This is a genomic window from Rubrivivax gelatinosus (genome assembly GCF_016583785.1).
Classification (GTDB): Bacteria; Pseudomonadota; Gammaproteobacteria; order Burkholderiales; family Burkholderiaceae_C; genus Rubrivivax; species Rubrivivax gelatinosus_B.
The window spans coordinates 1-56393 of record NZ_NRRU01000022.1; the positions used below are offsets into that span (position 1 = coordinate 1).

At 71.4% G+C, this 56393-nt stretch carries 50 protein-coding genes and 1 pseudogene (1 of these 51 running past the window's edge); 27 read left to right on the forward strand and 24 right to left on the reverse strand.

The annotated features are described in order from the left end of the window. The 3 genes from CKO43_RS07705 to CKO43_RS07715 all read left to right on the forward strand — a co-directional run. Positions 1 to 1445 (forward strand): phosphatidylglycerol lysyltransferase domain-containing protein (locus CKO43_RS07705; protein WP_200378304.1); only part of this gene is annotated, 1445 nt, incomplete at its 5' end. A gap of 7 nt (positions 1446 to 1452) precedes the next feature. Then, complete coding sequence (locus CKO43_RS07710; protein WP_200378305.1) at positions 1453 to 2877, forward strand: virulence factor family protein; 1425 nt, start codon at positions 1453 to 1455, stop codon at positions 2875 to 2877. A gap of 102 nt (positions 2878 to 2979) precedes the next feature. After that, positions 2980 to 3831: a hypothetical protein gene (locus CKO43_RS07715; protein ID WP_200378306.1), complete on the forward strand. Its 852-nt coding sequence runs from the start codon at positions 2980 to 2982 to the stop codon at positions 3829 to 3831. Here CKO43_RS07715 and CKO43_RS07720 read toward each other — a convergent pair. Then, positions 3828 to 5786 (reverse strand): hypothetical protein, encoded by a 1959-nt coding sequence (locus tag CKO43_RS07720; protein ID WP_200378307.1) that lies wholly within the window; start codon positions 5784 to 5786, stop codon positions 3828 to 3830. The genes CKO43_RS07715 and CKO43_RS07720 overlap by 4 nt on opposite strands. A gap of 50 nt (positions 5787 to 5836) precedes the next feature. Next, positions 5837 to 8602 (reverse strand): TonB-dependent receptor, encoded by a 2766-nt coding sequence (locus tag CKO43_RS07725; protein WP_346728222.1) that lies wholly within the window; start codon positions 8600 to 8602, stop codon positions 5837 to 5839. A gap of 274 nt (positions 8603 to 8876) precedes the next feature. Here CKO43_RS07725 and CKO43_RS07730 point away from each other — a divergent pair, with 274 nt between their 5' ends. The 3 genes and pseudogenes from CKO43_RS07730 to CKO43_RS07740 all read left to right on the forward strand — a co-directional run bounded on the left by CKO43_RS07730 (position 8877) and on the right by CKO43_RS07740 (position 14381). Continuing rightward, on the forward strand, positions 8877 to 11174 hold the full coding sequence (locus CKO43_RS07730) for a hybrid sensor histidine kinase/response regulator (RefSeq protein WP_200378308.1): 2298 nt from the start codon (positions 8877 to 8879) through the stop codon (positions 11172 to 11174). Positions 11175 to 11282: 108 nt separating this feature from the next. Next, positions 11283 to 12026, forward strand: a complete 744-nt coding sequence (locus CKO43_RS07735; protein ID WP_200378309.1) for an SOUL family heme-binding protein — start codon at positions 11283 to 11285, stop codon at positions 12024 to 12026. Between the two features lie 215 nt (positions 12027 to 12241). Then, positions 12242 to 14381, forward strand: a pseudogene (locus tag CKO43_RS07740) (catalase). A 247-nt stretch (positions 14382 to 14628) separates the two neighbouring features. Here the strand turns inward: CKO43_RS07740 and CKO43_RS07745 are convergent. Together CKO43_RS07745 and CKO43_RS07750 are read right to left on the reverse strand one after the other, a co-directional pair. Further along, positions 14629 to 15102 (reverse strand): hypothetical protein, encoded by a 474-nt coding sequence (locus CKO43_RS07745; protein ID WP_200228168.1) that lies wholly within the window; start codon positions 15100 to 15102, stop codon positions 14629 to 14631. 346 nt (positions 15103 to 15448) lie between these two features. Next, positions 15449 to 17710 (reverse strand): hypothetical protein, encoded by a 2262-nt coding sequence (locus CKO43_RS07750; protein ID WP_200378310.1) that lies wholly within the window; start codon positions 17708 to 17710, stop codon positions 15449 to 15451. 170 nt (positions 17711 to 17880) lie between these two features. On the opposite strand from CKO43_RS07750, the gene CKO43_RS07755 reads away from it, so the two are divergent. Both CKO43_RS07755 and CKO43_RS07760 read left to right on the forward strand, forming a co-directional pair. Beyond that, positions 17881 to 19410: a clostripain-related cysteine peptidase gene (locus tag CKO43_RS07755; protein ID WP_200378311.1), complete on the forward strand. Its 1530-nt coding sequence runs from the start codon at positions 17881 to 17883 to the stop codon at positions 19408 to 19410. 175 nt (positions 19411 to 19585) lie between these two features. After that, entirely contained in the window at positions 19586 to 20863 is a 1278-nt protein-coding gene (locus CKO43_RS07760; RefSeq protein ID WP_200228171.1) for a hypothetical protein, read from the forward strand. 37 nt (positions 20864 to 20900) lie between these two features. On the opposite strand, the gene CKO43_RS07765 is transcribed toward CKO43_RS07760, so the two are convergent. Next, complete coding sequence (locus tag CKO43_RS07765) at positions 20901 to 21587, reverse strand: PRC-barrel domain-containing protein (protein WP_200378312.1); 687 nt, start codon at positions 21585 to 21587, stop codon at positions 20901 to 20903. A 131-nt stretch (positions 21588 to 21718) separates the two neighbouring features. Then, positions 21719 to 24481, reverse strand: coding sequence for a magnesium-translocating P-type ATPase (gene mgtA / locus CKO43_RS07770; RefSeq protein ID WP_200378313.1), 2763 nt, complete (start codon positions 24479 to 24481; stop codon positions 21719 to 21721). Positions 24482 to 24687: 206 nt separating this feature from the next. Here mgtA and CKO43_RS07775 point away from each other — a divergent pair, with 206 nt between their 5' ends. The 3 genes from CKO43_RS07775 to CKO43_RS07785 all read left to right on the forward strand — a co-directional run bounded on the left by CKO43_RS07775 (position 24688) and on the right by CKO43_RS07785 (position 27122). Beyond that, a complete protein-coding gene (locus CKO43_RS07775) occupies positions 24688 to 25341 on the forward strand; it encodes a BON domain-containing protein (RefSeq protein ID WP_200228174.1) in 654 nt (217 codons plus the stop codon). 78 nt (positions 25342 to 25419) lie between these two features. After that, positions 25420 to 26073: a BON domain-containing protein gene (locus CKO43_RS07780; RefSeq protein WP_200228175.1), complete on the forward strand. Its 654-nt coding sequence runs from the start codon at positions 25420 to 25422 to the stop codon at positions 26071 to 26073. Between the two features lie 149 nt (positions 26074 to 26222). Beyond that, positions 26223 to 27122, forward strand: a complete 900-nt coding sequence (locus tag CKO43_RS07785; protein ID WP_200228198.1) for a ketopantoate reductase family protein — start codon at positions 26223 to 26225, stop codon at positions 27120 to 27122. A 6-nt stretch (positions 27123 to 27128) separates the two neighbouring features. On the opposite strand, the gene CKO43_RS07790 is transcribed toward CKO43_RS07785, so the two are convergent. Then, positions 27129 to 28004, reverse strand: coding sequence for an arsenite methyltransferase (locus tag CKO43_RS07790; RefSeq protein WP_200378314.1), 876 nt, complete (start codon positions 28002 to 28004; stop codon positions 27129 to 27131). A gap of 23 nt (positions 28005 to 28027) precedes the next feature. Continuing rightward, positions 28028 to 28366 carry an ArsR/SmtB family transcription factor gene (locus tag CKO43_RS07795; RefSeq protein WP_200228177.1) on the reverse strand — a complete coding sequence of 113 codons (339 nt, stop codon included), beginning with the start codon at positions 28364 to 28366 and terminating at the stop codon, positions 28028 to 28030. Between the two features lie 160 nt (positions 28367 to 28526). Between CKO43_RS07795 and arsD the strand changes: the two genes are divergently transcribed. From arsD to arsB, 6 genes are read left to right on the forward strand one after another with little or no spacing between them, the layout of a single operon-like run. Then, entirely contained in the window at positions 28527 to 28883 is a 357-nt protein-coding gene (gene arsD / locus CKO43_RS07800; RefSeq protein WP_200378315.1) for an arsenite efflux transporter metallochaperone ArsD, read from the forward strand. Positions 28884 to 28896: 13 nt separating this feature from the next. Beyond that, positions 28897 to 30678, forward strand: coding sequence for an arsenical pump-driving ATPase (arsA, locus tag CKO43_RS07805; protein ID WP_200378316.1), 1782 nt, complete (start codon positions 28897 to 28899; stop codon positions 30676 to 30678). Next, positions 30675 to 31001 (forward strand): ArsR/SmtB family transcription factor, encoded by a 327-nt coding sequence (locus CKO43_RS07810; protein WP_200228180.1) that lies wholly within the window; start codon positions 30675 to 30677, stop codon positions 30999 to 31001. Before arsA ends, CKO43_RS07810 begins: the two co-directional genes overlap by 4 nt. 38 nt (positions 31002 to 31039) lie before the next feature. Next, complete coding sequence (locus tag CKO43_RS07815; protein WP_200378317.1) at positions 31040 to 31528, forward strand: arsenate reductase ArsC; 489 nt, start codon at positions 31040 to 31042, stop codon at positions 31526 to 31528. Position 31529: 1 nt separating this feature from the next. Next, positions 31530 to 32036, forward strand: coding sequence for an arsenate reductase ArsC (locus tag CKO43_RS07820; protein ID WP_200378318.1), 507 nt, complete (start codon positions 31530 to 31532; stop codon positions 32034 to 32036). Positions 32037 to 32040: 4 nt separating this feature from the next. Next, on the forward strand, positions 32041 to 33114 hold the full coding sequence (gene arsB, locus CKO43_RS07825) for an ACR3 family arsenite efflux transporter (RefSeq protein ID WP_200378319.1): 1074 nt from the start codon (positions 32041 to 32043) through the stop codon (positions 33112 to 33114). An 18-nt stretch (positions 33115 to 33132) separates the two neighbouring features. Here the strand turns inward: arsB and CKO43_RS25750 are convergent, their stop codons facing one another. The 5 genes from CKO43_RS25750 to CKO43_RS07845 form a co-directional block, all read right to left on the reverse strand. After that, the gene (locus CKO43_RS25750) at positions 33133 to 33624 is read right to left on the reverse strand and encodes a copper chaperone PCu(A)C (protein WP_346728224.1); all 492 of its coding nucleotides are present in this window, start codon (positions 33622 to 33624) and stop codon (positions 33133 to 33135) included. Further along, positions 33621 to 34856 carry a hypothetical protein gene (locus CKO43_RS25755; protein WP_242481091.1) on the reverse strand — a complete coding sequence of 412 codons (1236 nt, stop codon included), beginning with the start codon at positions 34854 to 34856 and terminating at the stop codon, positions 33621 to 33623. Before CKO43_RS25755 ends, CKO43_RS25750 begins: the two co-directional genes overlap by 4 nt. Next, positions 34831 to 36015, reverse strand: a complete 1185-nt coding sequence (locus CKO43_RS07835; RefSeq protein WP_200378320.1) for a methanobactin export MATE transporter MbnM — start codon at positions 36013 to 36015, stop codon at positions 34831 to 34833. The genes CKO43_RS25755 and CKO43_RS07835 overlap by 26 nt, the downstream gene beginning before the upstream one ends. Beyond that, positions 36012 to 36932 (reverse strand): MbnP family copper-binding protein, encoded by a 921-nt coding sequence (locus CKO43_RS07840; protein WP_200378321.1) that lies wholly within the window; start codon positions 36930 to 36932, stop codon positions 36012 to 36014. The genes CKO43_RS07835 and CKO43_RS07840 overlap by 4 nt, the downstream gene beginning before the upstream one ends. Positions 36933 to 37124: 192 nt before the next feature. Continuing rightward, on the reverse strand, positions 37125 to 37550 hold the full coding sequence (locus tag CKO43_RS07845; protein ID WP_346728225.1) for a DUF2946 domain-containing protein: 426 nt from the start codon (positions 37548 to 37550) through the stop codon (positions 37125 to 37127). A gap of 141 nt (positions 37551 to 37691) precedes the next feature. Between CKO43_RS07845 and CKO43_RS07850 the strand changes: the two genes are divergently transcribed. The 8 genes from CKO43_RS07850 to CKO43_RS07885 all read left to right on the forward strand — a co-directional run bounded on the left by CKO43_RS07850 (position 37692) and on the right by CKO43_RS07885 (position 46577). After that, a complete protein-coding gene (locus tag CKO43_RS07850; protein ID WP_200378323.1) occupies positions 37692 to 38318 on the forward strand; it encodes a phosphohydrolase in 627 nt (208 codons plus the stop codon). A gap of 334 nt (positions 38319 to 38652) precedes the next feature. Continuing rightward, positions 38653 to 40224, forward strand: a complete 1572-nt coding sequence (locus tag CKO43_RS07855) for a methyl-accepting chemotaxis protein (protein ID WP_200378324.1) — start codon at positions 38653 to 38655, stop codon at positions 40222 to 40224. 164 nt (positions 40225 to 40388) lie between these two features. Continuing rightward, the gene (locus CKO43_RS07860; RefSeq protein ID WP_200228188.1) at positions 40389 to 40904 is read left to right on the forward strand and encodes a lipocalin-like domain-containing protein; all 516 of its coding nucleotides are present in this window, start codon (positions 40389 to 40391) and stop codon (positions 40902 to 40904) included. Positions 40905 to 41425: 521 nt separating this feature from the next. After that, entirely contained in the window at positions 41426 to 43822 is a 2397-nt protein-coding gene (locus tag CKO43_RS07865) for a DMSO/selenate family reductase complex A subunit (protein WP_242481092.1), read from the forward strand. Positions 43823 to 43832: 10 nt separating this feature from the next. Next, entirely contained in the window at positions 43833 to 44456 is a 624-nt protein-coding gene (locus tag CKO43_RS07870; RefSeq protein WP_200228190.1) for a DMSO/selenate family reductase complex B subunit, read from the forward strand. 2 nt (positions 44457 to 44458) lie between these two features. After that, positions 44459 to 45307 carry a dimethyl sulfoxide reductase anchor subunit family protein gene (locus tag CKO43_RS07875; protein WP_200378326.1) on the forward strand — a complete coding sequence of 283 codons (849 nt, stop codon included), beginning with the start codon at positions 44459 to 44461 and terminating at the stop codon, positions 45305 to 45307. Positions 45308 to 45327: 20 nt separating this feature from the next. After that, positions 45328 to 45960, forward strand: coding sequence for a Tat proofreading chaperone DmsD (gene dmsD, locus CKO43_RS07880; RefSeq protein WP_200378327.1), 633 nt, complete (start codon positions 45328 to 45330; stop codon positions 45958 to 45960). A gap of 14 nt (positions 45961 to 45974) precedes the next feature. Beyond that, positions 45975 to 46577 carry a nitroreductase family protein gene (locus tag CKO43_RS07885; RefSeq protein ID WP_200378328.1) on the forward strand — a complete coding sequence of 201 codons (603 nt, stop codon included), beginning with the start codon at positions 45975 to 45977 and terminating at the stop codon, positions 46575 to 46577. A 15-nt stretch (positions 46578 to 46592) separates the two neighbouring features. Here CKO43_RS07885 and CKO43_RS07890 read toward each other — a convergent pair whose 3' ends face one another. From CKO43_RS07890 to tcuA, 5 genes are read right to left on the reverse strand one after another with little or no spacing between them, the layout of a single operon-like run. Beyond that, the gene (locus tag CKO43_RS07890; RefSeq protein ID WP_200232109.1) at positions 46593 to 47177 is read right to left on the reverse strand and encodes a chromate transporter; all 585 of its coding nucleotides are present in this window, start codon (positions 47175 to 47177) and stop codon (positions 46593 to 46595) included. Further along, the gene (locus CKO43_RS07895; RefSeq protein WP_200378329.1) at positions 47174 to 47764 is read right to left on the reverse strand and encodes a chromate transporter; all 591 of its coding nucleotides are present in this window, start codon (positions 47762 to 47764) and stop codon (positions 47174 to 47176) included. Before CKO43_RS07895 ends, CKO43_RS07890 begins: the two co-directional genes overlap by 4 nt. Further along, the gene (locus CKO43_RS07900) at positions 47765 to 48742 is read right to left on the reverse strand and encodes a Bug family tripartite tricarboxylate transporter substrate binding protein (RefSeq protein WP_200378330.1); all 978 of its coding nucleotides are present in this window, start codon (positions 48740 to 48742) and stop codon (positions 47765 to 47767) included. It lies immediately after the preceding gene. Positions 48743 to 48765: 23 nt separating this feature from the next. Further along, positions 48766 to 49938, reverse strand: a complete 1173-nt coding sequence (gene tcuB, locus CKO43_RS07905; protein WP_200378331.1) for a tricarballylate utilization 4Fe-4S protein TcuB — start codon at positions 49936 to 49938, stop codon at positions 48766 to 48768. Further along, complete coding sequence (gene tcuA / locus CKO43_RS07910) at positions 49925 to 51340, reverse strand: FAD-dependent tricarballylate dehydrogenase TcuA (RefSeq protein ID WP_200378332.1); 1416 nt, start codon at positions 51338 to 51340, stop codon at positions 49925 to 49927. Before tcuA ends, tcuB begins: the two co-directional genes overlap by 14 nt. 319 nt (positions 51341 to 51659) lie before the next feature. Between tcuA and CKO43_RS07915 the strand changes: the two genes are divergently transcribed. Both CKO43_RS07915 and CKO43_RS07920 read left to right on the forward strand, forming a co-directional pair. After that, positions 51660 to 51932, forward strand: coding sequence for a YlcI/YnfO family protein (locus CKO43_RS07915; protein ID WP_200232104.1), 273 nt, complete (start codon positions 51660 to 51662; stop codon positions 51930 to 51932). Beyond that, positions 51929 to 52243, forward strand: coding sequence for a type II toxin-antitoxin system RelE/ParE family toxin (locus CKO43_RS07920; protein ID WP_200232103.1), 315 nt, complete (start codon positions 51929 to 51931; stop codon positions 52241 to 52243). Before CKO43_RS07915 ends, CKO43_RS07920 begins: the two co-directional genes overlap by 4 nt. Before the next feature lie 24 nt (positions 52244 to 52267). Here CKO43_RS07920 and CKO43_RS07925 read toward each other — a convergent pair whose 3' ends face one another. The 6 genes from CKO43_RS07925 to cysK all read right to left on the reverse strand — a co-directional run. Then, positions 52268 to 52822, reverse strand: coding sequence for a hypothetical protein (locus CKO43_RS07925; RefSeq protein ID WP_200378333.1), 555 nt, complete (start codon positions 52820 to 52822; stop codon positions 52268 to 52270). 41 nt (positions 52823 to 52863) lie between these two features. After that, complete coding sequence (locus CKO43_RS07930; protein ID WP_200378334.1) at positions 52864 to 53019, reverse strand: hypothetical protein; 156 nt, start codon at positions 53017 to 53019, stop codon at positions 52864 to 52866. 309 nt (positions 53020 to 53328) lie between these two features. Then, complete coding sequence (locus CKO43_RS07935; protein ID WP_200378335.1) at positions 53329 to 54219, reverse strand: LysR family transcriptional regulator; 891 nt, start codon at positions 54217 to 54219, stop codon at positions 53329 to 53331. Positions 54220 to 54308: 89 nt separating this feature from the next. Next, positions 54309 to 54581 (reverse strand): helix-turn-helix domain-containing protein, encoded by a 273-nt coding sequence (locus tag CKO43_RS07940; protein ID WP_200232100.1) that lies wholly within the window; start codon positions 54579 to 54581, stop codon positions 54309 to 54311. After that, positions 54553 to 55566 (reverse strand): serine O-acetyltransferase EpsC, encoded by a 1014-nt coding sequence (gene epsC, locus CKO43_RS07945; protein WP_200232099.1) that lies wholly within the window; start codon positions 55564 to 55566, stop codon positions 54553 to 54555. Before epsC ends, CKO43_RS07940 begins: the two co-directional genes overlap by 29 nt. Positions 55567 to 55568: 2 nt before the next feature. After that, positions 55569 to 56393: the 3' portion of a cysteine synthase A gene (cysK, locus tag CKO43_RS07950; RefSeq protein ID WP_200378336.1), read on the reverse strand. 168 nt of this gene lie beyond the right edge of the window; 825 of the gene's 993 nt are visible here — the last part of the coding sequence; its start codon lies off the right edge, out of view; the stop codon is at positions 55569 to 55571.

A 56393-nucleotide genomic window follows, 5' to 3' on the forward strand; every position in this document is an offset into this window, starting at 1 on the left:
TCGTCGGCAGCATCGCCGGGCTGGGCCTGCTGATCGTGGCGCGAGGCCTGCTGCACCGGCTGGACGCGGCCTGGGCGGCGGCGCTGCTGCTGTCGGTGCTGGCGACGGTGCTGGCCTGGCCCAAGGGCATCGCGCTGGACGAGGCGCTGCTGCTGGGCTCGCTGGCGACGCTGCTCGTGATCTCGCGCCGCCAGTTCGACCGCCGCTCGTCGCTGTTCGCCGAGCGCCTGGAGCCCGAGTGGCTGCTGGCGCTGGGCGGCGTCATCGCCGGCTGCATCGGCATCCTGTTCTTCGCCTACCAGGAGGTGAACTACGCCAACCGGCTGTGGTGGCAGTTCGAGTTCGACGCCCAGGCGCCGCGCTCGCTGCGCGCACTGCTGGCGGTGACGCTGGCCTGCCTGGGATTCTCGGCCTGGCAACTGCTGCGGCCCACGGCCGGCGAGGCGGCGCGGCCAACCCCGGCCGAGCTGGAACGCGCCGCCGCGATCAGCCGCGACAGCCCCTCGGCCATCTCGCAGTTCGCGCTGACCGGCGACAAACACCTGATGTTCTCGGCGTCGGGGCGCAGCTTCCTGATGTTCGGCAAGCAGGCGCGCTCGTGGATCGCGCTGGACGGGCCCTTCGGCGACGCCGCCGAGGCGCCCGAGCTGGTGTGGCGTTTCGTCGAGACCGCCGGCGCGCACGGCGGCCGCGCCGCCTTCTACCAGGTGCGCCCGGCCTCGCTGCCGATGTACCTGGACTGCGGGCTGCAGGCCTTCAAGCTGGGCGAGTACGCGAGCGTGCCGCTGCACGACTTCAACCTGCGAGGCGTCAAACGCGCCGACCTGCGATCGGCCATCAACCGGGCGCAGCGCGAGGGCCTGGCTTTCGAGGTGCTGGACGGCGCGGCGGTGGCGCACGAGATCGACGCGCTGCGCGCCGTGTCAGACGCCTGGCTGGCGGAGCAGCGCACGCGCGAGAAAGGCTTTTCGGTGGGCAGTTTCGACCCCGAATGGCTGCAGCGCACGCCGGTGGCCGTGGTGCGGCGCGAAGGCGCGATCGTCGCCTTCGCCAACCTGCTGGTGACCGCGCGGCGCGAAGATGCCACGATCGACCTGATGCGCCACCGGCCCGACGCCCCGCCCGGCACCATGGACTACCTGTTCGCCCAGCTGATGCTGCACCTGCAGGCCGAGGGCTTCGCGCGTTTCGGCCTGGGCATGGCGCCGATGGCCGGCATGGCCGAGCGCCGGCGCGCGCCGCGCTGGCAGCGTGTCGGCCGGCTGCTGTTCGAACACGGCGAGCGCTTCTACAACTTCCGCGGCCTGTTCCGCTTCAAGGACAAGTTCGCCCCGGAGTGGGAAGCGCGTTATCTGGTGGCGCCGGGCGGGCTGGCGCCGGTGTTCGTGATGATCGACGTGGCGGCGCTGATCGGCGGCGGCGCCAAGGGTGTGCTGACGAAATGAGGACGGGATGTTGCGCAAGCTGATCACGACGCTGGCCACGGCGCTGGCCCTGGGTGCAGGCGCCGCCCGCGCCCAGGCACCGGGCGAAGCGCAGATCGTCGCCCACGGCCTGTTCGCCCAGGTGGCGGTGTACCAGCCGCGCGGCGGCGTGCAGCAGGTGGTGCTGCTGCTGTCCGACGACGACGGCCCGGGCGAGGCCGAGCGCACGCAGGCGCGTGCGCTGGCAGCCCAGGGCGCGCTGGTGGCGGTGGTCGACACGCCGGCCTTCGTCGCCCGGCTGGACGCCGAAGGTGCCACCTGCGGCTACCCCGCCGGCGCCTTCGAGAACCTGTCGCGCCACCTGCAGGCCTTCTTCAAGCTGCCCGGCGGCGTGCGCAAGCCGCTGCTGTTGGGGCGCGGCGCCGGTGGCGCGCTGGCCTACGCGATGCTGGCGCAGGCCGACAGCGGCACCTTCGGCGGCGCGCTGTCGCAGGACTTCTGCCCGCAGCTGCCGTTTCGCCAGCCGCTGTGCGCGGCGCACGCGCTGCCGGCGTCACGGCCGGCCTCGGTGCCCTCGGTCTTCGACCCCACGCTGCGCGGCCAGCCGCTGCCGGCTGGCAGCAGCCGGCTGGCGCCGGCCGCGCGCCTGCCCGCGCCCTGGCTGGTGCTGCAGACCGAGGCCGCGCCGGCCTGCGCCGCCGGCAGCGCCCAGGCCTTCGTCGGCCGGGTGCAGGAAGGGCAGTGGCGCCGCCTGGCACCGGGCGACACCGCGCTGGCGTCGGCGCTGCAGCAGGGCTACACGCAGCTGGCGGCGCACAACGCAGCGCCGCCGGCCGCTCCGGCGAGCCTGGCCGACCTGCCCGTCGTCGAGGTGCCCAGCAGCGTCGCCGGCCAGCGCTACGCGGTGCTGGTCAGCGGCGACGGTGGCTGGGCCGCGATCGACAAGGCGATCGCCGGCGCGCTGGCGGCACGCGGCATCCCGGTCGCCGGCTTCGACTCGCTGCGCTACTTCTGGAGCGCACGCACGCCCGAGGGGCTGGCGGCGGACCTGGACCGCATGGTGCGTTTCTACGGCGCGCGCTGGGGCCGCAGCCAGCTGCTGCTGATCGGCTTCTCGCAAGGTGCCGACGTGCTGCCCTTCGCCTTCAACCGCATGGACCCGGACAGCCGCGGCCGCACCCGGCTCACGGTGCTGCTGAGCCCGGGGCAGAAAGCCTCGTTCGAGTTCAAGGTGACGAACTGGCTCGGCCCCGGCGGCACGCTGCCGGTGCTGCCCGAAGCGCAGAAGCTGGACCCGGCGACGACGCTGTGCGTGCACGGCCGCGACGATGAAGAGTCGCTGTGCCCGAGCCTGGCGCGCGGCGGCGTGCCGGTGCTGACGCGCAGCGGCGGCCACCACTTCGACGGCCGCTACGAGGCGCTGGTCGAGCAGATCCTCTCGAACCTGCGCTGACGCGGCCAGGTCGCTTCGACGGCGCATCGGCCCGGCCACTGCGTTTATAGGGACGGAGGCCGGTTTGCCGGGTGGCCGCTTCCGGACACCAAGGAAGCTGCCATGACGATTCTTCCCCTCTGCCGCATCGGTGCCCTTGGTCTTGCGCTGGTCGCGAGCCCTGTCGCTCGCGCCGACCTCGCCGCCCTGTCCAGCATTTCCGGGCTGCGCATGAGCCTGACGGACCTCGACCTGGCCGACGGCGTCGCCCCCGCGCTGACGACGTTCGCCAGTTCAGGCTCGGGTGGCTCGGCGCTGGTGATGGTGGGCCGTGGCGAATCGGTCGGCTATTTCGGCAGCGCCGAGCCGTTCGGCCCGGGCGCGGTGACGCGGGACAGCGGCCCCGGCCACGTGGAGACCTTCATCTCCGGCGACGGCGGGCTCGAGGGCACCAGCCTCGGCGTTTCGGGCACGATCAGCTCGGAAGGAGCGCCGATGCCCGTCTACGCCTACGGCGCCGCCATTGCGCCGGATTTCTGGCTGCAACTGGCGGTCACGCGCAACACCCAGCTGACACTCTCGTTCGACGCCGAGAACTGGGTGCAAGGCTCGGGCGTGCCGATCGCCGACTATTCCGAGTGGGGCTACGCGTCCGCCTGGGTGGACCTGTATATCCAGCAGGATGACTGGGAGGCGGGCCGGCGCGAGTACTGGGGCTATGCGACCACGGCGCCGGGATATCCACAACGGGTGGTCGAGCACGTCGTGCTGTCGCTGCGCAGCTTCGACCAGCCCACCACGGTGCTGCTCGCCATGTCGACCAGCATCTCGCTGAGTGCGGGCAACGTCCCACAGATCCCGGAGCCTCCGATCTGGGCGCTGTTCGCCGCCGGCTTCGTCGTGCTGTCCGGGCGCAGGCGCCAGCTCCGCGCTCAGCAGTTGCAGCCGGCCGTGCCGCAACGGCACCAGACCTAGGGCCCGGGCGGCGCGACGAAGAAACCGTCCAGCGCCACGCTGCGATCGGCCACCAATCCGCCGGTGCCCAGTTCCGTCAACACGGTCCCGGTCAGCCGCACCTGGCGCTCGCCGGCGCCGTCGGGGGCGTCGACGGTGATGCCGGTGCAGCCGCTGCCGCGGCATTCGTAGCGCGGGCCGCCGAAGGCGTCGAAGAAGGCATAGGCGATCGCACCCCCGGGCGCGACTGCGACCACCACGCTGTTGCCGCTGGCGTAGCTGCCGGCGCCGTCGCTGAGCAGGTTGGCGATGCCGAGCACCAGGTTGCCGTCGGCGTCCGTGCCGGTGGTCCGCAGCTGGAAGCCCTGCGTGTCCGCCGGCTCGCAGACCGCGATGCCCGCCGCCTGGTCGCTGGGCGTCGCGATCACCGTCGGCGCCCCGCCGGCACACGCCACCGGCAGCAGCGGCAGCGCGTTCGGGTCCTCGAGGTGGTAGCCGGTCAGGTCGGCCTGCAGCGTGATCGCCTCGGTGCCGGACAAGGACCCGTCGGGCAGCACCGCGGCGAGTTGCGCGCCGTCGAAACGTATCGGTCGCAGCACCACCGGCAACCCCAGGCTCTCGTCGACCGTCGCCGCCCCCAGCGTGATGCCGGCGCAGCCGCCATCGCGGCACTGGTAGCGGGCGGTTGCCGCGCCGGAGTCGGGATCGCTCGTGTAGACCAGCGCCCGCACGACGGCGTCGCCCTGGACCACGACCTCGAGCGAGGGCCCGCCGGCGCCGTCGCCGAAGGTGTAGACCCGGCGCGTCGCGCCGCTGGGCTGGCTCTGGCCCGCGGCGCCGAGGCCGAAGTCGTCCGGCGTCGCGCAATAGCCCTCGGCGCTGCCGGCGGCGGCGGCGATCAGGTAGTAGCGGTTGGCGCTGCACGGCAGCCCCGGCAGCTCGATGCCGGCGGCGCCGCTGCGCACGCTGCCGACCAGAGTGCGGGTGCCGGCGGCACCGCCGAGCACCGTGCCGTCGAAGGCGAGCGCGACGGAGCCGTCGCCCGCCGGCGCGCCGATCGCGACACCGGCGCAGCCGGCTGCGGAACAGGCTGCGGCCTCGCCTTCGGCGCTGACGAACCGCAGCTCGAGCAGCGTGGCGTCGCGCAGGCGCAGCGTCAGCGTGTCGCCGTGGCGGTTGGCGAAACCGAGCACACGCACGCTGGCGTCGTCCGCGTCGGCCTGGTTCGTCTTCGTGAACGGGCAGAACGCGTCCTCGGCCGCCGCGCTGCGCACCAGGACCTGCTCGTCGCGGCAGCGCCCGGACTCCTGGGCCAGCGCCGAGACGACGGCGTGGTAGTCGCCGACGCGTGCGACCAGCGCGCGCAGCGCGTCGTACATCGGGTCGCCCTCGACCCGGTCGAACGGCGTCGTGACGAAGTCGCCGACCGCGGACAGCTCGAAGCCGAACTCGCGCTGCAGGTAGCGGCGCACGCGCAGCTGGGCAGTGGCGACGGCCGCGGCGTCGGCCTGGGTGAAGCCGCCCCGGTTTCCGAGCGCGGCGAAGTACGCGCCGGGCTCCTGGCCCAGCAGCTGGGCGACGAGCAGCGTCGTCAGCGGCGTGAGATTGGCGACGCCGGGGCCGGTGGCGACCGAGTACAGCCCGTAATCCGACGACGCGGCGCTGTCGCTCAGCAGGTAGGGGCCGCTCAGCTGGTCCAGGCTGGCGAGGTAGTCGCCGCCGTCCACCGAGGCGAAACGGCCTTCGGCGGTGCGCGCGGTGCCGACATTGCCCTTGACGGTGATCTGCAGGCCGCCGACGACGGTGGGCGTGCTGCCGTCGGTGACGCGGCCCGACAGCGTCGGCCGGTCGGCGCCGGCAGGCGGGGCCTCGGCATCGCCTTCACTGCCGCCGCCGCAGCCCGACAGCAGGCCGGCCAGGATCGCGGCGAGCGCCGCGGCGCGGCTCCAGAGGGGAAAAGCGCCCGAGGTGTTCATCCTTGTCTTCCGTTCAGGGCTGGCCCGGCAGCGGCGCTTCGGCGCCGGGTTCACGGGTTCGCTCCCAGATCCCAGGCGAGGCCGACGAAGACGCCGCGCGGCGCGCCGGGCGCGACCATGGAGGTGTTCTGCCACTCGCTGGAGTTGTAGTTCCAGCCGCTCGGGCCGACGGCGCCGTTGCTGCCGGGCGCGAACGGGTTCACGCCCAGGCGGCCGGCGCTGAAGTACTCGCGGTCGAACAGGTTGGTCACCTGCACGAAGGCGCTGACGCCCTTGGCCAGCTCGACGCTGGCGTCGAGATTGAAGATCGCGAAGCCCGGCACCTTGCCCGAGGTCGTGAACGGCCGGCCGATGCGCACCGGCAGCTGGCTGAAGCCGCCGAACTCGCAGCCGCCGGCCTGGCTGCAGTAATAACGCCCGGTCTCCTGGTCGCTGCCCGCGGCCTGGTGCAGGTTGTTCTCGTTGCCGCGCATGTACGACATCGAGCGCGCCATCATCGTCAGGCCCAGCTTCACCGCCGGCAGCGGGCGCCAGCCCATGCGCAGGTTCAGCGCGTGCGCCGGGATGCCGGGCAGGCGCGCGCCGGGGTCGACGCGGATCATCCGGTAAGTGCCGTAGCCGCGGTTGAGCTCGGCGTTGGGCGACGGCAGCACGTCCTGGCCGATGACCTGGGTGTCGCCGACGTAGGCCGAGTTCTGGTCGAAGTCGGCGCTGCTGTTGTGCGGGCTCAGCATGTAGAAGCGCGACTGGAACGTGGCGTCGGTGAACGAGTAGCTGGCGCTCAGGTCCACCGGCCCCATGCGGCCTTCCACGCCGAACTCCAGCCCCCGGCGGCGGGTCTTGCCGATCGTGTCGAAGTAGCTGCGCCCGTCGCCGACGCCGACGAAGTAGATGTCGTCGCTGAGGTCGGTGCGGAACAGGCTCAGGTTCCACTTCCAGTCGGCCGACAGGCTCTGGCGCCAGCCGATCTCGCCCGAGGTGGCGCGGATCTGCGGCAGGTAGGGGTCGGACGACAGGCTGGTCGGCATGTTGCAGCCCGGCCCGACCAGGCTGCGCGGCGCCGTGCCCAGGCTGGGAACGCCCGGCACACGCGGCACCGGCGTCGGGTCGAAGGCGCAGCCGAGCTCGACGACCGAGGGCGTGCGCGCGCCGCGGCTGAGGTTGCCGAACAGGTTCGTCATCGGCGTCGGCCGCCAGTTGGCGCCGAGCGAGGGGTTGAACGAGCGGTAGGCGAAAGACTCTTCGGAGCGCGTGCGCCGGAAGACCTGGCCGTCGGTGTACTCGGGGGCGCGGAACTCGCGCAGCTCGTGCAGCGGCACCTGGCCGGCCGTCGTGCGCGTCAGCAGCTCGTTGTCGACGCGCGTGTGGTTGTAGCGCGCGGCCGCGGTCAACGAGACGCTGGCCACCGGCGTCCAGGTCTCCTGCAGGTACAGGCTGCGGGTCGTCGACGTGCCGTGGAAGTTGTTGCCCGGCACGTCGTGCTCGGCGGCGTAGTAGTCGGGGTCGATCTCGTCGGGGGCCAGGTAGACGCGGTGCGAGGCGTCGATCAGGCCCAGGCGCTGGAACATGTCGTAGCGCGTGCGCGAGCGGTCGATCGAGACGCCGGCCATGAACGCGTGCTGCTCCAGGTTCCAGTTGAACTGCAGCGAGGCGCCGTCGCTGCGCTGGTCGAGGTCGGTGCGCGTGATCTGGCCGATCGGCGTGCCTTCGACGACACCGGGCCCGGTGTAGCCGCCGCCGCGCGTGGCGCCGTTGCGCGCCGTGCCGTCGGGGCTGATGTCGCGGTCGCCGAAGTCCTCGAAGTCGGCGTAGATGTCGCCGTTGACGCCGCGGCGGCGGCTGTCGCGGTGGTAGATCTGGCCGGTGAGGTTGGCGCGTTCGGACAGGTCGAACTGGCCGCCGACCGAAAACTGCAGCACGCGGTTGCGGCTTTCGTCGGGCGAGGTGAAGACCGCGTCAGGGTTCTGGCGGTAGAGCTGGATGGGCAGCAGCCCGTTGCCGACGAGCCGGTTGCTGGCGTAGAGCACGCTGGCGTAGGCCGAGGCGCGCTCGCCGTGCCAGTCGGCGCGGCCGAAGGCCTGCTCGACCCGCGACGGCGAGTTGTCGCGCCAGCCGTCCTCGTCGAAACGGGTGAGCGCGAAGAAGCCGCCGAGCGTGCCGTCGTTGGCGCCGCCGGCTAGCTGCAGCTGGCGCCGGCCCCAGCTGCCGCCGAGCAGCTGGCCTTCGACCCCCGGCGACGAAAAGCCGGTGCGGCTGCGCACCGACAGCGCGCCGCCCAGCGTGTTCAGACCGAACAGCGGGTTGGAGCCGGGAAAGAGGTCGAAGCGCTCGACCGCGTTCAGCGGGATCAGGTCCCAGTTGACGACGTCGCCGAAGGGTTCATTGACGCGCACGCCGTCGAAGAACACCGACAGCCCCTGCGGCGTGCCCACCTGCGGGCTGGCGGTGAAGCCGCGGTAGTTGACGTCGAGCTGGAACGGGTTGCCCTGGTAGTCGTTGACGCTGACACCCTGCAGGTGCGAGTTCATGTAGTCGCCCAGGTTCAGCGCGCGCGAGGCCTTGATGTCGCGCCGGCCGGCGCTCTGCAGGTTCGCGGGGATCTGCTCGGGCGACAGCATCAGCCCCGGCACCGGCCCGACGTCGATCGGACGCCGGCCCGTGATCGTGATGCGCTCTGGCGCCGCCTCGGGCTCGGCTGCCGGCTCCTGGCCGGACGCGGCGGTGCAGACGAAGGCCGCGCCGATGGCGGCGACCTCGAGCGTCTTGCGACGGCCCGAAGACGCTGGCCGCGAAACCCTGGCGAGATGACGAAGCACCGGAAGGCCTCCCTCGAACCCGGCCCCGCGCCGATGACGATGCAGCCCTGGCCGAGGACCGCAGCACCGGCCGGTCGAGCACGGATGGCCGCGACCATAGGCAGCCGGCGTCACCTCCTCAACGGAAAACTTCCCGGGCGTGACCCGAGCCAACACGGCGTGACCCGGGTTGACCGCCGACCGCTCCGGCCTGCCACCCGGAGCGGGCCGGCCGCAAGGCGGGCGCGCTTGGCTACGATGCGGGCCGGGACCTGCCCTGCCCCCGGACCCGACGATGGATGCCGCCACACTGCTGACCACCAATGCGCTGCTGTCGTCGGCAGCCGCCGTCGTCATGGGGGTGGTGCTGCGCACGCGCAAGACCTACCCCGGATTCGGCTTCTGGACCGCCGGCATCGCCTGCCTGGCGCTGGGCGCGGCCCTGCTGATCCCCGACGTCCTGCCGTCGAACTGGGGCGCACGTGTGGCACGCAACGGCCTGCTGCTGGCCGGCCATGCGCTGATCCTGCGCGGCATGCTGGTATTCCGCGGCATGCGCGTCGGCGCCGCGCCGGAGGCCGTGCTGGCGGCGGTCTTCCTGGCGAGCTTCGGCTACTTCAGCCTCGAAGCCAGCCAGCTGCCGGCGCGCATCGTCTGCTACTGCCTGCTGTCGGCCACGCTGAGCCTGGCGACCGTGGCCGTCACGCTGCGCCGCCGGCCGCCGCACTTCGGCTCCAACGACCTGCTGCTGGCGCTGTGGCTGACGCTGTTCGCGCTGATCACGCTGGTGCGCGCGGCCCAGGAGCTGGGCGACGTGAGCACCGCGTTCGAGACGATCAAGAGCCTGGGCGGCATCTACGCGCTGGCGCAGATCCTGTCGGTGCAGCTGGTGACGCTGACGCTGATCAGCATGAACTCGCAGCGCATCGAGTGGGAGCACCGCTCCAGCGTCGAGCGGCTGCAGGCCAGCGAGCAGCAGCTGCGCTCGATGGGCGACAACCTGCCGGCCGGCTTCATCTACCGCTACGAGCTCGCCGAGGGCCGGCGCCGCTTCGACTACATCAGCGGCGGCATCGAAGCCGCGCTCGGGCTGCGGGCCGCCGAGGTGATGGCCGACGCCGAGCCGCTGTTCGCGCTGCTGCCGGCCGACATGCGCACGCGCTACCGGGAGGACGAGGCGCGCAGCGCCGCCGACTTGAGCGACTTCCATGCGACCCTGCGCTTCGACCGGGGCGACGGCCAGCTGCGCTGGCTCGACGTGCGCTCGCGCCCGCAGCGCCGCCCGGACGGCTCGACCTTCTGGGACGGCGTGGCGCTGGACGTGAGCGAGAGGCTGCAGGCCCAGCAGGCCCTCGCCGAGCACCGCCGGCAACTGGAAGACACCGTCGAGCGGCGCACCCGGCAGCTGGCCGAGGCGAGCCAGCGCGCCGAAGCCTCCAGCCTGGCCAAGAGCGCTTTCCTGGCGAACATGAGCCATGAGATCCGCACGCCGCTGAACGCGATGATCGGCATGGCGTACCTGATCCGACGGGAGGAGCTCAGTGCGCGGCAGTCGGACCGCCTGGACAAGCTCGAGACCGCCGCCAGGCACCTGCTGGACGTGCTCAACGCCGTCCTCGACCTGTCCAAGATCGAGGCCGGCAAGATGGAGCTCGAGGCGGTGCCGCTGCGGGTCGAGACCATCGTCGCCGACGTGCTGTCGATGCTGGACGAACCGGCCCGGGCCAAGCGGCTGCAGCTGGCGAGCGCGGTCGAGCCGATGCCGCGCGATCTGGTCGGCGACGCCACGCGCCTGCAGCAGGCGCTGCTGAACTACGCCAGCAACGCCGTCAAGTTCACCGAGCGGGGCTGCGTGACGATCCGCGCCCTGCTGGTCGAGCAGCACGAGAGCAGCGTGCTGCTGCGTTTCGAGGTCCAGGACACCGGCATCGGCATAGCCCCCGAGGTGCTGCCGCGGCTGTTCGAGGCCTTCGAGCAGGCCGACCGCTCCACCACGCGGCGCGTGGGCGGCACCGGCCTGGGGCTGGCGATCACGCGCCGGCTGGCCGAACTGATGGGCGGCGAAGCCGGCGTGACGAGCACCCCGGGTGCCGCCAGCACCTTCTGGTTCACCGCCAGGCTGCGCCGCGAACCGTCGACTCCGGGCGCCGAGCCGCGCCACCCGGCCGGCGACGCCGAGCAGACCCTGCGCCAGCGCCATGCCGGCAGCCGGGTGCTGCTGGCCGAGGACAACCTCGTCAACGCCGAGGTGGCGCAGGCCCTGCTCGACGAGGTCGGTCTGGTCGTCGACGTGGCCGGGGACGGCAGGGCGGCGGTCGACATGGCGCTGAAGCACGACTACCGGGTGGTGCTGATGGACATGCAGATGCCCGGAATGGACGGCCTGGATGCGTCGCGCGCGATCCGCCGCCACCGCGCGTCGGGCGAGCTGCCGATCATCGCGATGACCGCGAACGCCTTCGCCGAGGACAAGGCGCGCTGCCAGGAGGCCGGCATGGACGACTTCCTGAGCAAGCCGGTCGACCCGGGGGCGCTCTACCGGTTGCTGCTGCGCTGGCTGGAGCGGCCTGCAGGCGCCGGCGTCCAGGCCTGAGCTGGGCCGCGGCGCGGCGCCGGGATGGAGCGCCGGCGCAAGGGGCCAAGGGCGCAGTCCGGCACCGGTTTGTGAGACAGGTCTGGAATCAGACGGGACCGGACACCGATGCCCATGCCGCCCAGCGTTGAATTCCGACAAGCGGCCGGTGCCCTGCCCCGTTCGTGGAACGATCCATGGATGCCTTTTCGTCTTGCCGCCATCAGCAGCGTTCGCCGATCACCGCGCGGTTGTTGCGCGCTCCTGCTGGTTGCCGCGTCACTGACGGCCATGCCCATGCCAAGCCACGCCACGGAAGAGCCCGAATACCAGGTCGTCCAGCCGCTCGCCGAGGACGTCGAGCTGCGGCAGTACGCGCCCTACACGGTCGCCGAAGTCGTGGTGCCCGGTCCGGCAGGCGAAGCCGGCCAGCAGGCGTTCTCGATCCTGGCGGGATACATCTTCGGCAAGAACAAGGAGGGCAGGAAGTTCGAAATGACGGCACCGGTTACCCAGGCCGCCGTGCCGGCGCCGCTGGAGACGCCGGGGCAGACGAAACAGTCGGCCGCGCCTGGCGGTTATCGCGTGCAGTTCATCCTGCCCAAGGGCGTGACGCCGGCCACTGCGCCCGAGCCCGCGGACGCGCGGGTGCTGCTGCGCGAGATTGCGGCCGAGCAGGTGGCCGTGATCCGCTATTCGGGCTTCTGGTCGCAGTCGAACTACGACGAACACCTGTCCAGACTGCAGGCGCAACTCCGCGCCGCCGGGTTGGCGTGGACCGGGGAGCCGGTCTACTCGCGCTACAACGCGCCGCTCACGCCCTGGTTCATGCGGCGCAACGAGATCTGGCTGACCCTGGCCAAGGCCCGCTGACACCGCCCGCCGCATCGTTCCGCCGGGCCATCCCACGAGGCGCAAGCGCCCCGGGCCAGCCGATTGCTCAGCGCTGGGGACCTCACCGCCAACCACAGGGCCACAGCATGAGCGAATCCACTCCCCCCAGCGCCACGCCTGACGCCCCATCGCGTCGCCGATTCCTGGGTACCGCGGGCGCCACGACGGCCGGGGCTGCCGTCGCCCCGCTGCTGATGGCCGCGGGCGCGCAGGCCCAGACCTCGGCCGCACCGCAGGCCGCCGCCGCCGGGCCGCGGGACAAGGCGCAGGATCTGGCCGCCGAGACCTCGGTCGATGCCGGCCAGGCGCTGACGACGAACGAAGGTCTGAAGATCTCGGACGATCAGAACTCGCTCAAGGCCGGCGCGCGCGGCCCGACGCTGCTCGAGGATCAGCTGCTGCGCGAGAAGATCACCGCCTTCGACCACGAGCGCATCCCCGAGCGGGTGGTGCATGCACGGGGCGCCGCGGCACACGGCCACTTCCAGGTCTACGAATCGCAGTCGCGCCTGACCAAGGCGCGCTTCCTGAACGACCCCAGGCTCAGGACCCCGGTCTTCGTGCGCTTCTCGACGGTGGCCGGCTCGCGTGGCTCGGCCGACACGGCGCGCGACGTGCGCGGTTTCGCGGTGAAGTTCTATACCGAGGAAGGCAACTACGACCTGGTGGGCAACAACATCCCGGTGTTCTTCATCCAGGACGCGATCAAGTTCCCCGACCTGATCCATGCCGCCAAACCCGAGGCCGACCGCGAAATCCCGCAGGCCTCCACCGCGCACGACACCTTCTGGGACTTCATCTCGCTGATGCCCGAGTCGACGCACATGGTCATGTGGATCATGTCCGACCGGGCCATTCCGCGCTCGTACCGGATGATGGAGGGCTTCGGCGTGCACAGCTTCCGGCTCGTCAACGCCCAGGGCACGAGCCGGTTCGTCAAGTTCCACTGGAAGCCGATGAACGGCGTGCACGGGCTGGCCTGGGACGAAGCGCAGAAGCTCGCCGGCAAGGACCCCGACTTCCATCGCCGCGACCTGGCCGACGCCATCGACGCCGGACAGTTTCCCGAGTGGGAGCTCGGCGTGCAGGTCATCGAGGAGGGCGACGTGGATCGTCTGGGCTTCGACATCCTCGACGCGACCAAGCTCGTGCCCGAAGAACTGGTGCCGGTGCGGCCGATCGGCAAGCTCACGCTGAACCGCAACCCCGACAACTACTTCGCCGAGACCGAGCAGGTGGCCTTCCACACCGGCAACCTCGTGCCCGGCATCGACGTCTCCGACGACCCGCTGCTGCAGGGGCGCATGTTCTCGTACGTCGACACCCAGCTCACGCGCCTGGGCGGCCCGAACTTCGCCGAGATCCCGATCAACCGGCCGATCTGCCCGGTGCACAACCTGACGCGTGACGGCCTGCACCGGCAGACCATCGCCAAGGGCCGCGTCAACTACGAGCCGAGCTCGATCGACGTGCCGCCGATCCGCGAGACCCGGCCCGAGCAGGGCGGCTTCGCCAGCTATCCGGAGGCGGTTTCCGGACAGAAGCTGCGCCGGCGCTCGGAGACCTTCGCCGACCACTACTCCCAGGCGACGCTGTTCTGGCAGAGCCAGACGGCGCCGGAGCAGCAGCACATCGTCGAGGCGCTGCAGTTCGAGCTCGGCAAGCTGACGGTGGCGGCGGTTCGCCTGCGCATGCTGGCCAACCTGGTCAACGTCGATCCGGCCCTGGCCACCCGCGTGGCGGCGGTGCTCGGTGTCGCGCCCCCCCCCGGCCAGCCCGCGCAACGGGCTGAAACGTTATGCCGTCTCGCCGGCGCTGAGCATGATCGCGCGCGCCAATCCGAAGTCGGCTGCCGGCCGCAAGGTCGCCGTGCTCGCCGCCGATGGCGTCGACGCGGCAGGGCTGCAGGCGATGAAGGCAGCACTGACGGCTGCCGGCGTCAAGGTCCGGGTGCTGTCGGCGCGGCTCGGTCAGCTGCAGGCTGCGGGCGGAGGCAGCGTGACGGTCGACGATCTGCTCGTCGCCACGCCATCCATCGTCTTCGACGCCGTGTTCGTCCCCGGCGGCGCCGCCAGCGTCGCCAGCCTCAAGGCATCGGGTGACGCCGTGCTCTTCGTTCGCGAGGCCTTCAAGCACGCCAAGGCGATCTCCGCGCTCGGCGAAGGTGCCGAACTCCTGGCCACCGCCGGCGTGACCGGACCAGCGGCGGCGCGGCCCGCCGGTGTCTCGACGGCGGACTCGGCATCGAGCGCGGGCCTGGCCTCGGCGTTTCTCGCCGACATCGCGGCGCACCGGCACTGGTTGCGGGGCGGCAAGGACGCCATCGCGGCGTAGACGCCAGCGCTTGGCGGGGTGCGGCCGCCGTGCTGGCGGACTGCACGCTGCCCCGCATGTCGGCCACGAAGCGACGCGCCACTGGCGCGCAGCTCTGCACCGCCTCGGCGCGGTGGTTGGCGCTCGGCGACGGTCCTGGTTGAGACCGCACCGCGCGGTGCGCCAGCGCCGATGCAGCGCTGGCGTCCAGGACGGCGTGCGGTCGGCTGCGGCCGGCCCGGGACCGGCCGGCACGCCCTGCTCCAGCCTAGTACTGCTTCGAGCGCATCGACAGCGCCACGATGGCCGCACCGGCGGCGACCACCAACAGATCCTCGACGAGCCCGCTGCGCGTCTGCCCGACGCTCGCCATCGCTTTCTTGCGCACGGCGAGCGTTGCATAGGCCAGCGGCACGGCGCAGGCGACGGCTACTGCGGCACCCGCGCGCTCGCGCTTGCGGGGCGCGAGCGCCGCACCGGCGATGGCAGCGCTCGCGACGCGGGCCAGCAGCCCGAGGAACACGGTGCGGTCCGGTGCGGTCTTCATCTTGTCGCCGAGCAGCTCGCCGACCCCCATCGCCAGCGCTCCGGCCCTGAAGACGGGGCGATCCAGAAGCACCAGCTTGCCGGGCGCCGAGCGGCCCGCCAGCCGTGCCGCCGCGATCGCGGCCATGGGCGTCATCGAACGGGCGCTGGCGACGGCCCCGATCAGGGCGGACGGCAGCAGGCTTTCGTTGTTCATGCAGAGCGTTCCTCAGGACGAGACAGACCGTGTTTCCGGGGCATCGACGCGGACGCCTCGTGCAAGCGTTGGCCTACAGCAATCGACATTCCCAACGGGCGGGCGCAGCCAGCACGAGCTTGCCGTCGCGCGAGCCGATGCCGCCGCCGGCGGCCGCCGCCCTGAACGCCCCCTTCAGCATCTGGCTCGAGGTCTGGAAGCGAAAGCTGACGCGGTCGTGGCCCTTCCAAACGCCAGGAGGCGCAGGTCGTCGTGGTGGCATCGGGTGCGCTCCCGCGGCGTCCGGCTCGCGCTGCTGGCCGGCCTGCTCGATGCGGAGACGCCCCGGGTCGATGCCGGCCCCGCGTTACGCGCCGGCCGCCGGCCCTTCCAGCACGTAGCGGGTGCTGGGCCCCCGGCCCTGCTGCACCAGCAGCCCGCGCTGTGCCAGCAGCCCCAGGTGTTTGGACGCCGTCGCCAGGCCCACGCCGCAGAGTTCGGCGTAGGCGCTCTTGCCGACGGCACCCGCCGTCAGCAGCCGCGCCAGCAGCGCGGCGCGGCGCGCGTCGTCCAGCAGGTCGCCGGCGCCGTCGCGCCACTTCGCGGCCAGGCGCTGCTCGCGCGTCAGCGCCCGGTCGTAGGTGCTGCGCAGCGCCTCCAGCTCGGCGCCGAAACGGCCGCCCAGCCCGTGGCGCTCGATCAGCGCCAGCGCCGCCTCGCGCTCCTGCGCCGCGATGGCGGCGTAGCCGCGTGCGATCGCCAGCCGGGCGAGCACGTGTTCGGCCGGCGCCAGCGGCAGCGCCAGACGCGCGCGCTCGCGGTCGATCTCGGCCATCTCGGCCGGGTGCACCGCCCACTCCCCGGGCAGCAGGCGGTCGACGTGGCCTTCGCGCGTGCCCAGGATCTCGGTCTTCAGGCTGCGCGTGGCTTCCAGCGGCGCCGGGTCGCCTTCGCGCTCCCACACCGCCAGCGCCGCGGCGGTGTGGGTGTCGCCGCGGCGTTCGTCCTCGGGCCGCTCCAGCGCCTGGAAACGTTTGTAGTGCGCCTCGGCCAGGTTGTAGTGGGCACGGCCCACCAGCACGCGCAGGCCCGCGGCCTCGGCGCGCGCCAGCCCGGCCGCGTACTGCTCGATCGCGTCGTCGTAGCGCTGCTGCCAGAAATAGGTGCCGCCCAGGTTCAGGTGGGTGGAGGCGACGGTCTCGGGCTCGATCGCGCTGCGTTCGGCCAGCACCAGCACCCGCTGCGAATACTCGATCGCACGCGGATAGTCCTGGGCGTCGCCATACAGCAGCGACAGGTTGCACCAGGTCTTGACCACCGCCTGCCCGTCGCCCAGGCGCTCGTAGATGTTGAGCGCGCGGTGCTTGCGCTCGAGCGCGGCACGCAGGTCGCCGGCGCGGCGCCAGTACTCGCCCCAGGCCTGCTCGAGCTGGGCGATGGTCTCGTCGGGCTGGCCGCCGTGCTCGCGCAGCGTCTCGGCGCGCTCCAGCACCGCCTTGCTGCGCGGGTCGTTGCGCAGCACGTACAGCCAGGCCAGGCGCACCAGGGTGCTGACGTAGGCCTGCAGCAGCGCGTGGTGGCCGGGCTGCGACGGATCGGCGCCGACGCCGGCCTGGTGCAGGAACTCGGCGCTGTCCTGGTAACACGCGAACGCACGCTCGCCGTCGCGCGGCTCGAAGAACTTGCCCAGCGTGCCGCAGACGATGCCCAGCATCAGCCGGTCGTCGGCGGCGCTGGCGATGCGCTGCGCCTGCTCGCAGGCCTGGCGCTCGCGTTCGTCCTGGCCGCGCACCCGCGCCAGCGCCGCCTGCGCCAGGCAGAGCTCGGCGCGCTGGCGCTCGCTGAGCGGCAGCGCGGCCAGGCGTTCGATCAGCGCGTCGGCCAGCGCGTCGCGGCCGAGCTCGACACGAAAGCGCTGCAGCGCCTGCACGAAGCCGTCGGCGTCGCCGGCCTGCAGCAGATGCCACAGCGCCGCCGCCGGCGCCGGCTCGACCAGCGCACGCCGCGCCTGGGCGCGGTGCCAGTCGCGGCGCGCGGCTGCATCTTCCAGCCGCAGCCGCCCCCAGGCCTGGTGCTGCATCGCGTCGCGCAGCGACAGCACGCGCTCGCTGGTCGGCGCCAGCAGCAGTTCGGCCAGCTGGCGCCGGCCCTTGTCGAGGTAGCGGTAGTAGGTGCTGGGCCCGACCGACCAAAGGCCGCACAGATGGTCGGCGGGCGACTCGTCGGCGCGTGCGCGGTAGCGGTCGGGAAAGCCGCAGACCGGCGCGAAAGCGTGGTGGCACATCACCGCCAGCATCGGCCGCCAGCTGGTGCGCTCGAGCCAGGCTTCGCGCGGGATGCCGTCGAAGCCGGGCTGGCGGTCCGGCCGCAGCTGGGCCACGGCCCAGTCCAGCAGCCACTGCAGCGCCAGCAACTCGCCCTGCGCTCCGCGCAGCGCATCGCCGCCGCTGTCGAGCACCGGCTGCAGCAGCCGGCGCGCGATCCAGCGCGTCAGGCGCGGGCGGCGGTGCAGCAGTTCGGCGAGCGTGCCTTCGCGGCGTGCCGCCAGCGCAGCCGCCAGCACGGCCTCGGCCAAGGCACCCGGGGGCTGGCGCGGGCCGGCGGGCGGCGCACTGGGAAGGATCGTCATGCAGGTGTCACCGCTGGCTGCCGCATCGTCTGGCGATCGTCTGCCCTGGTGCGACGCGAGCAGCGGCAGCATGCCTCGCGTTGGGAGCAGGGCGCGCCTAGTGTATCGACCGTGCCTCGAGCGGCGGCCGCGCTGCTCGCGGCCGTTCAAACCAAGCAAGGAGAAAGCGCATGTCCCGTCAGCCCCTGATCGTTTCGCCGGATCCCACCGCACCCGACGGCCCCGAAGGCGTCACGCTGGTCGTCTACGCGCCCTTCGGCGACGACCGCACGCTCGCCACCTACCCCGACGGCAGCACGCAGGACGTGCAGCAGCATCCGCTGACGCGCGCACTGAAGGATGTCGCCGAGTACGGCGTCAACGTCTGCGCGCTCATCGACCGCGTCGACGACGAGACCTGGCTGGTCGACATCCCCGCGTTCCAGCCCGGCGCGCTGAGCTGCAGCTCGAACTGGAAGCAGCGCATGGACTCGCCGCGTGCGCTCGCCGGCCTGATCCGCCACGCCCACCAGCACCACCCCGGCACCTCGCTGGTGCTGGCGCTCGAAGGCCACGGTGCCGGCTTCATCCCCGAGATCGACCGCAACCAGCTCAACGCCAACGACTACACCGACGGCGGCCGCTTCCAGTGGCAGGTCAGCGGCGCGCACGCCTCGCCGGTGCTGCCGATGGGCTCGCCGGTGCTGCCGATGGGCTCTCCCGTGCTGCCGATGGGCTCGCCGGTGCTGCCGATGGGCACGCTGCCGCTGTCGACCTGGGGCCTGGGCGAGGCGCTGCGCCTGGCGCAGCAGGCCGGCGCACCGCGGCTGGCGGCGATCCACTTCGACAACTGCTTCAACATGGCCGTCGAAGTGCTGCACACCGTCGCGCCCTACGCCGAGGTCGCCACCGGCTACATGAACTACAACTTCTTCACCGCAGGCGCCCCCTACCCCGAGGTCTTCCGCCAGCTGGCCGCCGCCGGCAGCGCCACGCCCGAGCAGCTGGGCCAGTGGTTCGCCGACGCCAACCACGCGGTGCTCGAGGCCAAGGGCAACCACCCGACGACGGCCGGCGTCGTCGCGCTCGCGCGCCTGCAGCACATCAGCGAGTGCGTGGACGACCTGGCCGACGCGCTGCTGTCGGTGCTGCGCGCCGCGACGCCGGCCGAGCGCCCGGCGGTCGTCGGCCACATCCGGCGCGCGATCGTGCTCGCGCAGCAGTACGACTCCGACGGCTCGATGCGGCTGGAAACGCCCGACTCGCTGACCGACCTGGCCTCGCTGGCGCAGGCGCTGATGCGCCAGGACTTCGGCACGAGCGAGGTGCACGAAGCGGCGCTCGCGCTGCGCGACGCGCTCGCGGGCATCAAGCGCTACGGCGACGACGACAGCCCCTGGACCGACCCGGGCCAGCGCTGGAACTTCAGCGAGCGCGCGCTGGCGATGAACATCTTCCTGCCCGACCCGCTGCTGGTCGGCCTCTGGGACTGGCGCTCGCCCTACTACCTGGACGTCAACCCCGACAGCTCGCGCCCGCTGGTGCAGCCGCAGGTGATCGAGTTCCTGAAGGCGACCGACTGGGTCGAGTTCCTCGTCGAGTACCACCGCGACGCCGGTTTCACCGGCCTGCTGTCGGCACGGCGGCGTGCCTTCCCGGTGTTCAACGCGCGCTACCAGCGGCCGGCGGCGACGGCAGCCGCGGCGGACGGCGCCGCCTGAGCACAGGGCCCGCGCCGCCAGGCGCGGGCCGGCAGCGGCGCGTCGACCCGCCGGACGATCGTCCAGCGATCGTCTGCGCGCCGCCCCGACGCCCGCCTGCGCGTGCGTCGCATTGGGAACGACAAGCGCCTGCAATGCACCCGTCTCCCATCACCGAATCACCGACGGAGGCCTCATGGCGATCATCATGCATGGAAGCTGGACCCTCAGAGCCAGCTCGAAGACCAGCGGCAGCGTCAAGCGTTTCGTCATCGCCGGCGCCGACACTGGCAACGGCAGCTACGACGGCGCCAGCGGCAAGGCCGTGTTCGTCACCGGCCGGCAGTGGTCGGTCCGACTGGAGCACCGCCCCGCGGGCCTGCCCTGGCGCCACTCGTCGCCGCGCATCGGATTCCCCTGGATCGCCGACGGCCGGGTGCGCGTCGAGATCAGCGCCGAAGGCGCCGACGCCGACGACGCCCTGGTGCTGAGCTGCTCGCTGCCGGCCAGCAGCGCCGACACCATCGTCTACGGCACCGCCCGCAGCTACTGGGGCGGCGGCCTGTTCAACCCCTCGCGCAACGACCTGATCGTCATCGACCCGCCAGCGGCGGTGTCCGAGCTGTGCCGCAAGTTCCCGGCGCTGTATCCGGTGATCGACAAGCTCTACCCCGAGCGCCTGCGGCTGTTCCCGCGGCCCGATCCGGCCGGCGGGCTGACGCCGCTGGTGCTGCCCACCGGGCTGCCGCCGCAGGCGCAGGGGCTGGTGCTGCAGTCGCAGGCAACGGCTGCCGCGGCCGCCGCGCTGCTGGCGTCGGCGACCGACCCCGAGCAGGCCGAAGCCCTGGCCGTGGCGGCCCTGGGCACGACGGTGCAGCGCAGCGCCGGCGCACACGCGCTGGGCGCGGGGCTGCGCCGCCTGCAGCGTGCCGACCTCGACGCGCTGGCCCAGCTGCGCGACGCCGGCCTGCGCCGCAGCTGCGAGCTGCGCCCGGCGGCGGGCCAGCTGCTGCGCATCCAGCGCTACGAGCGCAGCAGCGTCGAGTCGCTCGGCGGCCCCTACACCGGCGGCGGGACGCGCGAGAACCTGGGCTTCGCCGTCGCCGACGAGCAGGGGCACTACCTGCTGCGCTTCAGCCACGATGCCGAGCCTCGCACGGCCGATGCGGCCGACGACGAGGCCCTGGCCGCCGGTCTGCGGCCCGACCTGATCGTGCAGGCGCTCGATACCGGCCTGGCACCGTGCTGGGAGAGCGCGCCCTACGCCAGCGTGCCCAACCTGCAGCGCATCGACCTGTGCATCCCCTACCCCGCCGCGCATCCCGGCCGCGTCGGCGCCGACACCAGCGCCTTGCGGCGCAGCAGCGAAGCCCGGATGCAGCACGCCGGCGTCGCCGGCACGCACAAACCCGGCGGCGACGCACGCATCAGCGGCCCCAGCGCCAACGGCCCCCGCGTCGACTGCGCCGCCTGAAGCCGGCCGGCCCGCGGCGCGCGCGGGCGCCGCGGCCTCAGCCGGTCGTCTTGTCGGTCGACTTGCGCAGGCGCGCGGTGGCGGCGCCGACGCCGGTCTCGAACTCGCGCCAGCGGACGGTGCCGGCCTGCTTCATCTCGGCGAGCTTGTCCTCGGCCGACTTCAGGTCCAGCTGCAGCGCGCTGATGTCGACGTCGATCCGGGCCTTGGCGTCGGCGTTGGCGGCGCCGGCCTTCTTCTCGAGACCGGCCAGCGCCGCCCTGCCCTTGGCGATGTCGCGGTCGGCGGCGGCGACGAAGGCGTCGCGCTTGCTCGTATCGGCGACGTAGGCGAACTCGGGCAGGCTCTTGATCGTCTCCTGGGTCGCGCCCGGCATCACGAGCCTGCCGGCGCGGTCCTGGATCTGCGAGACCGGAATCGCGACATCGTGGCGGCCGATGCCGACGAACCCGCCAGCGCCGACGATCACGTAGGACACGTTGCGGTCGGGGGCGATGATCAGGTCCTCGACCTCGCCGACCTTCTGGCCCGCGTCGTTGTAGATGGTCTTGCCCAGCAGCGTCTTCTTGACGCTCCAGCCCATGGCCAGCCGGGTGGACTCGGTGACGCTGGTCTCGACGGTGGTGCTGCCGCCGGCCACCTGGGCCGTGGCCGGCGCGGCGCTGCCGAGGGCGGCAAAGGCGGTGAGTGTCGCCAGGGCGAGGTGGGTGCGCGTATTCGTCATGAGCTTGTCCTTGGTGGTCGGCGCCGCTCCTTCGGGAGCCGCGGATGGCCTCTTGTAGCGAGCGCAGGGCCACGAGGTCTGTTCGCCAGCGCACCCGCTGCGCCCGGCACCGGCCGGCGCACGCGGGCGCTTCATTGCCAGCCGTAGCGCCGGATGTAGACGCGTTTCATCCAGGTGGTCAGCGTGCAGTAGCCCAGCACGATGGCGAGCAGCCAGCCGTAGTAGGACGGCGGCAGCGCCTGCAGGCTGAAATACGCCGCCAGCGGCCCGTTTGGCAGCCACAGGCCGACGGCCACGATCGCCGCCGTCATCGCCATCAGCGGCGCCGCGGCATGGCTCTGCACGAAGGGCAGCCGGGGCGTACGCACCATGTGCACCACCAGCGTCTGGGTGAGCAGGCCGACGACGAACCAGCCCGACTGGAACAACGTCTGGCGCGCCAGGCTGTTGGCGTCGAACACCCACCACATCAGGCCGAAGGTGAGGATGTCGAACAGCGAGCTGATGGGCCCGAAGAAGAGCATGAAGCGGCCGATGTCGGCCGGGTTCCAGCGCAGCGGCCGGGCCACCAGCTCGGCGTCGACCTTGTCGAACGGGATGCCGGTCTGAGCGATGTCGTACAGCAGGTTCTGCACCAGCAGCTGCAGCGGCAGCATCGGCAGAAAGGGCAGGAAGGCGCTGGCGACGAGCACGCTCAGCACGTTGCCGAAGTTGCCGCTGGCCGTCATGCGGATGTACTTCAGCATGTTGCAGAAGGTGCTGCGGCCCTCGACGACGCCGGCGTCCAGCACCAGCAGGCTCTTCTCGAGCAGGATGATGTCGGCCGCCTCCTTGGCGATGTCGACGGCGCTGTCCACCGAGATGCCGATGTCGGCCGCACGCAGCGCCGGGGCGTCGTTGATGCCGTCGCCCATGAAACCGACGACATGGCCGCGCTCGCGCAGCGCGCGCACGATGCGCTCCTTGTGCAGCGGCGTCAGCTTGGCGAAGACGCGGTGCGAGTCGGCCGCCGCCTGCAGCTCCGCGTCGCTCAGCGCCTCGACCTCGGCGCCCAGCAGCACGGCGTCGACCGGCACGCCCACCTGGCGGCAGACCTGGCGCGTCACCTGCTCGTTGTCGCCGGTCAGCACCTTGACCGCGATGCCGTGCGCCGCCAGCCGGGTCAGCGCCGGCGCCGCCGACTCCTTGGGCGGGTCGAGAAAGGCGATGTAGCCGACCAGCGTCAGCCCGCTCTCGTCGGCCACCGAGTACCTCGCCTGCTCCGGCGGCAGCAGCTTGACCGCCACCGCCACCACGCGCAGCCCTTCGGCGCTCAGGCCGGCGGTGACCGCCCCGGTGCGCGCACGCAGCGCCGCGTCCAGCGGCAGCGACAGCGGCTGCTGCGACGCATCGCCGCCGGCCGGGCGCGCGACCCGCGCCCGGGTGCAGGCGGCCAGCACTTCCTCGACCGCGCCCTTGCAGATCAGCTCGTGGCGCTGCTCGCGGCCGTCCACCATCGCCGCCACCACCACCGACATGCGCCGGCGCTCGAAGTCGAAGGGCAGTTCGTCGACCTTGCGGTAGGCCTCGGCCAGGCGGCGCTCGGTGGCCGGATCGACGTCGGCCAGCACGGCGTGGTCGAGCAGGTTCTTCAAACCCGTCTGGTAATGGCTGTTGAGAAAGGCCAGCCCCAGCACCTCGGTGCTGTCCTGGCCGCAGGGGTCGGCGTGGCGCGCCAGCGCGACCCGATCCTGGGTCAGCGTGCCGGTCTTGTCGGTGCACAGCACGTCCATCGCGCCGAAGTTCTGGATCGCGTCCAGGCGTTTGACCACCACCTTCAGGCGCGCCAGCCGCACCGCGCCCTTGGCCAGCGTCGTGGTGACGATCATCGGCAGCATCTCGGGCGTCAGGCCCACCGCCACCGACAGCGAGAACAGGAAGGCCTGCAGCCAGTCGCCCTTGGTGAAGCCGTTGATGAAGAAGACGATGGGCACCATCACCGCGGCGAAGCGGATCAGCAGCCAGCTGACGCTGTTGACGCCGGCCTGGAAGGCGTTGGGCGCCGTCTCCAGCGCGCCGGCATGCGCCGCCAGCAGGCCGAAGTAGCTTCGGGCCCCGGTGGCCAGCACCAGCGCCTCGGCCGTGCCCGAGACGACGTTGGTGCCCATGAAGACCAGGTTGCGCTGCTCCAGCGCGACCGTGCCCGAGGCCGCCGCCGCGGCCAGCTTCTCGACCGGCAGCGACTCGCCGGTCATCGCCGCCTGGGCGACGAAGAGGTCGCGTGCGCTCAAGAGCCGGCAGTCGGCCGGCACCATGTCGCCGGCGGACAGGGCAACGAGGTCGCCGGCGACCAGATCGTGCACCGGCAGCTCCTGCGTGCGCGCCGGCGGCAGCGCCGGCGGGTTGCCGCGGCGGATCACGGCGGCGGTGTTCGTCACCAGCGCGCGCAAGCCCTCGGCCGCACGGTGCGAGCGGCCTTCCTGGACGAAGCGGATGCCGGTGCTGAGCGCGACCATGAAGCCGATCACCACCGTCGCCTTGGCGTCGGCGCTGAAGAAGGACAGCAGCGCCAGCGCCGTCAGCAGCAGGTTGAAGGGGTTCAGCCAGCAGCGCCACAGCCGCAGCCAGCCGGGCAGCGGCGCTTCGTGCTGGACCTCGTTCGGGCCGTCGCGCGCCAGGCGGCGCGCGGCCTCGGCCGCGTCCAGGCCGTCGGCCTGCGACTGCAGGCGCTGCAGCGCCTGGGCGGGCTCGGCCAGCGAAGCCGCCAGCAGCTCCCGGCCCCAGCCCGCGGCGTCGGCCGAACGCGCGGCCGGCTGGGCGGCGAGCGTGTCCAGCAGCGGCCGGCGCTCGAAATGCCGCCGCGCCCGGCGCCGCCGCAGGAAGTGGCTGAAACCCTGGGTGAAGCTCGCTCGCATGTCTTCAGCGGTCCTGTCGGCCGGCAGCCTCTCGATGATGCGCGCGCCGAGGCGCACGGCGCGACGGTACGCGCCGCCGCTGCCGGCGACCGTGCGCCAGCGGACACCCGGCGTGCCTGGACTCCCGTCGCGCGTTCGCTGGCGCACGGACGGCACGGTCCGGGGCGGCGCAGGCTGCGAGCCTCTTCCCCGAACCGGACAAGACCATGAAGACCGACTCGCAGCTGCAGCAGGACGTGATGGCAGAGTTGAACTGGGAGCCCGCCGTGCACGCCGCGCAGATCGGCGTCGAGGTGAACGACGGCGTCGTGACGCTGGCCGGCGAGGTCAGCAGCTACTGCGAGAAGCTCGACGCCGAACGCGCCGCGCAGCGCGTGCGCGGCGTGCGCGCCCTGGCCGTCGAGATGAAGATCAAGCTCTCGGCCTTCGGCCAGCGCAGCGACGCCGACATCGCCGAATCGGCGCGCAACATCCTGGGCTGGACGAGTTCGCTGCCGGTGGACGCCGTCAAGGTGCTGGTCCAGGACGGCTGGCTGACGCTGTCGGGCGACGTCGAATGGCACTACCAGCGCCAGGCCGCGGCCGACAGCCTGCGCGGGCTCGCCGGCGTCACCGGCATCAGCAACCAGATCGCCGTCGAGCCGGCACCGACGGCCACCGTCGTCAAGGCCGACATCGAGGCGGCGCTCAGGCGCCGTGCCAAGGCCGACGCGAAGACCGTCGTGGTCGAGGTCGCGGGCGGCGACGTGACGCTGAGCGGCACCGTGCACAGCTGGGCCGAACGCGATCTGGCCACACGCTCGGCCTGGGGCAGCGCCGGCGTGCGCCGCGTCGTCGACCGGATGAACCTCGTCTACTGAGACTGCGGCGGGCCGCCGGCCCGCCTTCGAGCAGCGCACGGCGCTGCCGCCCCCAACCCGAACCCGAAAGCCATTGCCATGAAAACCGACAGCCAGCTGCAGCACGACGTCAGCGCCGAACTGAAATGGGAACCGTCGGTGCACGCCACCCGCATCGGCGTCGAAGTGAAGGACGGCGTCGTGACGCTGGCCGGTCAGGTCGACAGCTACGCCCAGAAGTGGAGCGCCGAACACGCCGCGCAGCGCGTGCACGGCGTGCAGGCCATGACCAGCGAACTGACGGTGCAGCTCACCAGCCTGAGCGAACGCAGCGATGCCGACATCGCGCAGTCGGTGCGCAACGTGCTGGACTGGACGGCCTCGCTGCCCACCGGCACGGTGCAGGTGCTGGTGGAGGCGGGCCGCGTGACGCTGTCCGGCAGCGTCGACTGGCAGCACCAGCGACAGGCCGCCGCCGACGCCGTGCGCGGCCTGCTGGGCGTGACCGGCGTCAGCAACGAGATCGGCATCTCGCCGGTGGCGACGGCCGATGCGGTGCAGTCGGAGATCGAGGCGGCGCTGCTGCGCAGCTCGGTCGCGGACGCCCAGGCGATCAGCGTCGCAGTGCACGGCAGCGACGTGACGCTGTCGGGCACCGTCAGCAGCTGGGACGAACGCGACACCGCGACCCACTCCGCCTGGGGCACACGCGGCGTGCGCCGGGTCGTCGACCGCCTGACGCTGGCCCACTGACCGCGCCGCCCGGGCCGCAGCCGGGCTTGGCGCCCCTTCGCGGCAGCCGAGCGGCCGAGCGCCGCTAGCATCGCGTCACGCACCTGGCGGAGGACACGATGGCGACGGCGGACGAGAAGAACCTGGATGGCGGCACCGAAGCGGCGCCGCTGCGCATCGCGGTGATGGGCGCCGGCGCGGTCGGCTGCTACTTCGGCGGCATGCTCGCGCGTGCCGGGCACGAGGTGGTGCTGATCGGCCGCCCGGCGCACGTGCAGGCGATCGAGGCCGACGGGCTGCGGCTGCAGACCCGCGGCTTCGACGAACGCGTGCGCGTCGGCGCCAGCACCCATGTCGGCGCGGTCGAAGGCGCGTCGCTGGTGCTGTTCTGCGTCAAGTCGACCGACACCGAGGCTGCCGCGCAGGCGATGCGCCCGCACCTGGGCGCCGACACGCTGCTGCTGAGCCTGCAGAACGGTGCCGACAACGCCGAGCGCCTGCGCACGCTGCTGCCGCAGCCGGTGCGCGCCGCGGTCGTCTACGTCGCAACCGAGATGGCCGGCCCCGGCCACGTGCTGCACCACGGCCGCGGCGAGCTGCTGGTCGAACCCGGCCGCGGCGGCGACGACTGGGCCGAGGCCTTCCGCGCCGCCGGCGTGCCGGTGGCGATCTCGGACGACGTGCGCCAGGCGCTGTGGGTCAAGCTGATCCTGAACTGCGCCTACAACGCGCTGTCGGCGATCTCGCAGCAGCCTTACGGCCTGCTGGTCGCCGGCGCAGGCGTCACCGACGTCATGCACCTGATCGTGCGCGAGTGTGTCGCGGTCGCCGCCGCCGAAGGTGTCGAGCTGCCGGCCGACATCGACGCCAGCGTGCTGGCGCTGGCCGGCTCGATGCCGGGCCAGCGTTCGTCGACGGCGCAGGACCTGGCGCGCGGCAAGAGCACCGAGATCGACCACCTCAACGGCTACGTCGTGCGCCGCGGCCGCCAGCACGCCATCGCCACGCCGGTGAACCAGACGCTGGTGACGCTGGTGCACCTGCTCGAGAGCGGGCGCGGCGCCGGCTGAACGCCCTCAGCCGGCGCGTGGCCCGCAGCACGACGGCGTGGCCGCGGCCGCGGGCCGGTCCACCGCCGCCGCCAGCGGCTTGCGCGCACGCACGAAGCCGCTGGCGAATTTGCCGTCGACCTCGGCCGCGAGCGCCTGCAGCTCGGCGCCCTGCCCGGCCAGGAACTCCAACGCGTCCTCGGCACCGTAGATGCGTGTCAGCTCGATGCCGGCGTTCTCGAAACCGGCGGCGGCCAGCTTGGCCAGGTAGTCGGTGTCGGACAGCGCACCGGCAACGCAGCCGGCCCACAGCTCCATGCTGCGGCGGATCGCAGGCGGCATCTCGCCGCGCACGACGACGTCGCTGACGGCGAAGCGCCCGCCGGGTTTGAGCACCCGGAAGGCCTCGCGCAGCACGCGGTCCTTGTCGGCCGACAGGTTGATCACGCAGTTGGAGATGATCACGTCGACGCTGTCGTCGGGCAGCGGGATGTTCTCGATCTCGCCGCGCAGGAAGAAAACGTTGCGCTGCCCGCTCTTCTGCTTGTTGTCCTGGGCCAGCGCCAGCATCTCGCGCGTCATGTCCAGGCCGAAGGCCATGCCGGTCGGGCCGACACGCCGCGCCGACAGCAGCACGTCGATGCCGCCGCCCGAACCGAGATCGAGCACGGTCTCGCCCGGGTTCAGCTCGGCCAGCGCGGTCGGGTTGCCGCAGCCCAGCGAGGCCAGCAGCGCCTTCTCGGGCAGGCCGCCGGCCTGCACGGCGTCGTACAGGTCGGAGGTGATCGGGTCGGAGCCGCCGACCGCGGCGGCGCCGCAGCACGCGCCGCCCTGCGCCACCTGTGCGGCGGCGGCGCCGTAGCGGCTCTTCACGAGGTCCTTGACGTCGGTTTCGGTGTTCATCGTTGCTCCTTCGGACGAGCGGTTCAGCCGCAGCACACGGCCTGCGGTTCGACTGCCTTGTTGCGCGTGCAGCACTCGGCGTAGAGAAAGGCCAGCAGCTCCTGCAGCACCGCGGCATTGGCGGCATAGCGCAGGAAGGTGCCTTCGCGCTGCACCGTGACCAGGCCTTCGTTGCGCAGCCGCTCGAGGTGGTGCGACAGCGTCGAGCCCGTGATCTGCAGCTCGGCGGCGATGTCGCCGACGAACAGGCCGTGCGGGTGTGCGCTCAACAGCAGGCGCACGATGCGCAGCCGCGGTGCGGTGCCCATCGCGCTCAGCATGTCGGCAAAACGGGCGGTGGATTCGTCGTCGGGAGTGGGCATGGTGGCAGGTCTGGTTTGATGCTTCGACAATAATCGAATCTAAGACTCTCGGCAAGTGGAAAACAAACCGGCCCCCATTCACGCCATATTTCTGTAATCTTGGAACTGTAGACTTCACTCCATTGATGCCCGCCCGGGCCCTGCCACGAGGACCAACGAGATGACGACGATCCAGGTATTCGACCCCACGATGTGCTGCAGCAGCGGCGTCTGCGGTGCCGAGGTCGACCCGGCGCTGGTGGCCTTCGCCGCCGACTTCGCCTGGGCGCAGCAGGCCGGCGCCCGCATCGAACGGTTCAACCTCGGCCGCGAGCCGATGGCCTTCGCGCAGAACCCGACCGTCGGCGCCTTCCTGCAGCGCTCGGGCGCCGAGGCGCTGCCGCTGATCCTGGTCGACGGCGAAGTCGCGCTGGCGGGCCGCTACCCGCAGCGCGAGGAGCTGGCGCGCTGGGCCGGGCTGGTGTTGCCGGCGGCGGCGCAGGCCGGTGGCTGCTGCAGCGGCTCGCGCTGCTGCTGAAGCGGCGGCCGCGATGCAGTTCCTCGACCAGCCGCCGCGTTTCCTGTTCTTCACCGGCAAAGGCGGCGTCGGCAAGACCTCGATCGCCTGCGCCAGTGCCGTGCGGCTGGCCGACGCCGGGCGCAAGGTGCTGCTCGTCAGCACCGACCCGGCGTCCAACGTCGGCCAGGTGTTCGGCGTGGCGATCGGCAACCAGGTCACGCCCATCGAGCAGGTGCCGGGGCTGCAGGCGCTGGAGATAGACCCGCAGGCCGCAGCGCAGGCTTACCGCGACCGCCTCGTCGGGCCGGTGCGCGGCGTGCTGCCCGATGCGGTGGTCAAAGGCATTGAAGAACAGCTCTCGGGCGCCTGCACGACCGAGATCGCGGCTTTCGACGAGTTCACCGCGCTGCTCGCCGACGACGCGTCGACGGCGGGTTTCGACCACATCGTCTTCGACACCGCGCCCACCGGCCACACGATCCGGCTGCTGCAGCTGCCCGGCGCGTGGAGCGGCTTTCTCGAGACCGGCAAGGGCGACGCCTCCTGCCTGGGGCCGCTGGCCGGCCTTGAAAGACACCGCAGCCAGTACCGGGCGGCACTCGACGCGTTGTCCGATCCGCGGCGCACTCGGCTCGTGCTGGTGGCGCGCGCCCAGGGCGCGGCCTTGCGTGAACTGGCACGCACCCACGACGAACTGGCGGCGGCCGGGCTGCACAACGCGTTTGTCGTCGTCAACGGCCTGATGGCCGCCGCCGACACCGCAGGCGACGCGCTGGCCGCGGCGATCCACCAGCGCGAGCAGGCCGCGCTGCAGGCGATGCCCCAGGCGCTGCGCGCGCTGCCGCAGGACCGGCTGGCGCTGAAAGCCATCGACTTGGTGGGCGTCGCGGCGCTGCGGAACCTGCTGGACGGCGCGTCGCCGGACCCGGCAGCGCCGCTGCCCGCCGGCGCGCAGCCGCCGCGCGCGCCGCACCCGCTGTCGGCGCTGGTCGACGGCATCGCCGCCGACGGCGCCGGCCTGGTGATGCTGATGGGCAAGGGCGGTGTCGGCAAGACGACGATGGCCGCGGCCATCGCCGTCGCGCTGGCGCGTCGCGGCCTGGACGTGCACCTGAGCACCTCCGACCCGGCCGCGCACCTGGACGAGACCCTGCTCGGCGCCCTGCCCCAGCTGCGGGTCAGCCGGATCGACCCGCATGCCGAGACCGAGCGTTATCGCCAGCACGTGCTGGAGACGAAAGGCGCCGCGCTCGACGCCCAGGGCCGCGCCCTGCTCGAGGAGGACCTGCGTTCGCCCTGCACCGAGGAGATCGCGGTCTTCCAGGCCTTCTCGCGCATCATCCGCGAGGCCGGCACACGTTTCGTCGTGATGGACACGGCGCCGACCGGCCACACGCTGCTGCTGCTCGACGCCACCGGCAGCTACCACCGCGAGATCCTGCGCCAGACCGGCGACAAAGGCCTGCGTGCGACGACGCCGCTGATGCGGCTGCAGGACCCGCGGCACACCAAGGTCCTGATCGTGACGCTGGCCGAGACGACGCCGGTGCTCGAAGCTGCCGCGCTGCAGGCCGAGTTGCGCCGCGCCGGCATCGAGCCCTGGGCCTGGGTCGTCAACCAGAGCCTGGCGGCCGCCGGCACGAGCGCGCCGCTGCTGCAGCGCCGCGCCGCCGCCGAACAGCCGCAGATCGAGCAGGTCCGGCGCCTGTCCGCCGCCCGCCTGGCCGTCGTCGCGCAGCAGCTGGCCGAGCCGGTCGGCCTGCAGCGCCTGGCCGCACTGACGGAAATCGACCATGGAGAACTTCCGCGATGAATGAAACCCAGGCCGTCAAGGCCTTGGCCGCGCTGGCCCAGGAAGCGCGGCTGCGGATCTTCCGCGCGCTGGTCGGCGCCGGGCCCGACGGCATGACGCCGTCGGCGCTGGCGGCGATGCTCGACATCCCGGCCTCGACGCTGTCCTTCCACCTGAAGGAGCTGATCCACGCCGAACTCGTCAGCAGCGAGCGCGACGGCCGCAGCCTGATCTACCGCCCGGCGATGGCGCGCATGGACGCGCTGCTGGGCTACCTCACCGACCACTGCTGCCAGGGCCAGGGCTGCGCGGCCGCCCCGGCGGGCCGGCGCTCGTCCTGCTGATCCGCAGCGATCTCCATTCCTCCGTTGAAAGGTCCGCGATGGAACCGAATATCTACAACGTCCTGTTCATCTGCACCGGCAACTCGGCACGTTCGATCCTGGCCGAAGCCTTGATGAACCAGCTCGGCGGCGGGCGCTTCCGTGCTTACTCGGCCGGTAGCCACCCGAAGGGCGAGCTGCACCCGCTGACGCTGAAGACACTGGCGGCGCAGCGCCTGCCGGCTGACGGTTACCGCAGCAAGAGCTGGGAGGAGTTCGCACGCCCGGGCTCGCCCGAGCTGCATTTCGTCTTCACCGTCTGCGACCAGGCTGCCGGCGAGGTCTGCCCGGTGTGGCCGGGCCAGCCGATCAGCGCGCACTGGGGCATGCCCGACCCGGCGGCCGCTCCCGAGGCCCAGCGCGAGCAGGCCTTCGTCGACACCTTCGTGACGCTGAAACGCCGCATCCAGCTGATGCTCGCGCTGCCGCTGGCCAGCCTGGACCGGATCGCGCTGCGCCGGGAAGTCCGCAACATCGGCACGCACTGACATGATCACCCACCTCCTCATCCTGTGCACCCACAACTCGGCGCGCAGCGTGCTCGCCGAAGGCATGCTGAACCACCTGGCGGCGCGCCTGGGCCTGGACGTGCGCGCGCACAGCGCCGGCAGCGCGCCCAGCGGCCGCATCAACCCGTTCGCGCTCGAGGTGCTGGCCGAGGCCGGCGTCTACACCAGGGGCTTTCGCAGCAAGAGCTGGGACGAATTCACCGGCGCCGGCGCGCCGCCACTGGCCGCCGTCATCACCGTCTGCGACAGCGCCGCGGCCGAGACCTGCCCGGTGTTCTTCGGCGGCCCGGGGCAGCAGCCGGTGAAGGTGCACTGGGGCTACCCCGACCCGTCCGCCGCCGAGGGCGGCGACGAAGGGCGGCGGCGCGCCTTCGAGCTGACGCGCCAGGCGCTCGGCTACCGCATGCTGCAGTTGCTGCAGCTGCCGCTGGCCGAACTCGACCGCGACTCGCTGCAGCAGGCGCTGCAGCAGATCGCACAGAGCTGAAACGATGAACACCCGAACACAGCACGCACCGGCCGCGCCGGCACCGATGAGCCTGTTCGAACGCTGGCTGACGCTGTGGGTCGCGCTGTGCATCGTCGCCGGCATCACGCTCGGGCAGCTGCTGCCGGGGCCGTTCCAGGCCATAGGCCGGCTCGAGGTCGCGCAGGTCAACCTGCCGGTGGGCCTGCTGATCTGGGTGATGATCATCCCGATGCTGCTGAAGGTGGACTTCGGCGCGCTGCATCAGGTCGGCGCGCACTGGCGCGGCATCGGCGTCACGCTGTTCGTCAACTGGGCGGTCAAACCCTTCTCGATGGCGCTGCTGGCCTGGATCTTCATCCGCCACGTGTTCGCGCCCTGGCTGCCGGCCGAGCAGCTCGACAGTTATGTCGCCGGGCTGATCCTGCTCGCGGCGGCGCCCTGCACCGCGATGGTCTTCGTCTGGAGCCGGCTCACCAACGGCCACCCGCTGTTCACGCTGAGCCAGGTGGCGCTGAACGACACCATCATGGTGTTCGCGTTCGCGCCGCTGGTCGCGCTGCTGCTCGGGCTGTCCGCGATCACCGTGCCGTGGGCCACGCTCATCACCTCGGTCGCGCTGTACATCGTGGTCCCGGTCATCGTCGCCCAGCTCTGGCGGCGCGCGCTGCTGCGGCGCGGGACAGCCGCGCTCGAAGCCGTGCTGGCGCGCATCGGCCCGTGGTCGATCGCGGCGCTGCTGGCGACGCTGGTGCTGCTGTTCGCCTTCCAGGGCCGGGCCATCCTGCAGCAGCCGCTGGTCATCGTAATGCTGGCGGTGCCGATCCTGATCCAGGTGTTCTTCAACTCGGGGCTGGCCTACTGGCTCAACCGCCGCGTCGGCGAGGCGCACAGCGTCGCCTGCCCCTCGGCGCTGATCGGCGCCAGCAACTTCTTCGAGCTCGCGGTGGCGGCGGCGATCAGCCTGTTCGGCTTCGAGTCGGGCGCGGCGCTGGCCACCGTCGTCGGCGTGCTGATCGAGGTGCCGGTGATGCTGCTGGTGGTGAACATCGTCAACCGCAGCAAGAGCTGGTACGAGGCCGGGGCGGCCCGGCGCTGAACCGCCCCGGCGCCGAGCTCAGTGCTGGTGGGCGCCGCCTTCGCGCGGCGTCTGCACCCACACCATCACCTCGACGCTGCCGGCGCGCTCGAACCGCAGCGTCAGCGGGAAACGTTCGCCGTCGCGCAGCGGCGCCTTCAGCCCGAGCAGCATCAGGTGAACGCCGGCGCCGCCGTGGCGCAGCAGCAGGCGCTCGCCGGGCGGCAGCTCCAGCGCCTCGAGCGCACGCATGCGCATGACGTCGCCGTCGAGCGTGCTGCGGTGGATCTCGACACGCTCGGCCACCGGCGTCGAGGCACCGAGCAGGCGGTCGGCGCTGCGGCCCTGGTTGGCGATGGCGCGGAAGTAGACCGCGCCGGTGGACGCCCCGGCCGGCGTCGGCGTCGCGTAGGGGTGATCGATCAGCAACTCGCCGGCACGCGAGCCGTGGCCCCAGGCCAGGCCGGCAGCGGTGGCCAGCAGCGCGCCGAGCAGGCCGCGGCGCAGCGGGCGGAGCGGGCGGCGGCTCACCACCGGCCCTCCAGCAGCTGCGGCCGGCTCCAGACCAGGCGCAGCGCGACATGCGTCACCTGCTCGCCCGGCAGCCACTGGCGCCCGGTTTCCAATGCCAGCACGAGGCCAGGCGCCGCTTCGTACGACGCGGCCAGCGTGGCGCGCTCCGACGCAGCCGATTCCAGCACCCCCGCTTCGCCGCCCAGCAGCGCCGTGCCGACACCGTTCAGCCGGTTCTCGGGCACCAGGCGCTCCAGCCGGCCGGCCAAGGACCAGCGCGCCAGCGGGCGCCAGACCAGGTCGGCCCAGCCGCCGGCGATGCGCGAATGCACCGCGGCGTCGCCGCTGGCCGAATAGAGCTGGCCACGTTCGCGCCGCAGCAGCGCGGCGACGATGACGGTCCAGTCGCCGGCATCGGGCTCCCACTGCAGGCTGCCGGCCAGCACGTCGACCGTGCCGTCGAAGCAGACACGCTGCTGCAGGCTCTCGCGGCAGTCCAGCGTGCCGTGCGAATGGCCGCTCGAGACCACCGTGCTCGCGGCCGAGCCGCGAGCGTCGGGCTGGAAGCGGGCGGCGCTCAGGTGCGCGTCGACATGGCCCCAGCCGGCGTGCAGGTGCAGCGACGGCACCAGCGGGCCGTGTTCGCCGCCGGGGAAAACCCGGCCGCGCCACAGGCCGGCCTCGACGCCGCGCAGGCCGTCCGCGTCGCCGTCGCCGGCTCGCCAGGCCAGCGCCAGGCCGTCGTCCACCCATTCGTCGTCGAAGACCGCGCGTTTGGCCAGCGGTGTCTGGCTGAAGCGGTCGAAGTGGCCGGCGCCGTCGATCGGCGCGCCCAGGCGCACGGTGTCGCGGCCCAGGCGCAGCGCGAGCTCGCCGGTCTCGCCCGGCCAGCGCGCCTGCAGCGTCGCGGCTTCGACGTGGGCGCCGTCGCGGTCGTGCCAGCCGACGGCCACGGCGGCGCCCAGCTGGCGCGTCAGGCGCGCGCCCAGGTCGACGGTGGCGTGCTCCAGGCGCAGACCGTCGCGCTGGTCGGGCGGCGCGCTGCCGCGCAGCAGCACGCCGGGCAATCGGGCCGCGGGCCAGCGCGCGTCGGCGTCGGGCAGCACGCCGGCGACGGCCGCGCCCAGGCGCCAGCCGGGAGCTCCGGGCAGCGCATCGGCGTCGATCTCGTGCGCCTGCGCGGCGCCGGCAAACAGCAGCACGCAGGCGGCGGCGCGCCAGCGCTCAGTTCTTGGCGAAGGGGTCTGCATGGCGGGCATCGGTGAGGAAGTCGGTGTCGGTGAGCGTGCGCAGGAAGGCGACGATGTCGGCCTGCTCCACGCCGTCGAGATCGATGCGGCTGATCAGGCCGTCCTTGTAGGGGTTGGTGCGGCCGTCGCCGGCATGCGGGCCCGAGGCTATGTGGCGGCCGCCGGCGGCATAGGTCGCGACGACCTCGGCCAGCGTGCTGATGCTGCCGTCGTGCATATAAGGCGCTGTGACCTCGACGTTGCGCAGGCTGGGTGCGCGGAACGCGCCCATGTCGGCGGCCTTGGCCGTCAGCTCGAAGACGCCGCGGTTGTCCTCGGGGTAGGCCCCGGTGCCGCCGATGTTGTAGAGGCCGGTGTTGTGGAACGGCGTCTCGACGACACGGCTGCCGGCATGCACGATCTGGTCGTTGAAGTTGAAGCTGCCGTGGCAGTGGAAACACTCGGCCTTCTCGCCGAAGAACAGCTTCATGCCGCGCAGTTCGGCCGCCGACAGCGTGGCCTTGCCCGCCAGCCACTGGTCGTAGCGGCTGTTGCCCGAGATCAGCGTGCGCTCGAACGCGGCGATCGCCTTGATCACGTTGCTCCAGCGGAGCGGTTCGGCCTCGCCGGCGAAGACCGCGGCAAAACGCGCCGGGTAGCCGGCGACGCCGGTGTCGGTGCGCAGCCGCTCCAGCACCGCAGCCTTGTTCCTGTCGTTGACACCCATCTCGACCGGGCGCTCGCCGAACAGCGGCGTCTCCATCTGCCGCTCCAGCGTCACCAGCGACGGGTTGGCCCAGGTCAGCGTGGCGTTGTAGACGACGTTGGCCAGGTGCTGCGCGGCGCGCGGGTGGTCTTCGCCGGTCGAGCCGACGGCATGCGCCCGGCCGTCGGTGAAGGCCAGCGCCTGCAGGTGGCAGCTGCCGCAGGACTGCTCGCCGTTGCCCGACAGGCGCGGGTCGTAGAACAGGAAGCGGCCGAGTTCGACCTTGGCCGCCGACATCGGGTTGTCCGCAGGCACCTTGGGCGCCGGGAAGTTGGCCGGCAGCGACCAGCTCCAGGCCGCGTCGGAGCCGCTGTCCTCGGTGAGCGTCGTGCCGCCGCCACCGCAGGCCGCGATGGCGGCCAGAACGGCAACGGCGACGGCGCCCCCACCCAGCAGGGGGGCGCCGCGTCTCACTTGGACACCGCCTTGAACAGCGTCTGCGCGGCGCCACCGTTGATCGGCAGCCCGGTGCCGGTGCCGTCGGCCTTCCAGTCGAGCGCGAAGGACTCGAAGACGTGCAGGCACTCGGGGTCGGTACCGCCGGACATGCAGCCGGGGGCGCTGGCCCGGTTCACCGTGATGTCGGTGCCGGCCAGCAGCGCGGCGACGTCGACGGCGATCTTCTGCGTCGACGGGTCGAACCTGGCGAGGCTGAAGTCCATGCGGTTGGACGCGACGCAGGACACGGTCTCGCCGCTGGCCGGGTTGCCGGTGCAGCCGGTCGAACCCAGGTGCACGTAGAAGCTCTTGGCGGTCCAGCTGCCTGCGGTGCCGGCGGGGTCGACGAACTCGAGCTTGGCGAACTTGCGCCCCGACTGCCAGCTCCAGGCCATCGCCTGCAGGTCCAGCGGCGCCGGCGCCGCGGCGTAGTCGCTGTGGTTGAGCGCGAACGGCACGCCCATCGTCATCTTCACGCCGACATAGTCGCCCGCGGGCACGGTGCCGGTGATGCGGGCGTTGGTCGCGGTGGTGCCGCTGCTGCAGTTGCCGCTGGCGTCCTCGAGGTCGATCAGCGTCAGCGTGTTGCCGCCGCTGCTGTAGTTCCAGTCGTCGTTGGCGCCCAGGGTCAGCGCGAGCTCGGTGCCGTCGGCCTTCACGAGCTTGACGTTGGAGATGTAGAAGCGCAGGTCCTGGACCGCGGCGTCGACCGCACCGGAACCCAGGCCGCTGACGGTGCTGCCGCAGGCGACCGGGGTGCTGCCGGCGACGGCGGCGAACTCCAGCGTGACGGTCTTGGGCGAGTCGTCGCCGCCACCCCCGCCGCCGCAGGCGCTGAGGAGGGCGAAGGCGCCGAGGGTCAGGGCGGACGGAATGAAGCCGTGCTGTTTCATGGATGTACTCGTTGTCTCGTTGCTTGCCGTGGCCGGCGGCGCGCCGTATGGGCGTGCGCGCGCCGGCAGCCGTCGCGCAGGGCGACGGCGGCGTCTTGGGGTGGTGGCTGCCGCGGCCCGCTCAGCGGGCCGGTTGACGATCGGCCCGGCGTCGGCCCAGGGCTTGCCTGGGCACGCGCGGCGTCGTCGGGGTCAGGCGCGTGCCGGAGGAGCGCGCGCGAGCGCGCTGCGCCAGACGAAGAGCGTGCGCGGAGCGCGCAGCAAGGCCGGGGCGGGCAGGACGCCGTGGCCGGCCGAGATCAGCGCCGGCGCGTCGTCGGGCGGCAGCCCGAGTGCCGGGGCAAGGAGCGAACAATAGGGGCAGTGTTCGAGCGCCTGCAGCCGGGCCGGCGTCTCGGGCTCCTGATCGGCCGTGGCCTGTATCCATCTGGAGCCCTGGGCCGAGCAGATCTCGACCCAGCCGATGCCACGCGACGATTGCACCGCGTGCGAAATCGATGGCGCCAGGGCCGCCAACAGCAGCGCGAAGGCCATAAGCCAGCCGACGCGACAGCGATTGACGGACATCCAATTCATTGCGAAGAATTGTATGCGAGACCCGGCATTCATTAGCACCATTGCGCCGGATCAAAACAGCAAATCCAACTCAGGCAGAACGGCGCCGGCGCAAGCGGCCGCCGATCACCACCTGGAGCGTTGACCCCGCCCTCGCGCAGCCTGCTACCGTCAGCTCCCGCCGCCCCACCCGCCTGCACCGCGATGAGTTCAACCCCCACCCGCGCCTGGATCCGCCTGCCCTCGGGCGCCGCGCTGGACCTGATCAACCCCTCGCCCGACGCCTGGACCGACACCGACCTGGCGCTGCGCCTGGCGCGCACCTACCGCTGGGGCGGCGAGTCCTGCTGGCCCTGGCCGCTGTCGGTGGCCCAGCACTCGCTGCTGGTGCTGCAGTTGCGCCGCGGCGACGGCCCGCTGTCCGACGCCGAGGCGCGCGCCGAGCTGCTGCACGACGCCGAGGAAGGTTTCCTCGGCTTCGACTGCATCTCGCCGCTCAAGCAGGTGCTGGGCGAGCCCTTCCGCGCCGTCGGCGAGCGCCTGATGCGTGCGATCAGCCTGCGCTACCGGCTGCCGGCCTGGAGCGCCGAGGGCCATCGCCAGCACAAACGCGCCGACCGCATCGCCGCGGCCTCCGAGGCGGTGCACTGCGTCGGCTGGTCCGAGGCCGAGGTGCGCGAGGTGCTCGGCATCCACGACCCCATCCTCTCGCAGGACCCGCTGCAGGCGCCGTACGGCGACACCGCCTGGCAGCCCTGGCCGTCGGAACTCGCGGCCGAACGTTTCCTGGCCGAACTGCAGCGCCTGCATCCCGGCATCGACCCGCGCTGAGCGGCCGCCGGCCCCCCGCCACGACCGCCCGCCTCCGGCCCGCGGCCGCATCGTTCGCATCCGAAAGCCGCTCGCACGCGGACGGCAACCGCTCGGCGGCGCCTTGCCGCCTCTCGCCAGAGAGTCCACACCGCAATAGCGGTATCTCCAGAATTAGCAGCACAAAAGACGCTGGAGAAAGACCGGATGCACGCCGACGAGCGCCACCTCGCACCCCATTCACAGGCCGGCACGACGGCCGCCTGAATACAGCTTGGTTCGCCCCAGCCGCGAACCTTCTCTCGACTTCCACGGCCATCAGGCGCCGGCCGTAACGGGCGCCGGGGAAACTTCCATGTTCGACCGACTTTCTTTCAAGGCCAAGATGATCTGCCTGGTCAGCACCACCGTGGCCGGCATGCTGGTGCTGCTGGGCAGCACGGTGTGGCAGGTCCGCCAGGAGATCGACCAGGGCCAGCGCGCGCAGCTGACGGCCGTCGTCGACAGCGCCCGCAGCATCATCGCCAGCTACCAGGCCGAGGTCGCCGCCGGCACGCTGACGCTCGCGCAGGCCCAGACCGCCGCCAAGGCGGCGCTGCGCGGCGCGCGTTTCGGCGCCGAAGGCAAGGACTACTTCTACGTCTGGACGCTGGACTGCGTCGGCGTGATGCACCCGATCAACCCGCAATGGGAAGGCCGCAACATGCGCGGCCAGATCAAGGACGGCCAGGGCGGCGACCTGATCGCCACGCTGGCCTCGGCGTTGCAGGCCAGCGCCGACGGCCGCGTCTTCGTGCAGTCGTATTTCGCCAAGCCCGGCAGCCAGGAGGTCGTGCCCAAGCTGCAGCACGCGGTGCTGATCCCGCAGTGGGGCTGGTTCGTCGGCACCGGCATGTACCAGGACGTCGCCGCGGCGCAGCGGCTGCAGTCGCTGTGGCGCTCGCTGGCCGTCGGCGTGCCGCTGATGGGGCTGATCGCGCTGCTGTGCTTCAGCATGTCGCGCGCGGTGCTGCGCCAGATCGGCGGCGACCCGGCGCAGGCCAAGGCGGTGATGGCGCGTGTGGCCGAAGGTGACCTCAGCGTCGATCTCGGCCAGCCCCCTGCCGACAGCCTGCTGGGCGAACTCGCGCGCATGGTGCAGGCGCTGCACCACACCGTCGCCCAGGTGCGCAGCGCCACCGAGAGCATCGTCACCGCGTCGGCCGAGATCGCCGCCGGCGGCCACGACCTGTCGCGCCGCACCGAGCAGACCGCGGCCCAGTTGCAGCAGACCGCCTCGGCGGTGGAGCAGCTCAACGGCACCGTCGACCACACCGCGCACTCCAGCCGCAGCGCCGCCGAACTGGCGGCCCAGGCTTCGAGCAGCGCCGACCGCGGCGGCCAGGTGGTGCAGGAGGTGGTACAGACCATGGCCGCGATCAGCGCCAGCGCCGGGCGCATCGGCGACATCACCGGCGTCATCGACGGCATCGCATTCCAGACCAACATCCTGGCGCTGAACGCCGCGGTGGAAGCAGCACGCGCCGGCGAGCAGGGCCGGGGCTTTGCCGTCGTCGCCAGCGAGGTGCGCAACCTGGCGCAGCGCTCGGCGCAGGCGGCGCGCGAGATCAAGGCGCTGATCGGCGAGTCGCTGGAGCGGGTCAACGACGGTGCCCAGCACGTGCAGCGTGCCGGCGGCGCGATGCACGACATCGTGCAGCAGGTGCAGCGGGCGGCCGGCATCATCCGCGAGATCTCGGGCGCCACCGCCGAGCAGTCGGCGGGCCTGGGGCAGATCAACCGCTCGGTCGCCGACCTGGACGAAGCGACGCAGCAGAACGCGGCGCTGGTCGAGGAATCGGCCGCCGCCGCCGGCAGCCTGCAGGCGCAGGCACGGCGGCTGGAAGACACGATGCGCAGCTTCAAGCTGGCGGCGCACACGGCCTGAAGCGGCCGCCCGCGAATGCCCGACATTTCCCATCCGGCAATTCCGCCGTTCGCTTTCAGCCGGCAACCGTTCGGCGCCATCGGACGCCTTTCGCCCGAAGTCCATTAGCCGCCGCAGGCGATCCCCAGAATGGCAATTCCCCACACAACTCTGGAGAAAGACCGATGCAATCCGACAGACGGCGCCTGATTTCCAAGACCCTCGCCGGCGCCGCCCTCGCGGCCGCCTTCTGCGCTCCCGGCGTCGCCACGGCCGCCGACGAAGCGCCGGCGATCCTGGGCACCTGGCGCCTGGTGAGCTACGTCGTCGAGGTGCAGCAGACCGGCGAGATCATGCCGGTGATGGGCGCCAAGCCGAGCGGCGGCGTCGACTTCACGCCCAACGGCCGCGTGTTCTTCATGCTCACCGCCGACGGCCGCAAGCCGGGCAAGACCGAGGCCGAGAAGGCCGCGCTGCTGGACACCATCGTCTCCTACACCGGCCGCGCCGAGATCAAGGGCGACCAGTGGACGACGCATGTCGAGGCCGCCTGGAACCCGGCCTGGGTCGGCACCGCGCAGACGCGCAACTTCAAGGTCGACGGCGACAAGCTGCAGGTCACGACGCCCTGGCGCGTGATGCCCAACTGGGCCGACAAGGGCATGACGCGTTCGCTGATCATGTTCGAACGCCAGAAGTAAACACCGCGGCGCGCGGCGCCGGGCATCGGCGCCGCCGCCGCCTCCGTTCAGGCCGAGGCCGCGGCCGGGCTCCTCAGCATGGAACAGGCCCGGGCCGCGGCCAAGGCCATCCTTCGCCCGGCAGATTACCAATCCAATGCGCGCCCTTTAAAGGGCAAATGAAGCAACCGGAGCAATTCCGGACATTGCTCGATTGTTCACGCCCGTTGCAAACGACAAGCTCGTCACCGCAGCACGTAGACATGGCAATTAACCCTGCGCGCCAGGCCATCAGGTGTGATCCAAAGCATCAGAATAAACGCAGTAAATCATTGATAAACTGCGAATTCACCGATTCTCAGGGCAATTCTTGACATAGATCCAGAAACGGCGCCGGCCTCGCGTAATGTAATGAGTTGAAAGCCAGGCCACAGCCGATTGCAATTCAAAAGGCACGCCCGGCAATCGGAAGGAAAGAGATGGGCGAGCAATCGACAAAAGAGGAAGGCCTCGGCGGCGCCGGCGGATTCAGCCGGCGGTCGATGTTGAAGGCGGTGGGGCTGGTCGGTCTGGGAGCCGTGGGCGCCGGCATCGGGCTGCCCTTCATGAAGACATCCATCGCCAAGGGCATGGAGCAGCTCGGCGCCCCCGAAGGCGAGATCGCCTGGAACGCCTGCCTCGTGAACTGCGGCAGCCGCTGCCCGCTGAAGTGCCACGTGGTCAACGGCGCCATCCGCTGGATCTCGCAGGAAGACAACCACGGCAGCGGTGACGACACCTTCGGCCAGCACCAGGTGCGTGCCTGCCTGCGCGGGCGCTCGGCGCGCCGCCGGGTCTACAACCCGGACCGCCTGAAGTACCCGATGAAACGCGTCGGCAAACGCGGCGAAGGCAAGTTCGAGCGCATCTCCTGGGACGAAGCGATCACGATCGTCGGCGACAAGCTCAAGCACACGATCGACACCTACGGCAACCAGGCCATCTATTACCAGTACGGATCGGGCAGCACCGGCTACAACATGGCCGGGCGCAGCTCCTGCCACCGCTTCCTGAACGTGATCGGTGGTTATCTCGAGTTCTACAACACCTACAGCACCGCCCAGATCCGCTTTGCCCTGCCCTTCACCTACGGCGAGGGCTACGGCTCGGAGTGCAGCTACACCCGCGAGATCGGCAACGCCAGGCTGGCCGTCTTCTTCGGCTACAACCCCGGCGAGTTGCGCATGAGCGGCGGCGGCGAGACCTACCAGGTCAACGAATGGCGCCGGCGCAACCAGGTGCGCACGATCTTCATCGACCCGCGCTACTCCGACAGCATGCTGGGCAAGGAAGACGAGTGGATCCCGATCCGCCCGGGCACCGACGCCGCGCTCGTCAGCGCCATCGCCTGGGTGCTGATCAAGGAAGACCTGGTCGACCAGGAGTTCCTCGACACCTACTGCGTCGGCTACGACGCGACGACGCTGCCGGCCTCGGCACCGGCCGACGCCTCGTACAAGGACTACATCCTCGGCCAGGGCCCCGACGGCGTCGCCAAGACGCCCGACTGGGCGGCGCGGATCACCGGCATTCCGGTGGCGCGCATCGTCAAGCTGGCGCGCGAGATCGGCACCGCCAAGCCGGCGTTCATCGCCCAGGGCTGGAGCCTGCAACGCCACGCCAACGGCGAACAGGCGGCGCGTGCGGTCTGCATGCTGCCCATCATCACCGGCAACATCGGCCTGCCGGGCACCAACATCGGCGAGGAGCCCGGCTCCTACGGCTATCCGGTGGCCAAGCTGAAGATGCCGCCGAACCAGGTCAAGGTGAAGATCCCGTGTTTCCTCTGGACCGATGCGATCACGCGCGGCCAGGAGATGACGGCGCTGGCCGACGGCGTCAAGGGCGCCGACAAGCTCGAGCAGCCGATCAAGTTCCTCTGGAATTACTCGAGCAACACGACGATCAACCAGCACTCGGACATCCACGCGACGCACCGCATCCTGCAGGACGAGTCGCTGTGCGAGTTCATCCTGGTGATCGAGAACCACATGACGCCGACCGCGCGCTACGCGGACGTGCTGCTGCCCGACATCAGCAACTTCGAAGGCAGCGACATCATCAGCAACGGCTACGCCGTCGGCGAGATGGGCGGGCCGATCTTCCTGTCGCCGGCGATCAAGCCGCTGTTCGAGTGCAAGTCGGCCTGGGACATCTGCACGCTGCTGTCGCGCCACCTGGGCGTCGAGCAGGCCTACACCGAAGGCAAGCCCTTCGAGCAGTGGCTGCAGGAGGGCTACGTCAAGATGCGCGAGGCCGACCCGGAGCTGCCGCAGACGCTGGCCGAAGCGCGCGCCATGGGCATGATCAAGCGCCGCGCGCCCGAAGGCAAAGGCATAGGCCTGTCCAAGTTCCGCGCCGACCCGGACGCCAACCCGCTGAAGACGCCGTCCGGCAAGATCGAGATCTACTCGGAGCGCCTGGCCGAGATCGCCGCCACCTGGAAGCTGCCCGCAGGCGACGTCATCACGCCGCTGCCGCAGTACGTGGCGACCTGGGAAGGCTACGAAGACACCGAGGCGCGCAAGACCTACCCGCTGCAGCTCTACGGCCGCCACCCCAAGGGGCGCACGCACTCGACGTACCACAACCTCGACGTGCTGCGTGCCGCGGTCGCCGACGCGGTATGGCTCAACCCGCTCGACGCCCAGGCGCGCGGCGTCAAGGACGGCGATCTGGTGCGTGTCACCAGCGCGCGCGGCCAGACGCGCATCCAGGCCAAGGTGACGCCGCGGATCATGCCCGGGGTGGCCTCGATGGAACAGGGCATCTGGTTCAAGTTCGATGCCAACGGACAGGACACCGAAGGCAGCGTCAACGTGCTGACCTCGCAGCGTCCATCGCCCCTGGCCAAGGGCAACCCGCAGCACACCAACCGGGTCCAGATCGAGAAGATCTGAGGAGCAGCAAATGGCCAACCAACAATACGGCTTCTACATCGACTCGGCCAAGTGCACCGGCTGCAAGACCTGCCAGCTGGCGTGCAAGGACTACAAGGACCTGCCGGCCGACGTGAACTTCCGCCGCGTCTACGAGTACGTGGGCGGCAACTGGCAGGCCGACGGCGAGGCCTGGACGAACAACGTCTTCGCCTACTACCTGTCGATCTCCTGCAACCACTGCGCCGACCCGGCCTGCACCAAGGTCTGCCCGACCGGCGCGATGCACAAGCGGGCCGAGGACGGCCTCGTCGCCGTCAACGAGAACATCTGCATCGGCTGCAAGTCCTGCCGCATGGCCTGCCCCTACGGCGCGCCGCAGTACGACGAGCGCAAAGGCCACATGACCAAGTGCAATGGCTGCGCCGAACGTGTGGCCGTCGGCAAGAAGCCGGTCTGCGTCGAGGCCTGCCCGCTGCGCGCGCTGGAGTTCGGCCCCGTAGCCGAACTACGCGCCAAGTACGGTGACCTGGCCGCCGTCGCACCGCTGCCGGACGCGAAGTACACGCACCCGAGCATCGTCATCCACCCGAGTTCGAACGCCCGCCCCTGTGGCGACCGCAGCGGATTCCTGGGCAACCCGAGGGAGGTTTGATCATGGGCTGGCATGAATGGCCGTTGGTCTTGTTCACCGTCATCGCGCAGACGGCGATGGGGGCGTTCTGGTGGTGTTTCGCGGCGTTGATGGCCGGGGGCCTGGACCCCGAGCGCCGCCATGCGCTGGAAAAACGTCTGATCGTCGTCTGGGCGCTGGTCGCGGTGGGTTTCGGCTGCGCCGCTTTCCACCTGGGCTCGCCGCTGCGCTTCATCAACGCGAGCTTCCGCTTCGGCTCGGCCGCGTTCTCCAACGAGGTCGTGTTCGGCAGCCTGTTCGCCTGTGCCGGCATCGTCACCTGGTACCTGGCGTGGAAGAACCTGGCCTCGGTGCAGGTGCGCAACCGCCTGCACTGGCTGACGCTGCTGCTGTGCGCGGGCTTCCTCTACGGCATGTGCTCGTTCTACTTGATGCCGACGGTGCCGACCTGGAACACGCCGCTGACGCCGCTGGCCTACGTGCTGACCGCGCTGATCGGCGGCGGCGCGGTGGCGGCGGCGCTGTTCGCGTCGGTGGACATCGAGCGCGGCTTCCTGCGCCACGGGCCGCTGAAGCTGGCGGCGCTGGCCGTCGGCCTGGCGGTGCTGGTGACGGTCACGCAGGCCAGCGGCATGGCGGCCATCGCCTCGTCGATCAAGCAGGCTTCGGCGCTGACGCCCGACTACGCGGCGCTGATGGTGCTGCGCTTCGTGATCCTGTTCTCGGTGCTGGGGCTCTGGATCCGCAGCAGCCTGCGTGGCCAGGCGCTCGGCCTGCAGACGGGGCTGGCCTACGGCGGGCTGCTGATGCTGGGCGAGATGGTGGGCCGCGGCGTCTTCTACAACCTGCACATGACCGTCGGCCTGCGCTGAACGGCCTCCGGAGGACGACGATGACGCCCCGACAACCCGACGCGACGATGGGCCTGGCCGAGTTCGCGGCCGCCGCCCGCGTGCTGGGCGCGCTCTTCTACCGCGCACCCGACGACACCAGCGTGCGGCCCTTCATCGACCTGGTCGCACGCGGCGAGCTCGCCGGCCTGTGGCCCGCGGGCGAGCCGGCCGCGCTGGACGAGATCGGCGCCACGATGCGCGCCGCGCTCGGCGCACCGAACGCGCTGCTGGTGCTCAAGCGTGAACACCAGCGCCTGTTCATAGGCCCCGACGAGCTGCCGGCGCCGCCCTGGGGCTCGGTCTACCTGGAAGAAGAGCGCACGCTGTTCGGCGAGACGACCGAGGCGCTGCAGGACTTCCTGGCGGCCGAGGGCGTGGCGCTGGACTCGGGCCAGCAGGAGCCCGAGGACCACATCGGCCTGCTGTTCTGGGCCGCGGCACTGCTGGCCGAGGAAGGCCGCGAGGCCGCCGTGCGCACGCTGCTGGCGGACCACCTGCTGTCCTGGTCGGGCCTGTACCTCCAGGCCCTGGACGAGGCGACAACCAACACCTTCTACCGCGGCCTCGTCGCGCTGACGCGCCTGACGCTGGCCGAGGCGCGCACGCTGCTCGCGCTGCCCGAAGGCGCCTGAAACCCGCCCCGACGATGACGGCCCTGCCCCTGCCCCCGTGCACCGAAGCCGGCGCCGCGCCGGCCGCCCTCGCGTGGCTGGCGCGCCGCCATTCGCAGGGCCCGCGCCAGCTGGCCGGGCCAGGCCCAACACAAGACCAGCTCGAGCAGGCGGTCGCGCTCGCGGCACGTGCGCCCGACCATCTGGAGCTGGCGCCCTGGCGCTTCGTGCGCATCGACGCCGCACAACGCGCGCGCTTGGGCGAACTCTTCGCCGCCGACGCGGCGCAGCGCGGCGAGCCGGCCCCCGAGATCGAACGCGCGCGCCGGCACGCCGCGAAGGCGCCGGTGCTGCTGGCCGTCGTCGCCCGCGTGCGCGACGACGTAGCCGAGGTGCCGGCGCACGAACAGTGGATGTGTGTCGGCGCCGGCGTCATGAACCTGCTGGACGCGCTGCACCTGATGGGCTTCGGCGCCAAGCTGATCAGCGGCGTCTCGCTGCGCGACGCCGCCGTCCAGGCCGCGTTCTGCCGTCCCGGGGAACAGCTCGTCGCCTGGGTGGTCTGCGGCACGCCGACGACGCCGGCGCGCGCCCGGCACACCGAGGCGGCCAGCACACGCCTGAGCGACTGGTCCTGAGCCGCCGCGGCTGCGCTACACCAGCCCCAGCCCGCCCAGCAGGCCGCCGGCCGCGAGCAGCCACAGCAGGTGCAGCCGGGTGCGCCAGACCAGCAGCGCCGAGACCACCGTCAGCAGCCACAGCAGACCGTCTTCGCGCCAGCGGCCCGAAGGCCGCGCCAGCAGCCAGCTCGTCGCCAGCATCACGCCGATGACCAGCGAGGACAGGCCCTGCCGGAAGGCGCGCACCGCCAGCCGCTCGCGGTGGCGCTGGCACCAGCGAGTCGCGAACAGCGTCAGCAGCGAACTGGGCGTCAGCACGCCGACGACACAGAGCACCGCACCCAGCAGGCCGGCCAGCAGACCGAGCGCGCCGTGCGCGCCGTGGCCGGCGCCGCTGACGCCGACGTTCCACCCCAGCAGCGCGATGAACAGCACGTTGGGCCCGGGCGCCGCCTGGGCGAGCGCGATCGATGCGCTGAACTGGGCCTCGCTCAGCCAGCCCTGGCCCTGCACCAGATAGCGGTGCATCTCGGGCGCCAGCGTGATCGCGCCGCCCACCGCCAGCAGCGACAGCGAGAGCTGGAACAGCAGCAGATGCAGCCAGTCGGCCAGGCTCATCGGGCCTCCGCCCGCCGCAGGCTGCGCCAGGTGAGCCCGTAGGCGATGCCGCCCAGCACCAGGACGATCAGCACCAGCGGCAGCCGCGCCAGCGCGACACCGCCGAAAGCCGCGGCCGCCAGCAGCAGCGCCGGCACCAAGCCCATCGGGTGCCGCCGCAGGCTGCCCGCCAATTTCAGCGCGGTGCCGGCGATCAGGCCGGCGGCGACGGCGCCCATGCCACGCAGCGCCCCGGCCATCGCCGCATGCTGCGAGAAGCGCCCGTACAGCGCACCCAGCGTCAGCAGCAGCAGCAGCGGGAAGGCCAGCAGGCCGGCCAGCGCGGCGAGTGCGCCGCGCCAGCCGAAGCGGCGGTCGCCATACATCAGCGCCAGGTTGCAGACGTTGGGGCCGGGCATCAGCTGGGCGACGGCCCAGTCCTCGACGAACTCGTCGGTGGACATCCAGCCGCGCCGCTCCACCAGCTCACGCTGCACCACGGCCATCACGCCGCCGAAACCCTGCAGCGCCAGCCAGGAGAAGGCCCAGAACAACTCGCCGGGCGCCCGCGGGCCGGGCCGCTGGGTCAGGTCGGGTGAGCCGGCCACTTACTGCAGCACGATCTTGCGCTCGCGGATCACCTGGCCCCAGGTGGCGGTCTCGCGCTCGATTTCCCGGGCCAGGTCCTCGCGGGTACCGGGCTGCGGCGGCATGCCGTGTCTATTCAGCTCGGTGACGACCTCGGGCGACTTCAGCACCTTCACCAGCTCGAGGTTCCAGCGCTCCAGCATCGGCTTGGGCAGCCTGGACGACGCCAGGAAGGCGTACCAGTTGGTGGCGCTGTAGCCGGGATAGCCGGACTCGGCGATGGTCGGCACGTTCGGCAGCGCCGCCAGCCGCTTCGGGCCGGTGCTGGCCAGCGGCACCAGCGCGCCGCTCTCGATGTGCGGCTGCGCCGTCGAGTAGGTCGAGTAGTACGAGGCGACGCGGCCGCCCAGCAGGTCCTGCATCGCCGGCGCGCCGCCCTTGTACGGGATGTGCACGGTCTCGACCTTGGCCATGTGGTCCAGCATCTCGCCGGCCAGGTGCGAAGCCGAGCCCGGGCCGGTGGAGGCGTAGTCCAGCTTGCCGGGGTTCTTCTTCGCGTAGTCGATGAACTCGGCCAGCGTCCTGATCTTCAGGCCCGCATGCACCACCAGCACGTTCGGGAAATTGACCGCCATCGTGATCGGCGCCAGGTCCTTCACCGGGTCGTAGCCCAGCTTCATCAGGTGCGGCGCCACCGTCAGCGGGCCGACCGAGCCGAACAGCAGCGTGGCGCCGTCGGCAGGCCCCTTGGCGACGAACTGGTGCGCGATGTTGCCGCCGGCTCCCGGCCGGTTGTCGATGACGACCGTGACGCCGAGGTTCTCGCCCAGCTTCTTGCCGATGACACGCGCCGCCGCGTCGGCGGCGCCGCCGGCGGCGAAGCCGACGACGATGGTGACCGTGGACTTGGTCGGGAAGGCCTGGGCGGCGGCCCAGCCCGGGGCGAGCTGGGCCAGGGCCGCGACGGCAGCGGCTTTCAGCACTCGTCTCTTGTTCATCGTTTCCTGTCTCCGTTGTTGTGTCAGTCGGAGCCCAGGCCGACCGGGTTGGGTTGGCGCTTCTCGACCGCGTGCCGCAGCAGCGCCGCGGTGCGAAAGACGCCGTGGGCGAACTTGCCGTAGGGCAGCGTGACGAACAGCGCCATCACCGCGCCCAGGTGCAGACACAGCAGCAGCGCCAGCGCGGGCGTGCTGCGCCCCAGCCACAGCGCCAGGCCGCTGGCGCTGGTCAGAAAGAGCAGCGCGATGAAACCCAGGTCCATGGGTTTTTGCGCCGCGTCGCCGTGCTGCGGGTCGCGGCGCCGGTTCAGCCGCCACAGCCCGGCCGTGCCGACGAGCAGGCTGAAGCCGCCGGCAGCCCCCAGCAGCTTGGGCAGCGACGGCAGGTCGTAGGGCGCCGGCAGGTCGAACGCGTAGTGGTAGAGCGTGCCCAGCGCGGTGGCCAGCAGGCAGGCGGCGAAGCCGTAGAAGGTGAAGTGGTGGAAGCGCCGGCGCCACAAGGTGTAGGCGTCGTCCTCGTTCGGGCAGCCCTGCCCGTGGCCGCCGTCCAGGTACTTCAGGCGCAGCACGTCGTGCACGGCTTCGGCCGCGGCCGGCGCGCTGGCCGGCTGGCCGCTGGTCACCGGGCGCAGCTCGCGCCAGAAGCGCCGCACGCCCAGGCCGAGCGCGAGCACGGCGAACAGGAACACCGGCGCGAACAGGCTGACCAGCAGGTGGTGCGGGAACACGGCGTAGAAGCTGCCGCCCAGGCCGCCGCCCCACAGCGGGCCGTTCGACGCCACGGCCGCGGCCAGGAAACCGGCGATCGCCAGCGTCAGCGCCACGGCCAGCGTGGCGCCGTTGCGCCGGTACAGCGCGCCCAGCGCCGGCGGCCAGGCGTAGTCGCCGTAGGTCTGCCCGCGCAGGCGCGCCATGGCCTGCGGCACGTTGATGGCGAACTCGTGCGGCGGCGCGTACTGGCAGGCGTGCAGGCAGGCGCCGCAGTTGTGGCAGAGGTTGGCCAGGTAGTGCAGCTCGGCCTGGCCGAAGACCAGGCGCCGCGTCATCGCCGGGAACACCGCGCAGAAACCTTCGCAGTAGCGGCAGCCGTTGCAGATCTGCATCTGCCGGGCGACCTCGGTCTCGTCGGCGCTCCAGACGGCCTGGCCCTGCGCCAGCGCGCTGGCCTCGCGCGTCAGCGCTTCAAGCGAACGCATGGCGCGCTCCCTGTTGCTGGAAGGCGGCGCGCGCCGCGTTGCTGCCGGCAATGCGGCCGAAGGCGGTGCCGATGGACATGCCGACGCCGGCGGTATAGCCCTTGCCGAGCACGTTGCCGGCCATCATTTCGCCGGCCACGAACAGGTTCTCGCTGGGCACGCCGCCGAAACGCACCGCGGCGGTGTCGTCGGTGCGCAGGCCCAGGTAGGTGAAGGTGACGCCCGGCCGCACCGCGTAGGCGTGAAAGGGCGGCGTGTCGATCGCGCGCGCCCAGTGCGTCTTCGCTGGCGCCAGGCCTTCGGTGCGGCAGTCGTCCAGGCGCGTGTGGTCGAAGTGGCCCGGCCGGCAGGCCGCGTTGTAGGCCAGCATCGTGCGCATGAAGGCCTCGACGTCCAGGCCGAGCGCGCGCGCGAGCCCGGGCAGCGTGTCGGCGCTGGTGCCGGGAAAGACCGGCGGCATGAAGCGGCCGACGGCCTTGGCGTCGATGACCGAATAGGCGATCTGCCCCGGCTGCTGCGCGACCAGGCGCCCCCAGATCGCGTAGCGCTTGGGCCAGAAGTCCTCGCCCTCGTCGTAGAAACGTTCGCCGCGCTGGTTCAGCACCACGCCCAGCGAGACGCAGTCGATGCGCGTGCAGATACCGCCGTCGTACAGCGGCGCGCGGGCGTCGATCGCCACCATGTGCGCCTGGGTCGGGTCGCCGATGCGGTCGGCGCCGTGGTCGGCCAGCAGGTGCTTGAGCAGCACGCCGCGGTTGAAACGCGTGCCGCGGATGATGAAGTTGTCGGCCGGCCATTCGCCGCGTTCGTTCTCGCCCCAGGCCTCGCGCAGCCACTCGCGGTTGGACTCGAAGCCGCCGGCAGCCAGCACGCAGGCGCCGGCCTGGATGCGTTCGCCGCGCACGTGCGCGGCGACGAAACGGCCGCCTTCGATCTCCAGGCGATCGACCGGCGCCTCGTAGCGCACGCGCACGCCCAGCTTCGCGGCGCTGCGGTAATAGGCGTTCACCAGCGCCTTGCCGCCGCCCATGAAGAAGGCGTTGGTGCGCGCGACGTGCAGCGCGCCCGACAGCGGCGGCTGGAAGTGCACGCCGTGGCGGCGCATCCAGTCACGGCAGGTGGCCGAGGCGCGGATCACGAGCCGCGCCAGGTGCTCGTCGGTGAGGCCGCCGGTGACCTTCAGCAGGTCCTGCCAGAACTCCTCTTCCGGGTAGGCCTCGACCAGCACGTCCTGCGGCGCGTCGTGCATGCAGCGCAGGTTGCGCGTGTGCGCCGAGTTGCCGCCGCGCCAGGGCCGGGGCGCGGCCTCCAGCAGCAGCACGCTGGCGCCCGCTTCGGCCGCCATCAGCGCGGCGCACAAGGCGGCGTTGCCGCCGCCGATCACGAGCACGTCGGGACTCATCGAATACCGCCAGGAAGATGGACGGCGGATTCTTGGGGCGGGCGATTGTTCTGGGAAGTGAAAAGCGCGAAGAGATTATTGCGAAGTACGCATCACTCGGCCTTGCGGCTGCGGGCCGCGCCACCCAGCACCGGGACACCGTGCCGAAGACGCCCGTCCGCGTCGGACGGGCGGGCCGACCTCGCGTACTCGCCCCGGCGACGCAAGACCAGCGAACGGACGGGTCAGACGCCTGAAGGTGGCGCCGGAGAGCAACCGGCGCCACCTAAGGTCCCGCCCGGCGCTTGCGCATGTAGTGCGCACGCACTACATTGTTCGAATGAAGACTGCTGTCATTCCCCAGGTCCGGGTCGAGCCGGAGTTGCGCGCTGATCTTGATTCGGTGCTCCTGCCTGGCGAGACGCTCACCGACTTCGTCGAGGCATCGATGCGCCGCGCTGTCGAGCATCGACGCGTGCAAACGGACTTCGCTGCGCGCTGCGCCGCCTCGCTGGCGGCATACGAGCGCACAGGGACTTCCATCCCGTCGGACGTTGTCCTGTCCAAGCTCGAGGCAAAAGTCGCTGCGCGGGTGAAGCAACTGCGCAAATGACCTTCAAGGTCGAGTTCACGCCCGAGGCTGACGCCGATCTGGATCGCCTGTTCGACTTCCTGCTGGATCAGGCCAGGACGGTGGAAGACGCCATGCGTGCCTACGAGGCCGTCGAGGCCATTCGCAACGCTGCCAACAGCCATCTTGCGATCACGCCCTACAGCTACCGCAAAGTGGCTCAACGCCCGACAGTGCGCGAACTCATCGTCCCGTTCGGCTCCTCGGGATATGTCCTGCGATTCGATATTCGCACGCCGGAGCTGGTCCTCGTGATCGGCGCGCGCCATCAGCGAGAAGAGGACTTCGACTGAGGGCCGTCCCCGGTCCGACTATTGTCACGGAAAGAAATTTCCACGAGCGCCTGCTGCGGCCTCCATCTGACTTGCCATGTCCTCGCCGGAAATGCGCCTCACGGCCGAAGCTGCGACAAACTGGGCATCCAAGGCCAAGGCAATGATATCCAGTCGGCTTCGCTGTGTTTTCCTGTAGCGATCGCCCACATAGTCAGGAAACTTGCTCAGTGCGGGCAAGAGCGATAGGTCATCTCGATGACTGCACTCCTTGGTCATCCTGTCGAAAAGCTTGTTCAGGTTATGGCCGAATATTTTGGGATTTTTCAAGTCCTTCTCCGGCACGCCAAGGTGCAGCAGCGTGCCTTTCATGGCCAGTTCGGCAGTCAGGCTGATGGGTTGCAGAACCGCGCTGCCAATCGCACCGGACTGGGAAAGACTTTCAGCAACCAGTTTTAGTTGCTCGGCAGCGAGACCCCAGAATGTCGCGGTGTTTTCTTGTTGTGCTCCACGATCAATTCCGTACACAAGGTCGTGCATGTCCGCAAAAGCAAACGCAGATCTTTCCGCGATCTTGCGGTCGCCGCGACACCAGGCCACCCATTCCTGATGACTCGAAAACCCCAGACCCTTATCGACGGCTATTCACGAACTTGGGGATTGCCGCCGACCCCGATGTAAAACTGATTGCCAAGAATTTCCATCGCCACCCGGAATGGGCGAGCATGGAATGGGATGTCCTCCTGCGCAAAGCGCGCGTCCAGCCCAAGAATGTCGTTATCGGCAAATTCAATCATCTCCAGCCCCTTCTTCCCTAAAACTGGCGATCAGAGAAATACCAGATATCGCCGATTCCATTGGATGACGCCATAAAGAGTCGGCCGGGCAAATTTCCTTTGAACGCCAATCTCAAGTGTGCGGCGCGGTCGTGATCGTCGCAGGGAGCCAGCCGCGGGCCGTTGCCGCTTGGCGCAAGGCGGCACAGGCACGCCCCACCGGTGCGGCTGTGCGAGCAGGCAGAAGTGGCCACACACCGGCAACGTCGCGCCCGAGCCCCGAAGTCCCGGGCCAGCCCGGACACCCTCGGCCAGCCCAGCCTTCCCGTCCTACCCCAGCGGCGTGGCCCGCAGCAGATCGTGAAACGCCTGCGCGGCCGGCGACAGCCCGCCGTGGCGCGTGCGCAGCAGCGACACCTTGCGTTTGACCGTCGGCTGGGTCAGCGGGATCTTGCGCACCCCCGGCCGGTCGCCTTCCTCGAAGGCCGACGACGGCAGGATTGCGCTGCCGACGCCGGCGGCAACGAGGTTGATCGCCGTGGCGTGGTGCTGGACTTCGTAGTTGCCCTGAAGCCGGATGCCCTGCTTGGCGAGCTGGTAGTCCATGAAGACACGGGTCGCGGTGAAGCTGCTGATGCCGATCAGCTCGGTGTCGCGCAGGTCGCTCCAGGTCAGCGCCTCGTGCGCTTCCAGCGCATGCGGGCTGCGGCACAGCAGCACCAGCGCGTCGGCAAACAGCACCGACTCGGCCAGGTCGGGGTGCTTCTCGCCGTGCACCGCGATGCCCAGTTCGGCCTGGCCGCCCAGCACCGCGTTGCGCACCTCGTGCGACGTGCCGTCGAGCAGCCGGATGCGGTTGCCGGGATAGAGCTCGGCATAGCGCTGCATCACGCTCGGCAGCACGTGCGACGTCATCGACGGGATGCAGGCCAGCGTGAAGTGGCCGGTCGAGCGCCGCGACATGTCCTTCAGCTGCTCCACCGCGGCGGTCATCTCCTGCACGATGGCGCGCGCCTGCGGCAGGAACTCGCGGCCGACGGCCGTCAGGTCGACGCGGCGCGTGGTGCGGTCCAGAAGCTTGAGGCCCAGGTAGGCCTCGAGCTTCTGCAGGCGCCGTGTCAGCGCGGTCTGGGTCACGTGCAGCTCACGCGCCGCCTTGTTGAAACCGCCGAGCTCGGCGATCACGACAAAGGCCTGCACGCCGTCGAAATCGATCTTCATGGTGCAAGCCTAGCGCCCCGGCCGCCCGTTGCCGGGGACGACGCTGCAACGAGCCTGCGGCAACGGCCGCAGGCGCAGTCCGCGCCGCCTCAGCGCAGCTGCGGCTCGCAGCGCTGGATCAGCTCCGACAGCGGCACGTCCAGCGCCTGCGCCAGCTTGGCCGCGGTGTGCAGCGAGGGCATCGCCGTTGCGCGTTCGATCTCGCCCATGTAGGTGCGGTTGAGTTCGGCGCGTTCGGCCAGCCGCTCCTGCGACCAGCCGCGCGCCTGGCGCAGCCGGCGCACGGTGCGCCCGAAACGTTCGCCGACGCTTTCCTGCGGCAGCTGCAAGAGCTCAAATACCGGCGCCGTCGATGCCGTCATCGCTGCCTGCCTCCCGTGTGAGCGCCTGCGTGATCCGGCTCGCGGCCGGCACGCTGCGCGTGATCCAGACATTGCCGCCGATCACCGAGCCGCGGCCCACCGTGATGCGGCCGAGGATGGTGGCGCCGGCGTAGATGACCACCTCGTCCTCGACGATGGGGTGGCGCGCGCCGCCGCGCTGCAGGCTGCCGTCGGCTTCGGTCGCAAAGCGTTTGGCGCCCAGCGTCACCGCCTGGTACAGGCGCACGTTGCGCCCGATCGCCGCGGTCTCGCCGATGACGACGCCGGTGCCGTGGTCGATGAAAAAACCTTCGCCGATGGTCGCGCCGGGGTGGATGTCGATGCCGGTCTCGCCGTGCGCACGCTCGGACACCAGCCGCGCCAGCAGCAGCAGGCCGTGGCCGTAGAGCTCGTGCGCGATGCGGTGGTGGATCATCGCCTGCACGCCCGGGTAGCACAGCAGCACCTCGTCGACGCTGCGCGCCGCCGGGTCGCCGCGAAAGGCGGCGAGCACGTCGCTGTCAAGCAGCGCCCGCAGCCGCGGCAGCGCCGCGCCGAAGCTGCGCACGATGGCCAGGGCGTGTGCGTCGACGTCCTCGTCGCCGTGGCCCAGCCGCGCCTGGTAGCGCAGTTCCAGCCGCGCCTGCTGCAGCAGCAAGCCGAGCACGCGGTCCAGCGTCTGGCCGACGTAGTAGTCCTCGCTCTCCTGGCGCAGGTCCTGCGGGCCCAGGCGCAGCGGGAACAGCGCGCCGCGCAGGCCGTCGACGATCTGCCCCAGCGCCTCGCGCGAAGGCAGTTCGCGGTGGCCGTTCTCCTCGGGCCGCTGCTGCGCGGCGCGCCAGCGTGCACGCGCCGCCCGCAGGCCGGAAACGATGCCGGCGAGGTCGAGCGTGGCGTCTTCGACCGCCTGCGCGCGCGCCGGCGGGGCGTGTGTCGTCACCGCGGCCGGCCTCTCGGCGACCGCGTCGTCGTGCGGGGCGGCCATGCTCAGGCGGCCCGGGCCTCGGCCGGCGGCAGGCCGGCGGCGTCGAAGACGCCTTCGAACAGCACCGAGCTGAGATAACGCTCGCCGGAGTCGGGCAGCACGACGACGATGGTCTTGCCGTCGAACTCGGGGCGGCGTGCCAGGCGCGCGGCCACCGCGGCGGCGGCGCCGCCGGAGATGCCCGAGAGGATGCCCTCCTCGCGCGTCAGGCGGCGCGCGTAGTGGATCGCCTCTTCGTTCGTCACCTGCTCGATGGCGTCGATCAGCGACAGGTCCAGCACCTCGGGCACGAAGCCGGCGCCTATGCCCTGGATCTTGTGCGGGCCGGGCTTCACTTCGTCGCCGGCACGCACCTGCGTCAGCACCGGGCTGGCGGCGGGCTCGACGGCCACCGAGGTGATCGCCTTGCCCTGCGTCTTCTTGATGAAGCGCGAGACGCCGGTGATCGTGCCGCCGGTGCCGACGCCCGAGACGACGACGTCGACGGCGCCCGCGGTGTCCTCCCAGATCTCGGGGCCGGTCGTGGCCTCGTGGATCGCCGGGTTGGCCGGGTTGCGGAACTGCTGCAGCAGCACGTACTTCGGGTCGCTGGCAGCGATCTCCTCGGCCTTGGCGACGGCGCCCTTCATGCCCTTGGCGCCTTCGGTCAGCACCAGCCTGGCGCCGTAGGCCAGCAGCAGCTTGCGCCGCTCCAGGCTCATGGTCTCGGGCATGGTCAGCGTCAGCGGGATGCCGCGCGCCGCGGCGACGAAGGCCAGCGCGATGCCGGTGTTGCCGCTGGTGGGTTCGACCAGCTCCTTGCCCGGGCCGAGCAGGCCGCGCTTCTC

Coding starts and splice junctions, on each gene's coding strand:
- CKO43_RS07735 (WP_200378309.1), top strand. CDS start 11,283: ATGCCCATGCCGCCCAGCGTTGAATTCCGACAAGCGGCCGGTGCCCTG.
- CKO43_RS07890 (WP_200232109.1), bottom strand. CDS start 47,177: ATGAGCCTGGCCGACTGGCTGCATCTGCTGCTGTTCCAGCTCTCGCTG.
- tcuB (WP_200378331.1), bottom strand. CDS start 49,938: ATGCGTTCGCTTGAAGCGCTGACGCGCGAGGCCAGCGCGCTGGCGCAG.
- CKO43_RS07810 (WP_200228180.1), top strand. CDS start 30,675: ATGAATGAAACCCAGGCCGTCAAGGCCTTGGCCGCGCTGGCCCAGGAA.
- CKO43_RS07885 (WP_200378328.1), top strand. CDS start 45,975: ATGACGGCCCTGCCCCTGCCCCCGTGCACCGAAGCCGGCGCCGCGCCG.
- CKO43_RS07710 (WP_200378305.1), top strand. CDS start 1,453: ATGTTGCGCAAGCTGATCACGACGCTGGCCACGGCGCTGGCCCTGGGT.
- CKO43_RS07935 (WP_200378335.1), bottom strand. CDS start 54,219: ATGAAGATCGATTTCGACGGCGTGCAGGCCTTTGTCGTGATCGCCGAG.
- dmsD (WP_200378327.1), top strand. CDS start 45,328: ATGACGCCCCGACAACCCGACGCGACGATGGGCCTGGCCGAGTTCGCG.
- CKO43_RS07930 (WP_200378334.1), bottom strand. CDS start 53,019: ATGATTGAATTTGCCGATAACGACATTCTTGGGCTGGACGCGCGCTTT.
- CKO43_RS07720 (WP_200378307.1), bottom strand. CDS start 5,786: ATGAACACCTCGGGCGCTTTTCCCCTCTGGAGCCGCGCCGCGGCGCTC.
- CKO43_RS07750 (WP_200378310.1), bottom strand. CDS start 17,710: ATGACGATCCTTCCCAGTGCGCCGCCCGCCGGCCCGCGCCAGCCCCCG.
- CKO43_RS07845 (WP_346728225.1), bottom strand. CDS start 37,550: ATGGTGCTAATGAATGCCGGGTCTCGCATACAATTCTTCGCAATGAAT.
- CKO43_RS07855 (WP_200378324.1), top strand. CDS start 38,653: ATGTTCGACCGACTTTCTTTCAAGGCCAAGATGATCTGCCTGGTCAGC.
- CKO43_RS07775 (WP_200228174.1), top strand. CDS start 24,688: ATGAAGACCGACTCGCAGCTGCAGCAGGACGTGATGGCAGAGTTGAAC.
- CKO43_RS07730 (WP_200378308.1), top strand. CDS start 8,877: ATGGATGCCGCCACACTGCTGACCACCAATGCGCTGCTGTCGTCGGCA.
- CKO43_RS07815 (WP_200378317.1), top strand. CDS start 31,040: ATGGAACCGAATATCTACAACGTCCTGTTCATCTGCACCGGCAACTCG.
- CKO43_RS07795 (WP_200228177.1), bottom strand. CDS start 28,366: ATGCCCACTCCCGACGACGAATCCACCGCCCGTTTTGCCGACATGCTG.
- CKO43_RS07940 (WP_200232100.1), bottom strand. CDS start 54,581: ATGACGGCATCGACGGCGCCGGTATTTGAGCTCTTGCAGCTGCCGCAG.
- mgtA (WP_200378313.1), bottom strand. CDS start 24,481: ATGCGAGCGAGCTTCACCCAGGGTTTCAGCCACTTCCTGCGGCGGCGC.
- CKO43_RS07715 (WP_200378306.1), top strand. CDS start 2,980: ATGACGATTCTTCCCCTCTGCCGCATCGGTGCCCTTGGTCTTGCGCTG.
- epsC (WP_200232099.1), bottom strand. CDS start 55,566: ATGGCCGCCCCGCACGACGACGCGGTCGCCGAGAGGCCGGCCGCGGTG.
- CKO43_RS07870 (WP_200228190.1), top strand. CDS start 43,833: ATGGCCAACCAACAATACGGCTTCTACATCGACTCGGCCAAGTGCACC.
- tcuA (WP_200378332.1), bottom strand. CDS start 51,340: ATGAGTCCCGACGTGCTCGTGATCGGCGGCGGCAACGCCGCCTTGTGC.
- CKO43_RS07920 (WP_200232103.1), top strand. CDS start 51,929: ATGACCTTCAAGGTCGAGTTCACGCCCGAGGCTGACGCCGATCTGGAT.
- CKO43_RS07745 (WP_200228168.1), bottom strand. CDS start 15,102: ATGAACAACGAAAGCCTGCTGCCGTCCGCCCTGATCGGGGCCGTCGCC.
- CKO43_RS07850 (WP_200378323.1), top strand. CDS start 37,692: ATGAGTTCAACCCCCACCCGCGCCTGGATCCGCCTGCCCTCGGGCGCC.
- CKO43_RS07860 (WP_200228188.1), top strand. CDS start 40,389: ATGCAATCCGACAGACGGCGCCTGATTTCCAAGACCCTCGCCGGCGCC.
- arsB (WP_200378319.1), top strand. CDS start 32,041: ATGAACACCCGAACACAGCACGCACCGGCCGCGCCGGCACCGATGAGC.
- CKO43_RS07755 (WP_200378311.1), top strand. CDS start 17,881: ATGTCCCGTCAGCCCCTGATCGTTTCGCCGGATCCCACCGCACCCGAC.
- arsD (WP_200378315.1), top strand. CDS start 28,527: ATGACGACGATCCAGGTATTCGACCCCACGATGTGCTGCAGCAGCGGC.
- CKO43_RS07780 (WP_200228175.1), top strand. CDS start 25,420: ATGAAAACCGACAGCCAGCTGCAGCACGACGTCAGCGCCGAACTGAAA.
- CKO43_RS07760 (WP_200228171.1), top strand. CDS start 19,586: ATGGCGATCATCATGCATGGAAGCTGGACCCTCAGAGCCAGCTCGAAG.
- CKO43_RS07765 (WP_200378312.1), bottom strand. CDS start 21,587: ATGACGAATACGCGCACCCACCTCGCCCTGGCGACACTCACCGCCTTT.
- CKO43_RS07900 (WP_200378330.1), bottom strand. CDS start 48,742: ATGAACAAGAGACGAGTGCTGAAAGCCGCTGCCGTCGCGGCCCTGGCC.
- CKO43_RS07875 (WP_200378326.1), top strand. CDS start 44,459: ATGGGCTGGCATGAATGGCCGTTGGTCTTGTTCACCGTCATCGCGCAG.
- CKO43_RS07840 (WP_200378321.1), bottom strand. CDS start 36,932: ATGAAACAGCACGGCTTCATTCCGTCCGCCCTGACCCTCGGCGCCTTC.
- CKO43_RS07790 (WP_200378314.1), bottom strand. CDS start 28,004: ATGAACACCGAAACCGACGTCAAGGACCTCGTGAAGAGCCGCTACGGC.
- arsA (WP_200378316.1), top strand. CDS start 28,897: ATGCAGTTCCTCGACCAGCCGCCGCGTTTCCTGTTCTTCACCGGCAAA.
- CKO43_RS07865 (WP_242481092.1), top strand. CDS start 41,426: ATGTTGAAGGCGGTGGGGCTGGTCGGTCTGGGAGCCGTGGGCGCCGGC.
- CKO43_RS25755 (WP_242481091.1), bottom strand. CDS start 34,856: ATGCAGACCCCTTCGCCAAGAACTGAGCGCTGGCGCGCCGCCGCCTGC.
- CKO43_RS07820 (WP_200378318.1), top strand. CDS start 31,530: ATGATCACCCACCTCCTCATCCTGTGCACCCACAACTCGGCGCGCAGC.
- CKO43_RS07915 (WP_200232104.1), top strand. CDS start 51,660: ATGAAGACTGCTGTCATTCCCCAGGTCCGGGTCGAGCCGGAGTTGCGC.